The 56,683-nt window shown below is 62.4% G+C and carries 53 protein-coding genes (1 of these 53 cut by a window edge); 21 read left to right on the top strand and 32 right to left on the bottom strand.

The genetic code is table 11. The features are described from left to right. The 3 genes from FJ417_RS17075 to FJ417_RS17065 all read left to right on the top strand — a co-directional run. Nucleotides 1-1,653, top strand: the 3' portion of a protein-coding gene (locus tag FJ417_RS17075; protein WP_140784283.1) for a sarcosine oxidase subunit alpha family protein. Its footprint begins 1,296 nt before the window's first position; the window shows 1,653 of its 2,949 coding nt (coding positions 1,297-2,949); the start codon falls outside the window, past its left edge; the stop codon is at nt 1,651-1,653. Beyond that, complete coding sequence (locus tag FJ417_RS17070; RefSeq protein ID WP_246677149.1) at nt 1,646-2,188, top strand: sarcosine oxidase subunit gamma; 543 nt, start codon at nt 1,646-1,648, stop codon at nt 2,186-2,188. The genes FJ417_RS17075 and FJ417_RS17070 overlap by 8 nt, the downstream gene beginning before the upstream one ends. A 665-nt stretch (nt 2,189-2,853) precedes the next feature. Continuing rightward, nucleotides 2,854-3,294: a CBS domain-containing protein gene (locus tag FJ417_RS17065; protein ID WP_140652691.1), complete on the top strand. Its 441-nt coding sequence runs from the start codon at nt 2,854-2,856 to the stop codon at nt 3,292-3,294. A 46-nt stretch (nt 3,295-3,340) separates the two neighbouring features. Here the strand turns inward: FJ417_RS17065 and FJ417_RS17060 are convergent, their stop codons facing one another. After that, a complete protein-coding gene (locus FJ417_RS17060; protein ID WP_140640531.1) occupies nt 3,341-3,778 on the bottom strand; it encodes a DUF2267 domain-containing protein in 438 nt (145 codons plus the stop codon). 276 nt (nt 3,779-4,054) lie between these two features. Here FJ417_RS17060 and FJ417_RS17055 point away from each other — a divergent pair, with 276 nt between their 5' ends. The 7 genes from FJ417_RS17055 (at nt 4,055) to FJ417_RS33125 (ending at nt 10,799) form a co-directional block, all read left to right on the top strand. After that, a complete protein-coding gene (locus FJ417_RS17055) occupies nt 4,055-4,603 on the top strand; it encodes a DUF6496 domain-containing protein (RefSeq protein WP_140652689.1) in 549 nt (182 codons plus the stop codon). 61 nt (nt 4,604-4,664) lie between these two features. Then, nucleotides 4,665-5,630 carry a complex I NDUFA9 subunit family protein gene (locus FJ417_RS17050; protein WP_140784282.1) on the top strand — a complete coding sequence of 322 codons (966 nt, stop codon included), beginning with the start codon at nt 4,665-4,667 and terminating at the stop codon, nt 5,628-5,630. Between the two features lie 510 nt (nt 5,631-6,140). Beyond that, entirely contained in the window at nt 6,141-7,901 is a 1,761-nt protein-coding gene (locus tag FJ417_RS17045; RefSeq protein ID WP_140784281.1) for a thiamine pyrophosphate-dependent enzyme, read from the top strand. Nucleotides 7,902-7,913: 12 nt separating this feature from the next. Continuing rightward, nucleotides 7,914-9,905, top strand: coding sequence for a protein-L-isoaspartate(D-aspartate) O-methyltransferase (locus FJ417_RS17040; protein WP_140784280.1), 1,992 nt, complete (start codon nt 7,914-7,916; stop codon nt 9,903-9,905). Between the two features lie 153 nt (nt 9,906-10,058). After that, the gene (locus FJ417_RS17035; RefSeq protein WP_140640539.1) at nt 10,059-10,262 is read left to right on the top strand and encodes a hypothetical protein; all 204 of its coding nucleotides are present in this window, start codon (nt 10,059-10,061) and stop codon (nt 10,260-10,262) included. 178 nt (nt 10,263-10,440) lie between these two features. After that, complete coding sequence (locus FJ417_RS17030) at nt 10,441-10,644, top strand: DUF2934 domain-containing protein (protein ID WP_140652681.1); 204 nt, start codon at nt 10,441-10,443, stop codon at nt 10,642-10,644. Nucleotides 10,645-10,661: 17 nt separating this feature from the next. Then, complete coding sequence (locus FJ417_RS33125; RefSeq protein ID WP_181167156.1) at nt 10,662-10,799, top strand: hypothetical protein; 138 nt, start codon at nt 10,662-10,664, stop codon at nt 10,797-10,799. Between the two features lie 697 nt (nt 10,800-11,496). On the opposite strand, the gene FJ417_RS17025 is transcribed toward FJ417_RS33125, so the two are convergent. Further along, nucleotides 11,497-11,991, bottom strand: a complete 495-nt coding sequence (locus FJ417_RS17025) for a hypothetical protein (protein WP_140784279.1) — start codon at nt 11,989-11,991, stop codon at nt 11,497-11,499. A gap of 206 nt (nt 11,992-12,197) precedes the next feature. Here FJ417_RS17025 and FJ417_RS17020 point away from each other — a divergent pair, with 206 nt between their 5' ends. Continuing rightward, the gene (locus FJ417_RS17020; RefSeq protein WP_140784278.1) at nt 12,198-12,515 is read left to right on the top strand and encodes a hypothetical protein; all 318 of its coding nucleotides are present in this window, start codon (nt 12,198-12,200) and stop codon (nt 12,513-12,515) included. A 607-nt stretch (nt 12,516-13,122) separates the two neighbouring features. After that, nucleotides 13,123-13,746, top strand: a complete 624-nt coding sequence (locus tag FJ417_RS17015; RefSeq protein ID WP_140784336.1) for an NAD(P)H-dependent oxidoreductase — start codon at nt 13,123-13,125, stop codon at nt 13,744-13,746. A 10-nt stretch (nt 13,747-13,756) separates the two neighbouring features. Here the strand turns inward: FJ417_RS17015 and FJ417_RS17010 are convergent, their stop codons facing one another. Genes FJ417_RS17010 through FJ417_RS16955 form a run of 12 tightly spaced genes read right to left on the bottom strand, consistent with a single transcriptional unit; the run spans nt 13,757 to nt 25,625 of the window. After that, nucleotides 13,757-14,005, bottom strand: a complete 249-nt coding sequence (locus tag FJ417_RS17010; RefSeq protein ID WP_140640549.1) for a cytochrome C oxidase subunit IV family protein — start codon at nt 14,003-14,005, stop codon at nt 13,757-13,759. Next, the gene (locus tag FJ417_RS17005) at nt 14,002-14,637 is read right to left on the bottom strand and encodes a cytochrome c oxidase subunit 3 (RefSeq protein ID WP_140784277.1); all 636 of its coding nucleotides are present in this window, start codon (nt 14,635-14,637) and stop codon (nt 14,002-14,004) included. The genes FJ417_RS17010 and FJ417_RS17005 overlap by 4 nt, the downstream gene beginning before the upstream one ends. Next, complete coding sequence (gene ctaD, locus FJ417_RS17000) at nt 14,634-16,274, bottom strand: cytochrome c oxidase subunit I (protein ID WP_140710399.1); 1,641 nt, start codon at nt 16,272-16,274, stop codon at nt 14,634-14,636. The genes FJ417_RS17005 and ctaD overlap by 4 nt, the downstream gene beginning before the upstream one ends. Then, nucleotides 16,271-17,224, bottom strand: coding sequence for a cytochrome c oxidase subunit II (coxB, locus tag FJ417_RS16995; RefSeq protein ID WP_140784276.1), 954 nt, complete (start codon nt 17,222-17,224; stop codon nt 16,271-16,273). Before coxB ends, ctaD begins: the two co-directional genes overlap by 4 nt. Next, entirely contained in the window at nt 17,221-17,973 is a 753-nt protein-coding gene (locus FJ417_RS16990) for an SCO family protein (protein WP_140784275.1), read from the bottom strand. The genes coxB and FJ417_RS16990 overlap by 4 nt, the downstream gene beginning before the upstream one ends. After that, nucleotides 17,970-18,416 (bottom strand): hypothetical protein, encoded by a 447-nt coding sequence (locus FJ417_RS16985; RefSeq protein WP_140784274.1) that lies wholly within the window; start codon nt 18,414-18,416, stop codon nt 17,970-17,972. The genes FJ417_RS16990 and FJ417_RS16985 overlap by 4 nt, the downstream gene beginning before the upstream one ends. Next, entirely contained in the window at nt 18,409-19,521 is a 1,113-nt protein-coding gene (locus FJ417_RS16980) for a hypothetical protein (RefSeq protein ID WP_140784273.1), read from the bottom strand. The genes FJ417_RS16985 and FJ417_RS16980 overlap by 8 nt, the downstream gene beginning before the upstream one ends. Further along, nucleotides 19,518-20,060, bottom strand: coding sequence for a cytochrome c (locus FJ417_RS16975; protein ID WP_140784272.1), 543 nt, complete (start codon nt 20,058-20,060; stop codon nt 19,518-19,520). Before FJ417_RS16975 ends, FJ417_RS16980 begins: the two co-directional genes overlap by 4 nt. After that, nucleotides 20,057-20,584 carry a DUF3341 domain-containing protein gene (locus FJ417_RS16970; RefSeq protein ID WP_140784271.1) on the bottom strand — a complete coding sequence of 176 codons (528 nt, stop codon included), beginning with the start codon at nt 20,582-20,584 and terminating at the stop codon, nt 20,057-20,059. Before FJ417_RS16970 ends, FJ417_RS16975 begins: the two co-directional genes overlap by 4 nt. After that, complete coding sequence (gene nrfD / locus FJ417_RS16965; protein ID WP_140784270.1) at nt 20,581-21,939, bottom strand: NrfD/PsrC family molybdoenzyme membrane anchor subunit; 1,359 nt, start codon at nt 21,937-21,939, stop codon at nt 20,581-20,583. Before nrfD ends, FJ417_RS16970 begins: the two co-directional genes overlap by 4 nt. Continuing rightward, nucleotides 21,932-24,922, bottom strand: coding sequence for a TAT-variant-translocated molybdopterin oxidoreductase (locus FJ417_RS16960; RefSeq protein WP_140784269.1), 2,991 nt, complete (start codon nt 24,920-24,922; stop codon nt 21,932-21,934). The genes nrfD and FJ417_RS16960 overlap by 8 nt, the downstream gene beginning before the upstream one ends. Then, nucleotides 24,906-25,625, bottom strand: coding sequence for a cytochrome c3 family protein (locus tag FJ417_RS16955; RefSeq protein ID WP_140784268.1), 720 nt, complete (start codon nt 25,623-25,625; stop codon nt 24,906-24,908). The genes FJ417_RS16960 and FJ417_RS16955 overlap by 17 nt, the downstream gene beginning before the upstream one ends. A gap of 133 nt (nt 25,626-25,758) precedes the next feature. Here FJ417_RS16955 and FJ417_RS16950 point away from each other — a divergent pair, with 133 nt between their 5' ends. Then, nucleotides 25,759-28,212 carry a membrane-bound PQQ-dependent dehydrogenase, glucose/quinate/shikimate family gene (locus FJ417_RS16950; RefSeq protein WP_140784267.1) on the top strand — a complete coding sequence of 818 codons (2,454 nt, stop codon included), beginning with the start codon at nt 25,759-25,761 and terminating at the stop codon, nt 28,210-28,212. A gap of 244 nt (nt 28,213-28,456) precedes the next feature. On the opposite strand, the gene FJ417_RS16945 is transcribed toward FJ417_RS16950, so the two are convergent. From FJ417_RS16945 to FJ417_RS16935, 3 genes are read right to left on the bottom strand one after another with little or no spacing between them, the layout of a single operon-like run. Next, nucleotides 28,457-30,736: a xanthine dehydrogenase family protein molybdopterin-binding subunit gene (locus FJ417_RS16945; protein ID WP_140784266.1), complete on the bottom strand. Its 2,280-nt coding sequence runs from the start codon at nt 30,734-30,736 to the stop codon at nt 28,457-28,459. Nucleotides 30,737-30,738: 2 nt separating this feature from the next. Continuing rightward, nucleotides 30,739-31,761 carry a xanthine dehydrogenase family protein subunit M gene (locus FJ417_RS16940; protein ID WP_140784265.1) on the bottom strand — a complete coding sequence of 341 codons (1,023 nt, stop codon included), beginning with the start codon at nt 31,759-31,761 and terminating at the stop codon, nt 30,739-30,741. A 1-nt stretch (nt 31,762) separates the two neighbouring features. Then, entirely contained in the window at nt 31,763-32,332 is a 570-nt protein-coding gene (locus FJ417_RS16935) for a (2Fe-2S)-binding protein (RefSeq protein WP_181175250.1), read from the bottom strand. 258 nt (nt 32,333-32,590) lie between these two features. Here FJ417_RS16935 and FJ417_RS16930 point away from each other — a divergent pair, with 258 nt between their 5' ends. The 3 genes from FJ417_RS16930 to FJ417_RS16920 are packed head-to-tail and all read left to right on the top strand — an operon-like array spanning nt 32,591 to nt 34,520. After that, nucleotides 32,591-33,034: a PPC domain-containing DNA-binding protein gene (locus tag FJ417_RS16930; protein WP_140784264.1), complete on the top strand. Its 444-nt coding sequence runs from the start codon at nt 32,591-32,593 to the stop codon at nt 33,032-33,034. 47 nt (nt 33,035-33,081) lie between these two features. Further along, complete coding sequence (locus tag FJ417_RS16925) at nt 33,082-33,513, top strand: GFA family protein (protein ID WP_140784263.1); 432 nt, start codon at nt 33,082-33,084, stop codon at nt 33,511-33,513. Then, a complete protein-coding gene (locus FJ417_RS16920) occupies nt 33,507-34,520 on the top strand; it encodes an ATP-dependent DNA ligase (RefSeq protein WP_140784262.1) in 1,014 nt (337 codons plus the stop codon). The genes FJ417_RS16925 and FJ417_RS16920 overlap by 7 nt, the downstream gene beginning before the upstream one ends. Before the next feature lie 33 nt (nt 34,521-34,553). On the opposite strand, the gene FJ417_RS16915 is transcribed toward FJ417_RS16920, so the two are convergent. Then, on the bottom strand, nt 34,554-35,765 hold the full coding sequence (locus tag FJ417_RS16915; protein ID WP_140784261.1) for an FAD-binding oxidoreductase: 1,212 nt from the start codon (nt 35,763-35,765) through the stop codon (nt 34,554-34,556). 136 nt (nt 35,766-35,901) lie between these two features. Here FJ417_RS16915 and FJ417_RS16910 point away from each other — a divergent pair, with 136 nt between their 5' ends. Beyond that, on the top strand, nt 35,902-36,183 hold the full coding sequence (locus FJ417_RS16910) for a hypothetical protein (protein WP_140640590.1): 282 nt from the start codon (nt 35,902-35,904) through the stop codon (nt 36,181-36,183). An 18-nt stretch (nt 36,184-36,201) separates the two neighbouring features. Here FJ417_RS16910 and FJ417_RS16905 read toward each other — a convergent pair whose 3' ends face one another. Both FJ417_RS16905 and FJ417_RS16900 read right to left on the bottom strand, forming a co-directional pair. After that, nucleotides 36,202-36,945, bottom strand: a complete 744-nt coding sequence (locus FJ417_RS16905; RefSeq protein ID WP_140784260.1) for a metallophosphoesterase — start codon at nt 36,943-36,945, stop codon at nt 36,202-36,204. Next, a complete protein-coding gene (locus FJ417_RS16900) occupies nt 36,938-37,744 on the bottom strand; it encodes a nucleotidyltransferase family protein (RefSeq protein WP_140640594.1) in 807 nt (268 codons plus the stop codon). Before FJ417_RS16900 ends, FJ417_RS16905 begins: the two co-directional genes overlap by 8 nt. Before the next feature lie 160 nt (nt 37,745-37,904). Here FJ417_RS16900 and FJ417_RS16895 point away from each other — a divergent pair, with 160 nt between their 5' ends. After that, the gene (locus tag FJ417_RS16895) at nt 37,905-40,211 is read left to right on the top strand and encodes an FdhF/YdeP family oxidoreductase (protein ID WP_140784259.1); all 2,307 of its coding nucleotides are present in this window, start codon (nt 37,905-37,907) and stop codon (nt 40,209-40,211) included. Nucleotides 40,212-40,365: 154 nt separating this feature from the next. Here the strand turns inward: FJ417_RS16895 and FJ417_RS16890 are convergent, their stop codons facing one another. From FJ417_RS16890 to FJ417_RS16880, 4 genes are all read right to left on the bottom strand, one after another. Next, complete coding sequence (locus FJ417_RS16890; RefSeq protein ID WP_140784335.1) at nt 40,366-41,025, bottom strand: DUF6766 family protein; 660 nt, start codon at nt 41,023-41,025, stop codon at nt 40,366-40,368. Nucleotides 41,026-41,219: 194 nt separating this feature from the next. Continuing rightward, nucleotides 41,220-41,816, bottom strand: a complete 597-nt coding sequence (locus tag FJ417_RS16885; RefSeq protein WP_226892177.1) for an isochorismatase family cysteine hydrolase — start codon at nt 41,814-41,816, stop codon at nt 41,220-41,222. A gap of 10 nt (nt 41,817-41,826) precedes the next feature. Beyond that, nucleotides 41,827-42,042, bottom strand: a complete 216-nt coding sequence (locus FJ417_RS33550; RefSeq protein WP_246687480.1) for a hypothetical protein — start codon at nt 42,040-42,042, stop codon at nt 41,827-41,829. Between the two features lie 180 nt (nt 42,043-42,222). Continuing rightward, nucleotides 42,223-42,789, bottom strand: a complete 567-nt coding sequence (locus FJ417_RS16880) for a sigma-70 family RNA polymerase sigma factor (protein ID WP_226892236.1) — start codon at nt 42,787-42,789, stop codon at nt 42,223-42,225. 370 nt (nt 42,790-43,159) lie between these two features. Between FJ417_RS16880 and FJ417_RS33800 the strand changes: the two genes are divergently transcribed. Continuing rightward, entirely contained in the window at nt 43,160-43,291 is a 132-nt protein-coding gene (locus FJ417_RS33800; protein ID WP_281405426.1) for a hypothetical protein, read from the top strand. A gap of 160 nt (nt 43,292-43,451) precedes the next feature. Here FJ417_RS33800 and FJ417_RS16875 read toward each other — a convergent pair whose 3' ends face one another. The 4 genes from FJ417_RS16875 to FJ417_RS16860 form a co-directional block, all read right to left on the bottom strand. Then, complete coding sequence (locus FJ417_RS16875) at nt 43,452-43,958, bottom strand: ferritin-like domain-containing protein (RefSeq protein ID WP_140703688.1); 507 nt, start codon at nt 43,956-43,958, stop codon at nt 43,452-43,454. Nucleotides 43,959-44,440: 482 nt separating this feature from the next. Further along, nucleotides 44,441-45,847: an aldehyde dehydrogenase family protein gene (locus FJ417_RS16870; protein ID WP_140784257.1), complete on the bottom strand. Its 1,407-nt coding sequence runs from the start codon at nt 45,845-45,847 to the stop codon at nt 44,441-44,443. Between the two features lie 30 nt (nt 45,848-45,877). Beyond that, a complete protein-coding gene (locus FJ417_RS16865) occupies nt 45,878-47,374 on the bottom strand; it encodes a nuclear transport factor 2 family protein (protein ID WP_140784256.1) in 1,497 nt (498 codons plus the stop codon). A 46-nt stretch (nt 47,375-47,420) separates the two neighbouring features. Continuing rightward, nucleotides 47,421-47,933, bottom strand: coding sequence for a nuclear transport factor 2 family protein (locus tag FJ417_RS16860; RefSeq protein ID WP_181183241.1), 513 nt, complete (start codon nt 47,931-47,933; stop codon nt 47,421-47,423). 84 nt (nt 47,934-48,017) lie between these two features. Here FJ417_RS16860 and FJ417_RS16855 point away from each other — a divergent pair, with 84 nt between their 5' ends. Further along, on the top strand, nt 48,018-48,863 hold the full coding sequence (locus tag FJ417_RS16855) for a helix-turn-helix transcriptional regulator (protein WP_181183240.1): 846 nt from the start codon (nt 48,018-48,020) through the stop codon (nt 48,861-48,863). Between the two features lie 58 nt (nt 48,864-48,921). Here the strand turns inward: FJ417_RS16855 and FJ417_RS16850 are convergent, their stop codons facing one another. The 3 genes from FJ417_RS16850 to FJ417_RS16840 all read right to left on the bottom strand — a co-directional run bounded on the left by FJ417_RS16850 (nt 48,922) and on the right by FJ417_RS16840 (nt 52,570). Continuing rightward, nucleotides 48,922-49,746: an ABC transporter permease gene (locus FJ417_RS16850; protein WP_181183239.1), complete on the bottom strand. Its 825-nt coding sequence runs from the start codon at nt 49,744-49,746 to the stop codon at nt 48,922-48,924. Between the two features lie 191 nt (nt 49,747-49,937). After that, nucleotides 49,938-51,458 carry a sugar ABC transporter ATP-binding protein gene (locus tag FJ417_RS16845; protein WP_140784252.1) on the bottom strand — a complete coding sequence of 507 codons (1,521 nt, stop codon included), beginning with the start codon at nt 51,456-51,458 and terminating at the stop codon, nt 49,938-49,940. Next, the gene (locus tag FJ417_RS16840; RefSeq protein ID WP_181183238.1) at nt 51,455-52,570 is read right to left on the bottom strand and encodes a substrate-binding domain-containing protein; all 1,116 of its coding nucleotides are present in this window, start codon (nt 52,568-52,570) and stop codon (nt 51,455-51,457) included. Before FJ417_RS16840 ends, FJ417_RS16845 begins: the two co-directional genes overlap by 4 nt. Before the next feature lie 334 nt (nt 52,571-52,904). On the opposite strand from FJ417_RS16840, the gene FJ417_RS16835 reads away from it, so the two are divergent. Further along, nucleotides 52,905-53,522: a TetR/AcrR family transcriptional regulator gene (locus FJ417_RS16835; protein WP_140784250.1), complete on the top strand. Its 618-nt coding sequence runs from the start codon at nt 52,905-52,907 to the stop codon at nt 53,520-53,522. A 559-nt stretch (nt 53,523-54,081) separates the two neighbouring features. On the opposite strand, the gene FJ417_RS16825 is transcribed toward FJ417_RS16835, so the two are convergent. Continuing rightward, on the bottom strand, nt 54,082-56,683 hold a 2,602-nt coding region (locus FJ417_RS16825; protein ID WP_140784249.1), incomplete at its 5' end, for an autotransporter outer membrane beta-barrel domain-containing protein.

Below are 56,683 nucleotides of genomic sequence, written 5' to 3'. Positions count from 1 at the left end.
CCCGGCGGCCTTCCGGCGGGCCATTTTGGTGCCGGCTCGATGATGGGCCGCTTCTCGACCGCCGACGCCATCGACGGCGGACACCATGCCGGTATCCAAGCCGCAGCTTTCTGCGGAAAATCGGCAGCCGCACCGGCTCCCGCGAGGCTCGATCTCGGCGAAGCCGCTCCCGACGCGTTCCGCGCAATCCCCTTTGTCGGCCGCGGAAAGGTTTTTGTCGATTTCCAGATGGATGTGACCACCAACGACATCGAATTGGCGCATCGCGAGGGCTATGAATCGGTCGAGCACCTGAAGCGCTACACCACGCTCGGCATGGGCACCGATCAAGGCAAAACCAGCAATTTTGCAGCACTTTCGGCCATGGCGGCGCTGCGCCACGAGACGATCCCGCAAACCGGGACCACGACCTTTCGACCACCCTACGCGCCCGTCGCCATCGGCGCGCTCGCCGGCCGCGCCGTCGGCCACCATTTCAAGCCGTTTCGCCTTACGCCGATGCATGACTGGCATGTGGCGAATGGCGCCGACATGCTCGCGGTGGGGCTGTGGGTGCGTCCGTATTTCTACCGCGCCGCCGGCCGCGACGTGAACGAAGCCTATGTCGCCGAGATGCGCATGTTGCGCGGGGCCGCGGGGCTGATGGACATTTCAACCCTCGGCAAGATCGACGTGCAAGGGCCGGATGCGGCCATTTTCCTCGACCGTGTCTATGCCAACGGCTTTGCCAAGCTGCCGGTCGGCCGCGCCCGCTACGGAGTCATGTTGCGCGATGATGGCATCGTCTTCGATGATGGCACTACCACACGGCTGTCGGAAAGCCGGTTCTTCATGACCACCTCGACCGCCAAGGCGGCGGATGTCCTGTCGCGGCTGGAATTCCTGCTCGACACCGCCTGGCCGGATCTGCGCGTCGCCGTCACCTCGGTCAGCGACGAATGGGCGGCGATGTCGGTCGCCGGACCGAGGAGCCGCGATATCCTTGCCGCCGCCTTTCCGCAACTCGACGTCTCAAACGATGCGCTGCCGCATATGGGACTTGCCGAAGGTGAGTTCGGCGGCCGGGCGTTGCGGATCATGCGCCTCAGCTATTCGGGTGAACGCGCCTACGAGATCTATGTCGGCGCAACTGCCGGCGAGACGGTCTGGCGCCATTTGCTTGAGGCGGGCGCGCCCTTCGACCTGAGACCCTACGGGGTCGAGGCGCTGGGCGCGCTGCGGGTCGAAAAGGGCCATGTCGCCGGACCCGAAATCGATGGCCGCACCACACTCGACGATCTCGGTCTTGGCCGCATGGTCGGAAAACGCGCAGGTTTTGTCGGTGATGTCTTGCGACGGCGTCCGGCATTTCAAGCTTCCGACCGTCAGCGCCTGGTTGGCTTGGAATGCACCGAAGAGGGCAAGCGCCTTCGTGGCGGTGCGATATTGTTCATGCCCGGCGATACCGTCGCGGGGCATGGACGCGGCCGCATAACATCGGTCACTTTCAGCCCGGAGCTCGACCGCTATGTCGGCCTCGCCCTGCTGGCAGGCGATGTCGCGGTGGAGGGAAGCGAAGTCCTCGCCACCTATCCGATGAAGGCTGAAACCGTTCGCGCCCGCATCGTCTCGCCCGTCTTCCTGGATCCGAAAGGAGAGCGGCTGCATGGCTGAGGCTCTGGTATCGAAAGATTTCACTCTGTCAAGGTCCGACTGCCCGATCGTTCAGGTCGAGGGCTGGGACGGGATGCTGGCCCGGTTTGAGCTGAACGTTTCCCAAATGCTGGGCACTGCCCTGCCGGTCTCGGTTGGCGAGACGGTCCGCCATGCCGACACGCTCATCGTTCGGGTCTCCCCCCGCCGTCTCTGGCTGATGATGGAGACGGATGCAAAACCGCCGCAGCCCGCGATCGATCCCGAACTGGGCTGTTCGGTTCCCCTCGGCGAGGGACGCGTGCGCTTCAGCTTGAGCGGCGCGCGCATCCTGGAAATCCTCTCCGGCTGCATCGCAGTCGACTGGCGCGCGCCAGGCGCAGCGCCGGGCCGCGCAATTCAAACGGCCTTGCATCACGTACCGGTGCTTGTCCTGCGCACGAGCGAGACCAGCTGCGTCATGATCGTGCCGCGAAGCTTTGCGCGCAGCCTTGCGGACTGGATCGCCGACAGCGCCAGCAAGCGTTCTTCGCCCGGAATTAAAGCGCGCAATTAACTGCCCGCTGGCCGACAAGATGGAACCGTTTCTCAACCCGTCCACTCAAGCAGCACGAGGCCCGGGTGTTGGTGCCCGCCGGCTGTTGGTGGCCGAAGACGAATAGCTGGTGGCGGAAAGAGATGCCGCCGCACCGGTCGCCGACGCTTTGGAGCACCAAGCCATCTCATTCATCTTCGTAAGCGCGTATTCGGCCGACGATTTCCAGGTTCCGGCAAAGCCGTTGGCTATGCCTTGTCCCGACAGCTCAATACACCCTTGGCACTTGCTGCCTTGCGCTCCGCTTTGACAAGCAAGCCCCGGCTGAAGCACAACGCGTCGATGCCTGCACCGGTTCATTCCGGTCGTTGCGAAACCGGCCGCCACCACTACCCGGCAAACCGCGAACAGGCTTTGATCTATCGCAAACGCATGGCCTAATCGCGCCGCACCCGTAAGTTCACACGAAGCAATCAGGCTGCTTTCTGGTTCCGGCGGGTCGATCTGGACGCGCGCGACCAACGTCTGCGGCTGGATGGGTGCGATGCGCGCGGGTCGACTTCCCGATGCGGAACGCCGCGAAAAGCGGATCCGCGGGTGAATTGGTGGAACGTTATCGTTGAACAGTTCGTTCCGTCGTCACAGCGATCCGGCGGGGGTCTTTTGCAAACCGATAGGAGATTGCCATGAAAGTCGGCGACTGCATGACGAGGGACGTCAAAATCGCAAATCCTGAACACTCGATTCGAGATGTAGCCCAGATGATGGGCAGCCTCGATACCGGCGTGATGCCCGTCGGCGACAACGATCGGCTGGTTGGCATGATCACCGACCGTGATATCGTGGTCCGCGGCGTAGCGTTGGGCAATGGGCCGGATGCCAAGGTGCGCGACGTCATGAGCGTTGGGGACATCAAATACTGCTTCGATGACGAGGATATCGAGCATGTCCTTGCGAACATGGGCGACTTGCAGGTGCGCCGGCTTCCCGTTCTCAACCGCGACAAACGGCTTGTCGGCATCATCTCCCTTGGCGACCTCGCGAAAAATGGAGAAGCGGCGGAAGCTGGGGAGGCTTTGGGTGGCATATCAATGCCAGGCGGAGAACATTCACAAACCGCCCATTAGAGTTCGCGGAGTGTGGGCCGGCGCTGCTGCAATCCTGTCACGCCGCCTACGCCCCGATGCTTTCGGGCCATAACGCCTTGACATCCTTGGGCAGGCCATCGCGCACTTTCGCCGACTGGCCTAGATCGATGTGATGGGCAAGTGCCTTGAATACTGTTCTGGCCGCGTCGCCGGCGTTTACCGGTCGTCCGGACTTCAGGCCTTCGTTTATGGTGTCGAAGAACTCTTCGACAGAGCGATGTCGGTTCGGCACATTGGACGGCTGGTATTGGTCGTAATATGCACCACGGATCATAAGCGGCAGCTCCGCGCCAAGCTTGGCACCCAGTTCCGCGGGCAGCCTGTCGCGTAAGGCGCGCAGAACCACACCAAGCGCATGCCATGCGAGTTGTCGATCCGGGCCGAGATCGTCCATGATCTCGTTCAACCAGATATTGGTGATCTGAACGGTTTTGTCGAAAACGTCGAGGCCATTTGCGCTCATCGTAATCTCCCGGATAAAAGCGCGCCCCGCGCACCCTGCTTCAGTTGGAACGTCCGACTGAAACTATTGTTTCGTTCTCCGGGCCGGGTGTGCGAGCGCGGTTGCCCGTAGCGCGATCGGGGTGGCCCCAAGTGGCGAAGGACCAAACGCTGCCCCAGGCGCCGTCGGAACTTTTGGATCAAGATCATTGGATCAAGGATCAATTGCGTCTCTGACGCGTTCCCGCCTTTTGGGGCGCGAATCAGTTGGGTCCCCTATCCGAGAAGGGAGAAAGCGATGCCCGACAAGAAAACCATCGAAAGGGCGCGACGGGATAAGCGCCAAGGCAAGTCGCCAAGCACGCAAGCGGGCGAGTTCGTGCGTGAGGAGATTGATGAGATTCGCAGTGGCAAGCACGGCGCGCGTTCCACAAAACAAGCGATCGCCATCGGCCTTTCCGAAGCGCGCCGCGCCGGGGTCGACCTACCCCCGCCAAAGAAGGGTAAGGTCAAGGAGAGCACGCGAAAAAGCGCTGAATATGCCCACGAAGTCGGCCAAGGTGAACGCAAACCCAAGCCCCGGCCGAAGGTTTCTAAGGCCGTGTCTGAGGTCCTCCAGCACGAACCGAAAAGCAGTGCGTCTCGCAAGGCGCTGTCGCGACAAACCAGGGAAGCGGCTTCGCAACGGACCGCTGAAGAGCGATCGGCCTCTGCCAAGAAAGCGGCCGCGACGAAAGGCGCAGCCGGGCGCTCGGCGGCCGCGCGGAAAGCTGTGGAGACCAAAGGCGCTCAAGGCAGGAAGCAAGCGGCGAAGAAGGCAGCCAGAACGCGTGCCACCCGCAGTTAGCCACAGATTGCCTTGACGGACGCCTGCTGGACGAAGAACCTTTGCAAGACCGTTGACGGGTATGGCCATCGCACAAACTTCGTCATCAAACACTCGACCGCGGTCGGGGTGCGTCACCGTGTTCGGAGGATCCGGCTTTCTTGGGCGAAGGATCGTCAGGCATCTCTTGGATCACGGGCTTATCGTTCGTTCAGCCTCCCGCCATCCCGCGCATGCGCGACCGGGGTGGGCTCATGGCAAGTCCTTTAGCGCAGTCAAAGCCGATATCCTCGATCGAAGCCAAGTTGCAGCGGCCGTTTCGGATGCAGCAACGGTAGTCAACGCAGTCAGCCTCTATTCCGAACATGGAGACGTTACTTTCGAACGCATCCACGTCGAGGCCGCTGCCCAATTAGCGGACGCGGCGCGGGAAGGTGGCGCCGAACGATACATACAGATATCCGGCATCGGCTCCGACTCACGTTCGCAGTCCAGTTACATCAGGGCGCGAGGGCAAGGTGAGGAGGCCGTCAACGTCGGATTTCCGGGCGCGACTATCGTCCGCCCTGCGGTGATGACCGCAACAGACGACAGGTTTTTGACAACGATCACGAGATTGTTGCCCATCCTTCCCGCATATCCGCTGTTCGGCAATGGCGATACCCGCCTCCAGCCAGCATCCGTTGAAGACGTTGCCGAAGCCATCGCGCGGATCGCCTCCGGAGGCGCCGACGCCCGTCTGTTCGAGTTCGGTGGACCGCGTGTCTACACTTATCGAACCCTGGTGCTGGAAGTCGCTCAATTGCTTGGCATCAAGACACGATTGGTGCCGGTTCCATTTGTCTTATGGCGCATTCTTGCCACTTTCGGCGAGTTCATCCCCGGCGCACCGCTGACACGCAATCAGGTCGACCTCATGCAGATCGACACCGTTGCGGACACCCAGCTGCCGGGATTACGCGACCTCGGAATAGAACCTCATGACATCGACCAGGTGCTGCGATCTGCAATCGTGCCGGCAGCCAGAACGCGCGCCAGCCGCCGCTAGCCCCGCTCGCTACCAATTGTCCCTGGATATTCCCTGCCAAAGGCAAGCAGGAACCTGCTCCGGCGCTCCCGGGTCGGAAAATGACCGACACCCGGCAAGAGTTCACGTTCACAACTGGCCGCAAAATGACGCGGTCGTCATCGCCGTGCAACGTCAGCATCGGCACCGAGATGACCTCCGCCTCAACTGCTTGCGCGCGAGCTCGCCATAGTGTGAATCGGGCTCGGCCTCGCCCCAGCCGCACGCGATAAGAATGCAGCGTCACGTCCGCCCAGTCGGGATCTTCGAAGGACTTCGCTACCCGTTCGAACAGCGCATCGTCGAACCATGGAAGCCTACTCAGGGGCAACACATTAGGGACACCACACTGCAGCGGCAGGGACACCACACTGCAGCGGCCGCCCAACCCTGCGCAATCGGGTTTGTTCCTTTTGGCCATGAGCCGCCTCGATCCGGCGAGGGAACCAACCGCAGCCTTGCTGGTTCGGAAGCCAACAGCGGAGCCTCGCCATGCCCAATGCAGCGGAAATTCTCGTCGACACCTTGATTGCCTGGAACGTCGAAGTCGTGTTCGGGCTCCCCGGCGACGGCATCAACGGCGTCATGGAGGCGCTGCGCAAAAGCCAGGACAGGATATCCTTCGTCCAGGTGCGACACGAGGAATCGGCCGCGTTCATGGCTTGCGCCTACGCCAAATGGACAGGCAGGCTCGGCGTGTGCCTGGCAACATCCGGACCCGGCGGCACCCATCTTCTCACCGGCCTCTACGACGCCAAGCTCGACCAGGCGCCGGTGCTGGCAATCACCGGCATGCAGTTCCATGACCTGATCGAGACTTTCACGCAGCAGGATGTCGATCTTACTCGAGTTTTCAACGACGTCAGCGTCTACAACGTCCAGGTCTCGGACGCCGCGCATATGGAGAACGTAGCAAGCCTCGCCTGCCGCACAGCGCTTGCCCGCAAGGGCGTCGCCCATCTTTCGATCGCCAGCGATATCCAGGAACAGCCCGCCGACGCGGCCAAGCGATCCAAGCGCAACCGCCCGGCGCACACGCCGCAGGACATGTTCGCACCTCACTGTCTCGCGCAAGATGCGGAGTTGGACAAAGCCGCGGCCGTCCTCAATGATGCAGGGCGCGTGGCGATCCTAGCGGGGCGCGGAGCCATCGGCGCGGCGGTGGAGCTCGAGGAAACGGCGCGGCTGATGCAGGCGCCGATCGTCAAGGCGCTGCTCGGCAAGGCGGTGCTGCCGGACGACCATCCCTACACCACCGGCGGCATCGGCATTCTGGGCACCTTGCCATCACAGGAGGCGATGGAGGCGTGCGACGCCGTCCTCATCGTCGGCTCGACCTTCCCTTACATCGAATATTATCCGCAGCCGGGCACAGCGCGTGGCATCCAGATCGATTGCGACGCGCAGCGTATCGGCCTGCGCTTCCCCGTCGAGGCCGGCCTGGTCGGCGACGCGGCCGAGACATTGCGCGCCCTCAACAAGCGGCTGAAGCAGAGGGCGAGTAAGGAATTCCTGGCGACGGCGCAAAGCTCGATGCAAAGATGGCGCGAGATGATGCGTCAATCCAAAGATGGCTCGGCGCATCCGCTCAAGCCTCAGCACGTCGCACGGGCATTCGGCGAACGCCTCGCCGAGAATACGGTACTGGCGACTGATTCCGGCCAGAACACCGAGCTTGCCGCCCGCCATGTCGATCTCCGCGCTGGCCAGGCCTTCGGCGTCTCGGGCGCGCTCGCCTCCATGTCCTGCGGTCTCAGCTATGCGATCGCCGCCGGCATCGCCTTTCCCGGCCGCCCGATCGCGGCGATCGTCGGCGACGGCGGGCTTGCCATGCAGCTCGGCGAGTTTTCCACGGCGGTGCGCTACGGCATCCCGCTGAAAATCCTGGTCATCAAGAACAACATGCTGAACCAGATCGCCTGGGAGCAGATGATGTTTCTCGGCAACCTGCAATTCGGCTGCGAATTGCAGCCGATCGATTTCGCCAAGGCCGCCGAGGCGATGGGCGGAAAAGGTTTCAGCATCGAGCGGGCGGAGGAGGTCGAGCGCGTGCTGGACCAAGCTTTCGCCACCAGCGGCCCGGTGATCATCGAGGCGCTGGTCGACGCCTATGAGCCGATGATGCCGCCAAAAATGCCACCCGACTACGCCAAGAACTTCCGCAAGGCGCTGCCCCAGACTCCGGGTCGCGGTGAGATCGAGGAAAACGTCGCCCGGGAGCCAGCCAAGACGATGATGGAGGCAGGAGAATAGGAGGGAATTCCGATGCTTGATCTTTCCCGCGAGCGCCGTCGGATGGTCGATGTTCATCTCGGCCGCCGCGGCATCCATGATCGGGAAATCCTGGCGGCGATGCGCGAGGTCCCCCGCGAAGTCTTCGTGGATCCCGGCTACGAGGAATTCGCCTATGAGGATGGACCGCTGCCGATCGCGGAAGGCCAGACGATATCGCAGCCTTACATCGTTGCCTTCATGCTGGAGATGGCGGAAATCGGCCCGGGCGACCAGGTGCTCGAGGTGGGCACAGGATCGGGCTACGCAGCCGCCGTCATGAGCCGGATCGTCGACCATGTCTACACGATCGAACGCCACACAGCGCTGGCCGAAACCGCACGGCACCGCTTTCAAAGACTAGGCTACGGCAACATCGAAGTTCGGACCGGCGACGGCACCAGAGGCTGGCCGGAAGCGGCGCCCTTCGATGCCATCGTGGTCGCGGCGAGCGGGCCGGGCGCGCCGCTGGCCTTGCAGCAACAGCTCGACGTCGGCGGCAGGCTGGTCATCCCGGTGGGCGACGATCCCGACGAGCAGCGCCTGCTCAAGGTAACCCGCACGGGCGCCTCGACCTACAACGAGGAGGATTTCGGCGGGGTGCGGTTCGTCCCGCTCATCGGCGAACAGGGCTGGCGGGAGGAAAGCCGCCCGGCGACTGTCCGCGCGATTCCACTGGCGCGCCAGCGCAGCCTCCCGGAAATGATCGCCGCGGCCGCCGAGCCGCTGCCCGACTTCAACGATCCCGGCTTTGCCGAACCGTTCGACCGCTTCGCGGACCGGCGGATCGTCTTGCTCGGCGAAGCCAGCCACGGCACATCCGAATTCTACCGGGCGCGCGCGGCAATCACCAAAAGGCTGATCGAGAGACACGGCTTCACCATCGTGGCGGTGGAGGCCGATTGGCCCGATGCGGCTGCGATCGACCGCTATGTTCGCGGTAAGAGCACTTCCGCTGGCGCCGAGCGACCCTTCCTGCGCTTTCCGACCTGGATGTGGCGCAACACCGACGTCGCGGCATTCGTGGAGTGGTTGCGCGAGCACAATGACATGGTCAAGGCACTCCAGCCGCAAGCAGGCTTCTATGGCCTCGACATCTACAACATGCGCGCCTCGATCGCCGCCGTCCTGGAGTATCTCGACCGCGTAGACCCGGAAGCGGCAAAGGTTGCGCGCGAGCGCTATGGCTGCCTGACGCCTTGGCAGACCGAGCCGTCGACCTATGGCCGCGCCGCGCTGACCAGGGGTTACCGCGAATGCGAGGAAGCGGTTCTCGAACAATGCCGCGAGATGCTGGCGAGGCAGCTTGACGATACCGGACAAGACGGCGACGACCTCTTCGACGCCGCGCAGAATGCCCGTCTCGTCGCCTCCGCCGAGCATTATTACCGCACCATGTATTATGGCGGCGCGCAATCCTGGAATTTGCGCGATACCCATATGTTCGAAACGCTGGAGCATATCCTCGATGCGCGGGCCCCCAACGCGAAGGCTGTCGTTTGGGCGCACAATTCCCACATCGGCGACGCGCGCTACACCGAAATGGGCATCTCGCGCGACGAAGTGAATATCGGCCAGCTCTGCCGGCAGAAGTTTGGCGATGCCGTGGCACTCATCGGCCTGGGCACGCATGCAGGCACCGTCGCGGCAGCGACCGACTGGGACGGAGACATGGAAATCAAATCGGTGCGGCCCTCTCGCGAAGACAGCTACGAGCGGCTCTGCCACGACGCCGGCATTCACCGGTTCCTGCTTGACCTCGGGCACGACCCGGACCTGCGCGACCGCCTGACCGAGCGCCGGCTGGAACGATTCATCGGGGTGATCTACCGGCCGGAAACCGAACTGCACAGCCACTATGCCGACGCCTCGCTGGCGCGGCAGTTCGATGCCTTTGTGTGGTTCGATGAAACCAACGCGGTCACGCCGCTCGGACCCGAGCACGCTGCCGAAGGCGTGCCGGAAACCTATCCATTCGGCGTCTGACGCCGGAACATTCGGCATCCCTTCCAGTTTGGGAGGCCAGAGCAATTCCAGGAAAAGCGTGAGCGGTTTTCCGTCCGGAATTGCGTAAATCAAAGAGGTAGTGCGTTTCACCGTTTCCGTGAAACGGTGAAACGCGCTAATCGAGGAACGGCCATGAGCGGAAACCAGCACCCGAAATCGAAAAGACCGAGCGACGCCGATATGGAGAACGATCCCGGCATTGGAACCTCCAAGGGCACCATCAAGGAAGGTGATGAGTTGGAGCATGGCGAGAACACGGTCGAGGGAGATGTCGAGAACGACACCACCTCAACGGGCGGAATCAACCCGCGTCAGAAAATTCGCACGAACAAGTAGACTGTTTTCGCCCTCACGCCCGACCGTGCCAGCGGCCACCGGCATGGGCGGGATTCCAAAGGCGACGTTCTCCGAGGCTTTGCAACGCACTCAATCCATTCGAATCCAATGGAACAAACCTCTCAGCGCTCGATTGGGCGCAGACAAGCGCCAATGTCAGGCGCGACAGGAGGAAAGCATGGACCGGGAAGAACGCATCAGGCAACGCGCCCACGAGATCTGGGAACGCGAAGGCCGCCCCGATGGGCGTGAGCAGGAGCATTGGGATCAGGCCGTCCAGGAGATCGAATCGGAAGGCTCGGAAGCCGAGCGCGGCCCGGTGACACCGGATCCCGCGGTTGGCGTCGGCTCGGATCCGGCCACCAACAAGCCCGGCGGCTGAAGGCACGGCGACCAGCAATGCGTCGTATCGGTACACTTGTCGCGGCTCTGCTGATCGTGCTGATCGCCCTTTGGCTTTGGGCTGACCAGAACAGCGGACGCCCCAGCGGCGGCGCCCAGCAGCCGTCGCCGCACGCTATCGACCAAGGTGGCTGAGGTACGGCCAGCCTCACCGGCCGCCGTGTCGCGTTTCAGTTTTACAGCCTCGCGATCGAGCATGTCCGGATCGTTGCCGTATTTCCGGATCGGCGCCACCCCGCTTGGAATAGCGCTCGCGCGGAGCCTGCACTGATCACAGCCGTGTCGTCCGGCGACCCCGTGCTCGCCGGACGACACGGCTTTTCCATGCACCAAACGGCTCCTGAGCCAGGCGAGAACCCGATTGCCTTTACGATCCTGCGAACTTGCGCGGCGGCCCAACTCGCCTGCATCGTGGCGCCGGCATCACAGCTGCAGACGACATCATGCAGTTGCCAATCGGACAATTCAAAGAAGCGCCTCGTCCGGAGCGATCAGATATTCATCTTGGATGATCAGTGCCAAGGGTGTCCGCATCTCGGCCTCCGTTAGCCTACCGTGCCCTCCTTGGCTCGGGCTCGCGATTGTTCTCAGCGTGCCCGCCAGGAAAGCGCGGGATGTGTTGCTGCGCCGCGGTTGCGGCACTGCCGATGGGATTTGGACCAGCCTGCTCCTTGCCGAGACGGAGTTCTATCACGTCAGGGCTCGACAAGGCGGCGCGCGCCTCGAAGAGACGAAGAAACTCCGGTCTGAGCCCATCGCCCCGTGAATTTGCAAGCCTATGCAGTGACATGAAGGGATGCATCATCATACCTTTCACAGACGCCGCCTTCCCTCACATCGCGGTGGTTGCCCTTTCCTGCCTTGCTTTTTCGAAATCGACGGACAAGAGGACATCACCGCCGCCGCCACAAACCCGAACCGCCCAGCCGTCCTGACGCGGTTCAGCCGCATCGTCGAGCAGATCGATCGCCGAGCGCACCGCTTCATGGCGAGCAGCTTCGAGGTCGGGCAATTCAACGCCTTCGACCCGCCTCACACTGCCGCCGTCGCGATATTCGAATGTGTACGGACCTTGGCCCATATCGCTTTGCCGCTCGACGCCAGGCCGGCCTGCGTCAACCTTGCCGTCCGGTTCGTCTCGTTCTGCCGGGTAGCTGAATGCCGCGCACTGAAGCATCATCTCTCTGGCGCGATCGATAAGCGCGGCGTCGCCAAGCAACGGGTCGGACACAATCATGGTGACAGCGATCGTTTCCCCGCCCTCGCCAAGAAACTCGACTGTCGCGCCTTTGGGATCGGCATGTATCGCTGTGTCGAGAACTTGCATTCCGGCCTCGTTGTCCTGCTATCGAGCATACAAGGCTCCCTTGACCCGAAAGTTCCGCCCGAGTTCAAGAACCGATCTCGGCAACCGTGCGCCTGACGTCGCGCAGGCAATGAAGTCGAAGGCGCTTGCTTGATCCCCCCTCCTGCCTTGACGCCCGGTTGGAACAGCGGGGCCGGAAGCAGGTTTGGGAACAAAGGAGGCGCAAAATGTCACCCAACCAACGTACATCCGCCGAAGCACGCGGCGAAATCCAGGCCGGCAGGACCCAGGACAAGACGCCCGGATTCGACCCGGCGGCGGCGCCGCAGGAGACAGATGCCGAGGCCGGCGATGTCGCGACTTCCGCTCAGCCGGCCGAGGCGCGCAAATCGAACTTCACCAACCAGGCGAGTTTTGCCAACGCGATGCGACAGCCGGAGAACGCGCCCGACCTGCAGCCGCGCAGAAGCGGCCCGGTTCTGGTCGTAGTGGCGCTGGTTGTCGTGGCCGCCGTCGCATTTCTCGTCGCCGCGGTCTTCCGCTAGCCGCGAAAGGAACATCGCTCCCGGTTCCAGGTTGATAGCGCAGGAGGCTGTTGCGATGCCAAGCTTGAGGATTTTGTTTCGCCATCTGTGGCGCTGGAAAGCCCAACCCGCAACCGACCCGTCCCCCGTGGATGCCATTGTCCGCCTGCTGCGGGACGCAAACAAGCAGAGCGGCGCGGGTGGCACCAGGTATCAGGATTGAGGCTGACATTGCGGGCGGCCTGACTTGAGCGGACCGGCAACAAAGCCGGCGGCGTGGCTCGTCTTCGAACCGAAGACCTTGGACTGGCACGGTATCGCCACCCTTGCGACTTGGGCAATGACCCTATTGATACAGCGCGCCGAGCACCGCGACACGCAGGCTCTTCAAGCCAAACTGGGACGAGTTGATCACATCAAGTCGAACGGCGAGCGAGGCTGTCGCGGGTATCGACGAAAAAGGAACCGGAAGAGATCGAAAAGGTGCGGGACAACCGCAGGAACATATCGGAGCACACGCGGTTGGACACTTGATGACCCGACCGACCTTCCCTCCTACGAAAGCGCCACCATCCAAGGCTCGGATCGTCAGGGCGAGACGGTCGCCCGAAGCCGGCAGGAGGATATGATGTCGCTCACAGCGTTCGCGCTCAATTGCACGCTTAAAATGCCGACGGACGGGGAAGAATCCTCCACCGACAGAATGCTGGCGGAGTTGGCGAAGGCGCTGGCCGCGCATGACATCGCATGCGAAACCGGCCGCGCTCTTGCCCACAACATCAAGCCCGGCGTGCTTTCCGATATGGGCGAAGGCGACGACTGGCCGAAGCTGCGGGAAAAGATCCTGGCCGCCGACATCTTCATCCTTGGGTTGCCGATCTGGATGGGGCAGCCGTCGAGCGTGGCCAAGCGCGTGATGGAGCGGATGGACGCTTTCCTGTCCGAGACCGACGACAGCGGACGCATGCCGGCTGCCGGAAAGGTGGCGCTGGTGGCGATCGTCGGCAATGAGGATGGCGCGCATCACTGCCATGCTGAGTGCTATCAGGCGCTCAACGACGTCGGTTTCACCGTTCCCGCCAATGGCGGCGTGTACTGGGTTGGAGAAGCGATGGGTGACGTCAACTTCGTCGATCTTCCCGGCGCGCCTGAAAAAGTCGTCGGCATGATCAAGATGGCGGCATCCAATGCCGCTCATCTGGCCGGGCTCTTCAAGACGAAAAACTATGTCGGCGTGCCAGAGGGCGATTGATATCGCTCTCTTATCGTCCGATCAGCGTCAGCCCGAAGAGGATGACGAGCCAAAGCCCGGCGGCCGCAACGGCGAGCCGCGGCAACATGCCTGTCAAATGCATGAACAACATGGCGATCAGGACCGCCTTCGCGGCGGCGATCGCCAGGTTGAGGGCGACATTGAAACCGCCAAGGTCGAAAAGGGACGAGCCGACCGTCAGTGCCAGCAGCGCGAGCAGCCCTAGATAGCCGAAGGTGAGTTTGCGCAGTTCGCTCATCGGTTGATCAGGTAAAGAACGGGGAACATGAACACCCAGATGATGTCGACGAAGTGCCAGTAGAGGCCGACGGCCACGACCCGGCGCAGCCGGTTGGCAGGGCTGGCGGTCCGCCAGAGCGCGACCATGCCGGCGATGACGACGATGCCGCCGATCAGGTGCAGCGCGTGCAGCGAGGTCATCGCGAAATAGAGGCCGAAGAAGAATTCGGCGTGGGTCGGATCCGGCCCGGCATAGCGAAACGGCAGGCCAAGGAGCGGCGCCAGGCCTTCCCCGATTTCCTTGCCATATTCGATGCCTTTCACGGCCAGGAAGCAAATACCCAGCGCAGATGTCGCGGCCAGCGCCCAAACCGTAGCGCGCCAGCGTCTGTGAAGCGCAAGCATATGGGCCAGCGCCATGGTGAAGCTGCTGGTGATCAGCACGGCGGTGTTGAGAGTGCCGAGCGGCAGCGAAAGGTGTTTCGACGCCGCGGCGAAAGCCGGACCGAAATCGATATGCGCGACAAGAAACACCAGGAAGATGGCGCCGAACAGCATCGCCTCGGAGCCGATGAACACCCACATGGCAAAATTGTCGGCGCGCCGTTCGCGCTGGGGGGTGTCGAAGGCGACGCTCTCGGTCCCGCTCATCCGCCTGCCTCCAGATGCGGACTGAAGCGTTCGTGCTCAAGCCCCTTCATGTCGTAGGCATAGGCCGGTCGGGTCACAACCGGCATCGTCTCGAAATTATGCGGCGGCGGCGGCGAGCCTGTCTGCCATTCGAGCCCGGTGGCGTTCCACGGATTGTCGGTCGCGCGAGCGCCGCGAAACAGCGACCAGCCGAGATAGAACAACGGCATCAAATAGCCGATCGCCAGCACCACCGCGCCAGCCGAGGACAGCACGTTCCAGAACTGGAACTCCGGCGGATAGGTATGATAGCGCCGGGGCATGCCGTCGAAGCCCAGCACATATTGCGGGAAGAAGGTCAGGTTGAAGCCGACGAAGGTGACGGTCGCCGCGATCCGCCCCGCCGTTTCCGAATACATCCGGCCGGTCAACTTCGGCCACCAGAAATGCAGGCCGGCCATATAGGCGGTCACCATTCCGCCGACCATGATGTAGTGGAAATGCGCGATGACGAAGTAGGTGTCGTGGACATGCACGTCGACCGCGAGCGACGCTAGGAATAGCCCCGCCAGCCCGCCGAAGGTGAACAGCGCAAGGAAGAACAGCGCGTAAAGCATCGGCGTCTCGAAGCTGATCTCGCCCTTGCGCAGCGTCAGGCTCCAGTTGAAGACCTTGATCGCCGACGGGATCGCGACGCAGAAGGACAGGAACGAGAATACCACGCCGGCATAGGAAGATTGCCCGCTGACGAACATGTGGTGGCCCCAGACCAGGAAGCCGAAGACGGCGATCGCCATCGACGACATCGCCACGGCCTTGTAGCCGAACAGCGGCCGGCGGCTGAAACAGGGCAGCACCTCCGACACCACGCCCATGCCTGGCAGGATCATGATGTAGACCGCCGGGTGCGAGTAGAACCAAAAGAGATGCTGGAAGAGCAGCGGATCGCCGCCGAGATCGGGATTGAAGATGCCGATGCCGAACACACGCTCCAGCACGATCAGGATCAGCGAGGCGGCGAGCACCGGGGTCGCCAGCACCATCACCAGGCTGGTGGCGTAGAGCGTCCAGACGAAGATCGGCAGGCGGAACCAGGTGAGCCCGGGCGCGCGCAGCGTGTGCACGCTGACGATGAAGTTGATGCCGGTCATGATCGTCGAGAAGCCGACGATGAAGACGCCGAACGCCGCGGTCGAAACCCAGCCATTGGCATAGAGCGTCGACAGCGGCGTGTAGAACGTCCAGCCGGTGTCGACGCCGCCCGCCACCACCGCAAACAGCGCGAACAAGCTGCCGAAGATGAAGACATACCAGCTGGCGAGGTTCAGCCGCGGGAACGCGAGGTCGCGCGCGCCGATCATCAACGGCAAAAGGAAATTGCCCAATGTCGCCGGGATCGACGGCACCAGGAAGAACCAGACCATGATGATGCCGTGCAGCGAGAACAGCCGGTTGTAGACATCGTCGGAGACGAGGTCGCCGGCCGGTGTCGCAAGCTCGATGCGCATCAGCACCGCCATGGCGCCGCCGAGGAAGAAGAAGGTAGTCAGCGAGATCAGGTAGAGCCATGCAACGCGCTTGTGGTCGGTGGTCAGCAGCCACGCGCGAGGCCCGCTCCCCTCCCCCAAATACGTGCCCTGCATCGCCACGTTGGTCATGGCATGGCTCCAGCCGTTGGTTGCGGCGAAAGCGACTTCAGATAAGCGAGCAGCATCTGCAGTTCGCCTTCGTCGATCAGGCCGTCGAAGCTCGGCATGACCGGTTCATAGCCCGCCGCGATTTCCTTCTTCGGATTGAGGATGGAGTCGCGCAGATAACGCTCGTCTGCGATCACCGTCTGCTGGTTGTCGAGCGCCACCGGCCGGCCGAAGATGCCGTCAAGCGACGGCGCCCGCACCTTGCTGCTCGCGCCATGGCAGCCCGAGCAGCCCAGCGCGCGAAACAGTTTCTCGCCGCTCGCGGCAAGCGTCTCGCCTTCGCCCTGGCTGTTCAGCCACGCGGCATATTGCTCGGGCGCCATCACGGTCACCCAGCCGCCCATTTCGGAATGCTGCGTGCCGCAATATTGGGCGCAAAACAGGTGGTAGCGGCCTGGCTCGGTGGCGATGAACCAGATATGCGTCGTGCGGCCCGGCACCGCATCCTGCTTGACACGGAACGCCGGCACGTAGAAGGAGTGGATGACGTCCTGTGAGGCGAGCGACACCACGACAGGTTTGCCGACGGGAACATGCAATTCGTTGATCTCGCGCTGGCCGCCTGGCTGCCTGAACTCCCACATCCATTGCTTGCCGAGTCCGGTGATCTCGAGCGCGTCCGCCGGCGGATGGTCGCGGCGAACGAAAAGCGTGGCGCCCCAGCCGAAGAAGATGAAAGCGACGATCAGGCTGGCGATCGTCCAGCTCATTTCCAGCGGCAGGCTGCGGGAACGCTTGCCTGTTCGATCCGCCTTTGAGCCGACGCGGTATTTCACCGCGTAGCCGACGACCAGTCCGGTCAGCGCCAGTCCGAGAACGACGGAAAAAGCAAGCAAAGTGTAAAACAGCGCATCGACCTGGCCGGCTTCCGAGGAAGCCTCCTGGGGGAAGAAGGGAATGCCGAAGCTCACCTTTCCCTCCCCCAGCTCTGCCAGAGCACGGTTGCGCCGAGGCCAAGCAGCGTTGCCAGGCTCGCGACTTTCAGCGCCGCCCAGATCGCTGGCGTGTATTGGCCTTTCGAACTGTCGAAGCCGGCGCAGAGCAGGAAGATGTGATCGGCAATCGACCCGAGCCTGTTCTCCGACGCTTCGACCAGCGCGAGCTTGAGATCGCGCGGCGTGAAGGTCAGCGCCGGCAGCACCTGTGAAATCCGGCCAGACGGCGTAAGTGCTATGACCGCGATCGGATGGACGAACTGATCGATGCCTTTGCGCCGGTCGAAGGTGATGCCTGCCTCGCTGGCAAGCGCTGCGCCTGCGCCATCGCTGCTGGTCAGGAAACGCCAGGCGGGCAGGCCTGCCGGACCGGCGGCGGAAGCGATGTCATCTTGCGCCGTGGCCGCGTCGGCCGGGGTCTCCTCGGGATCGATCGAGATGAACAGCGCGCGGTAGTCTGCCGGCCGAAGCGATGTCTTGTTCAGGTCGGAGGCAACGGCCTGCTGGGTGACGCCGCACAGGTTCGGGCATTTGTCGTAGCCGAAGATGACAAGCGCCGGACGGCCGCCCAGCGTTTCGCCCAGCGTCAGCTTCCGGCCGCTGGCGTCGATCAGTTCGCGGTCCAGCGTCAGCTGTGCGCCGAGCTTTGGATCGAATGTCGGTCGCTCGGCGGCAAGGGCCGCGCCGGCAACGAACAGACAAAGGGCGGCTAACAAGCTTCTCATCGCCCTGCCCCGCTTTGCCGTCGGCAATTCTGGGCCTGCGGAGCGCGGGGAACGGCCGCTGTGACCAGGGCGCAGTTATCGGCTCCAGTGGTCGCGGATCGCTGCTGCGACCAATCCGGCAAACCGCTGCTGACAATTGCCCACATGGCGTCGTCGATCGGAATACGGGCGATGCCGGCATTGCGGTCGACCCAGCCAAGCATTTTGAGCTGGCGATCCTCCTCGGCGCGAAGACTTGCCAGGTCCTGCCTTGGCGCGGTCTGCAGATCGGGGCTTTCCGGACTGGTTTCCGTCGGAACCGGCAGCCATGTCGGCGTGGTGTTGAAGGCGAGCGTCATGCCGATCGCGGCCAAAGCGATGAACAGCAGCAGCCCGCCACCGAAAGCGAGCAGTACCCGCGGCTGGACATCGCGCGTCTCGGAATGGCGGTGCGCCTTAGCCATGGGCGACCTCCCGCCTCCACCAGACGATCCTGTCTGGCCGGCGGAGCAGGAAGAGGAACAGCGCAAGCCACAGCCCACCCAGTCCCGTCCAGGCGACCGCATCATGCCAGAGCGCTAGCAGACCGCCGGAAAAGAGCGGTGGCCGTATACGCCAGAACACATCGGCGAAATGGCCTGCAAGAGCTGCCCCCGTCAGCCAGACCAGGCCGTCATGGCTGCGCTTGAGCCGTCGGCTGAGCGAGCCTGAGAACGCAGCCGCCTGCAAGGCAATCAGCAGCCACAGCAGATACTGCCAGCCCCTCGTCGCGCGAATGATGTACCACCCTATCTCGTCGGGCAGGTCGCCGCCCCAGACGACAACCCACTGCATGAAGACGAGGTAGATCCAGGTCAGCAGGAAACCCAGCTGCATGTTGGCAAGGTCCTCGCTAAGCGCGACATCTTCCTCGCCACCGGGTATGACCTCCACTGCCCGTCTTGCGGCCAGCACAAGGATCGCCAGGGCGAAAGCTCCGACGACTTCGGCGGAGGCCTCACAAAGCGCGTAGATGGTCGAGGTGAATTCCGGCTCGATCGAAAGCATCCCGTCGATGGCAAAGACGCTGACGGCAAGCGCGTGGAGGATCAGGCCAAGAGCATATTTCCTCCCATTGCCAGCTTTCTCGGAATCCTCTGAAGTCGAGCCGAGCACCACCCATGTGAGAACGAGCCAGATCGCCGCGCAGACAGCGAAGCGCAGCAGGAAGAACGGCACGTTGAGATAAGTGAGCTTCTCTCGAACCTTCTCAGAAAGCGTCGCGGAATCCGCGCCGGCCCATGGGAAGATAAGGTCGAGTCTCATCAGCACCGGCAGGAGCAAGATGAGCGCAAATGGCAGCATCGCGATCATGACCCGCAAAGGCTGGCGGACCGCCTCGCCCCAGCGTCCGCCGGTCAGCCCGTGCACCATCAATATGGTCAGCGCGCCGAGCGGCAGGCTGATCGCGAAGATAGCTGCCGCGACCCAGGCGCCCAGCATCGCTTTGGCATCGAGCGATGCGCCAAGAACGCACAGGACAAGTCCCGCGACGCCGACCGCCACAAAACCCTGCTCGAGGCGGCTCATGGCGATGCCTCCGCTTCAAGCCGCGCGCGCAGGCTTTGCGGAAGTTCGGCGACTGGAGCGGCGCGCGAATATTGCAGCGCGCGGACATAGGCGACGATCGCCCAGCGGTCCTGCGGCGGCACGCGCGCCGCATAAGAGTACATAGCGCCGTAGCCGTTGGTGATGACGTCGTAGAAGTGGCGGTCCGAGGCCTTGCGCAGCGCATCCTGATGGTAGCTTGGCGGCGCCGGAAAGCCGCGCTGGACGATCATGCCGTGGCCGTCGCCGGTGCGGCTGTGACAGGGCGAACAGAATATGTCGAAACGCTGCTGGCCGCGCTGTAGCAGCTCGGTCGTGATCGGATAGGGGATTTTGTCCGGGACAGGCGAAAGATCGGCGTCGCGTGTGACAGTGCCCGTGACCGGCGTGCGTGCCGACATGCCGTCGGCGAACTGGTTGCTCGCCTCCAGCGGATCGTAGCGCGGCTGGTCCTCCATGTCCTGCCGGCAGCCGGCGACCGCTAGCGCACCGAGCAGAAGCGTTAGGCCGAGACGGCTCACGCTTCGACCTCCTCGACCGTCTCGGCACCGAGCCGCGTCAGCTGGCCCCGGGTCACGCCCTTGCGGTATTTCGGATCGGCCGCTTCGATCAGCAGATAGAACTTGCCGCCGCGGGCATAGCTGAAGCTCTCGGCGTTGAAGACCGGATGATAGTAGCGGGGCAGGCCGTTGGCCGCGAGCACACCCAGAAAGCCGGCGAAGGCTGCGCTGAGAATGCCGGCCTCGAAGGCGATGACGACGAAAGGCGGCCAGGAATGCAGCGGCCGGCCGCCGACATTGATGGGATAGTCGATCTCGACGGAGTACCAGATCAGCGCATAGACAAGAGCGGCACCGGCGATCCCGCCGGCGAGCACGGCCCAAGGCAGGCGCGTGGCGCGGATTTCCAGTATCTCATCCAATTCCTTCAGCGGAAACGGCGAGAACGCATCCATGCGCCGGTAGCCGCGCTCGCGCATGCCGCGGGCTGCCTCGACAAGCGCTTCGGGTGCGGCAAACGCAGCCACGAGACCGTAGAGGCTCATCTGAGCTTGCCCTCCTCCTCAGCCAGTTCCTCGACCTCGAAGATGGTGATCGCCGGCAGGATGCGGATGAACAGGAAGACCAGCGCGAAAAAGGTGCCGATCGAGCCGAAGAGGATGCCGAAGTCGAGCCAGGTCAGCGACTGCTCGCCCCAGGCAGACGGCAGGTAGTCGCGGCTCGGCCCCGTCACGACGATGATGTAGCGTTCGATCCACATGCCGATGTTGATGGCAATGGCGATCGCGAACAGCAGCGGCATGTTGCGGCGGATGCGTCTGACCCACAGCAACTGCAGCACGCCACAGTTCAGGCCGAGCATCGTCCAGAACAGCGGCGCATAGGGACCTAGCGCGCGCTGCGCCATCATGGCGCGTTCGTAGGGCTCGCCCGAATACCAGGCGAAGAATGCTTCGGAGACATAGCCATAGGCGACGACCATGCCGGCGGCGATCATCAGCTTGGCGGCATTGTCCATATGCCTGACCGTGATCAGGTCCTCGACCGAAAAAGCCCAACGCAGCGGAATGGCGATGGTGAGCACCATGGCGAAGCCTGAGAGCAGCGCGCCGGCGACGAAATAGGGCGGGAAGATCGTCGAGTGGTAGCCGGGCGTGATGGCGAAGGTGAAGTCGAGCGAGACGATCGAGTGGACCGAAACGACCAGCGGCGTGGCCAGGGCGGCTAGCAGGAAATAGACAACCTGATAGCGCGACCAATGATAGGCCGAGCCGCGCCAGCCAAGCGCCAATATGCCGTAGAAGAGCTGCGCCGGCCTTGCTCTCGCGCGGTCGCGCAGCACCGCCAGATCCGGCAGCAGACCCATATACCAGAAGAGCAGCGAGACGGTCGCATAGGTCGCGATCGCCGCGAAATCCCAGACGAGCGGGCTGCGCCATTGCGGCCAGTGCATATGCACATTGGGCAGCGGCAGCAGCCAGTAGAAGAACCACGGCCGGCCGAGATGCAGGATCGGAAACAATCCCGCCATGGCGACGGCGAACAGCGTCATGGCTTCGGCGAAGCGGTTGATCGAGGCGCGCCATGGCTGGCGCAACAGCAGGAGCACCGCCGAGATCAACGTACCGGCATGGCCGATGCCGATCCACCAGACGAAGTTGGAGATCATCGTGCCCCAGGCCACCGGAATGTCGATACCATAGGCGCCGACACCGACGGCGATCAGGTAAGTGATCGAGTAGAGCAGCAGCAGGACGAGCAGGAAGCAAAGGAAGAACGCCGTCCAGAAATGACGCGGCAGGCGGCCGTTGAGCACGATCGAGCCGATGCGCCCACTGATCTCGGGAAAGTCGTGGCGGCCGCGCAGGACAGCCGAGCTGTTCGCGCCGGCTTCAGCCATCGGTCGCCTCGCTTGGCCTGGCAAGCCTGCCGTTCGGATTGGAGATTTTGCCGAGATAGGAGGTGCGCGGCCGTGTGTTCAGCTCCTCCAGCAACGCGTAGTTCTGCGGCGCGCTTTTCTCCCGAACGACCTTTGCGTCTTTCCTGTTGCGATCACCGAAGGTGATGGCCTGGGTTGGGCAGGCCTGTTGGCAGGCCGTGACCACTTCGCCATCGGCGATGTCGCGATTTTCGATCTGCGCCTGGATGCGCTTGGCGCTGATGCGCTGGACGCAGTAGGTGCATTTCTCCATCACGCCGCGCGAGCGCACGCCGACGTTCGGATTGTGCACGCCCTGCTCCGGCCCAGCTTCGTCCTTGTCGAACGACTGGTGGTCGAGGAAGTTGAAGCGCCGCACCTTGTAGGGGCAGTTCTGCGAGCAATAGCGCGTGCCGATGCAGCGGTTGTAGACCTGCGCATTCAGCCCATCATGCGTATGCACGGTGGCGTTGACCGGGCACACCACCTCGCAGGGCGCCTTTTCGCAATGCATGCACGGCACCGGCTGGAAGAAGACGTCCGGCGTGTCGACCGGGCCGGCATAGTAGCGATCGACTCGCAGCCAGTGCATCTCGTGGCCGCGCTCGCATTCCTCCGGCCCGACCGGCGCGATGTTGTTCTCGGCCTGGCAGGCCGAAACGCAGGCCATGCAGCCGGTGCAGGCCGAAAGATCGATCGCCATCGCCCAGGCTTCCTGGTCGTAGCGCCATTCGGGATAAAGCGATTCCGTCGGCGCCGGCGGCGCATCCTTGCGCACGAAATCCGGGTTCTGCCGGAATGCGTCGAGCGCGGCGTGGCGCACGATGGCGCGACCTTCCATCGCCTGGTGAAGCTGTGTGGTGATGACGCGCATGCTGTTCTTGCGGGGCGCGATGGCCGCGCCGGTCGCGAACCATTCCGAACCACGGCGCAAATGGAAGGCGTCGTAGCCTTCCGACAGCGCGGCAACGGAACCGACCTTTCGCCCGAAGCCAAAGGAAAGCGTTATCGTTTCGTCCGGATGGCCGGGCGCGATCCAGGCCGGAGCATCGACGTCCGCGCCATTTGAGGCGACATTGACGACATCGCCGTTTTCGATTTTCAGTCGCTCGGCAGTGGCGGGCGATATGAGCGCAGCATTGCCCCACACGATCTTGGTCAGCGGTCGCGGCAGCTCCTGCAGCCACGACGCATTGGCAAAGCGGCCGTCACGCAGCCACGGATCAGCGACGAAGCGGACCTCGATGCCATTGCCCGCGTTTGCCGCCGGCTTCAGTCCCGCCAGATCCGGCGGCACTGTAACGGATGCCGGCCTGGCGGCACTGCTCGCTATAACGCCGTCGCGCAGAGCCTTTCTCCACGTGTCATCATCGAGCTCTGCCCAATGCTGCCGGACAAGCGACAGCGGATCAGTCTGGAATTGGCCGCCAAGCACGGCGAGCAGCTCATGCCCGGTCTTGCCATCGTAAAGCGGCCTGATCAGCGGCTGCACCAGCGAGGCCGTGCCGTCATAGGCTCGGATGTCGCTCCAGCTCTCGAGTTCATGCGCCGCAGGCACATGCCAATGCGCCAGGAATGCCGTCTCGTCGCGATAGAGCCCCTGATGGACAAGCAGCTTCAGGCCGGAAAAGGCTTTGCGCACATCGAGGCCTGCCGGCGCGGTGTGCAGCGGATTTGCGACGAGCACGATGACCGCGTCGATCGCCCCGTGGCCAATCGCTTCGCACATCGCCTCCAGATCGCCATCGACCTGCAGCGCATCCGGTGCCGCGATAAACTCCATCGTATTGCCGAGCGCGCCAAGCCTCGCATTGGCGGCAAACGCGGCAGCGTGAACGAACACGCTCTGATGCGCACCCGGCACGACCAGCGCGCCGCCGCCGGCGGCCTTCAGATCATCGACCAGCGCATTCATCCATGGCTCGTCGATCGGAGTCTGGTCGATTGGCGCTACGAAAGCCCCGGCTTGGCCTTCCAGCGTGGCATGAAGCCCGGCAGCCACGGCTTCGACCTCACTCGGCCGTATCGCTATCCTATGATCGGCCGCCGCGCCGGTGATCGTCGGCGTCGATTCCACCGCATAGAGCCGGCTCATCGCGTCGTTCGGGCTGCGCACACGTCGCCGCGCCGCGAAGTCGCGCGCGTAAGCCAGCCGCCCTGGCCCCTCGCCCAGGAAATCGCCGTCGAGACTGACGATCGTTTCGGCACGATCGAAGCGGTAGACCGGCGTCAGCGCCGATCCGAACAGTGCATGTGACGCCTTCGCCGCCGCCGATATCGCCAACGGGTCGTGACGATGGATTTTCAGTTTCGGATAGCGTGCCCGCAGCGAATCCAACTGCGTCGCAAGAGTCGGCGAGGTAGTCGCTTCAACCAGCAGGGCTCCGCCCTGTCCTTGTGAGGCCGTCCAGCGCGAGACGAGTGCCGCCATGTCCTTGAGGAAATCGCCATAGGATGCCGGCTGTCCATCCTTGAGCGGGGTGCGCGAGCGATCAGGGTCGAACAGCGTCAGCACTGCCGCTTGCATCACAGCGTCGGTTGCGCCGCGCGACGCCGGATGATCCGGATTGCCCTCCACCTTGGTCGGCCGCCCTTCATGGCTTTCGACGATCGCGCCGATGCCGAAGCCGTCGCTCGACAATGTTGTCGCGTAGTAGGCGGGCTTGCCGGGGATCAGCATTTCCGGCTGGCGCACATAAGGCACGATGCTTTCCGCCCTGCTGCAGGCGGCCAGCCCGGCAAGCGACAGCGAAGCGCCCATCAGCTTCAGCAGCGTGCGCCGGTTCGGCCTGGCCGGCAGGCGCTCCGCGATTGCCGGAAATTCGGCTTCGACGAAGCGCCGGAATTCCACCGTGCCGGCAATCTCGTCGAGGCTGCGCCACATGTCGCGGCCGCTCGTCAGCCGTCGGCGCAACGCTGCGATGTCGATAGCGGGCCGCGCCTTTCCTTCAGCGATGGCAGACATAGCAATCCGTCATCGTCTCGGGATGGATGTCGAGCATGCCGATAAGCTGTCGCCTGATCTCGGCGATGTCCTCAGGTGGCTGCCAGTGCATCAGGAACACGTCCCGCGGCGGACGCAGATTGGGTCCGGGATTGCGATGACAGCCGAGGCACCATTCCATGCTCAGCGTATGCGCTCGCCTGGTCAGCGGCATCTGGTCGACCTCGCCATGGCAGGTCTCGCAGGCGACGCCCTTGTTGACGTGTATGGCGTGATTGAAGAACACAAAGTCGGGTACGCTGTTGATGCGCTGCCATTCGATCGGTTTGCCGCTGGCCAGGCTTGCGCGCACGGGCGCCAACATCTCGGCGTTGGTGAAAAGCTGCGAATGACACGTCATGCAGACTTCGGTCGCCGGCAGACCCGCCGAAGACGAGGTCTCGACACCGTTGTGGCAATAGCGGCAGTCGATGCCGAGCTGGCCGACATGGTGCTTGTGACTGAACGGCACCGGCTGCGCCAATGGCTCACCTACTCCCGTTATCAGGTCCGAACGGGGAAGGATTGTCCCGATCGCCGCGGCGATCAGCAGAACTGCACAACTTCCCCAGATGACAAAGCGCGCAACGCCATTGGCGTTTTTCGAGAAGATCTGCGGCATCCCCTCGCCGATTCTGCTGAAGGCAAACTCAGAGTTGACGACACCTAACGGTGCTTTCGCCACGAAGGTTCCGAAGCCGCAAAAGGATCACAGAATGGTGACCGGCAGCGACGGCGGATCCCGAATTTAATCCGCAACCACAGCCGGCTGCATGCGTTCGCCAGATATCACGATCTGTTTCACGCTGGAAAATGCCATGACCGACGCCGCTGCAAACAACCCCCGTCGTCCTCTGGGCCATCGCGGCGTCGCCTACTGGTGGAGAGCGCTGGTCGGCATCCTATTGGTCGTTCTCGGCCTGCTGATCGGCTGCGGTGGCGCCTGGCTCGTCGCGCTCGGCGGCTCCTGGTATTATCTGCCCGCCGGCATTGCATTGCTGCTCGCGGGCATTCTGCTGCTCGCAGGAAATATGGCCGGTGTCTGGCTTTACGTCCTGACATGGCTCGCAACGCTTGCCTGGGCCTATTGGGAGGTCGGTCTCGACGGCTGGGCGCTGATGCCTCGCGTCTTGGCTCCCACGATCATCCTCATCTTCGTCCTGCTTGCCGTTCCGGCCTTCCGCGACATCGGCAGCCGAGGCAGCAGGAACGCCGCCTATGTGACAAGCCTGCTGCTGCCGGTCATTGCGCTGGGCGCGTTCACCTTCCTGCACATCGATGCCTTGGCGCAGTCACCGGCGCAACAGCCGGCGCCTGCCGCGCAGCCCGCGCCGAACGGAACGTCGGCCTCGCCGGACACCGCGACCCATCAGGCCGGCAATGACTGGCCGGTCTATGGCGGATCGGAACTGGGGAAGCGCTATTCGCCGCTGAACCAGATCACCGCGGCCAATGTTTCCAAGCTCACCCGCGCCTGGTCCTTCCACACCGGCGACATGCCGAACGAAGCGACCAAGGACCTCTACTCGCCCGAAAACACGCCGCTCGAGATCGGCGGCTATCTCTATGCCTGCTCGGCCAAGGACATCATCATTTCCGCCGATGCCCGCAGCGGCAAGGAAGAATGGCGTTACGACCCGAAGGTCCCCGACGACGCCATACCCTATGGCGCGAGCTGTCGCGGTGTTGCCTATTTCGCCGTGCCGGGCGCCAAGGCGGATCAAGCCTGCGCGACAAGGATTCTCATCGGAACACTGGACGCGCGCCTGATCGCCATCGATGCCAAGACCGGCAAACCCTGCACGGACTTCGGCCAGCAGGGCGTCGTCGACCTCACGCAAGGCATCGGCGAGACGGTCCCCGGTTGGTATTCTGTCACCGCGCCGCCAACCATCGTGCGCGGTATCGCGGTCGTCGGTGCGCAGGTCAAGGATGGCCAGGCCGAGAACGCGCCTTCGGGCGTCGTCCGCGGCTATGACGCCACCACCGGCAAGCTCGCCTGGGCATGGGACATGGGACATCCCGATCGGGCGGGCGCGCCGCCTGCCGGCGATACCTACACGCGTGGCACCCCGAACATGTGGACCGTCGCGGCCGCCGATCCGCAACTCGGCTATGTCTACCTGCCGCTCGGCAATGCCGCCGTCGACTACTATGGTGTCGATCGCAAGGATTTCGAGAACCAGTTCAATTCATCGATCGTCGCCATCGACGTCACGACCGGCAAGCCGGCCTGGCATTTCCAGACGGTGCACCACGATCTTTGGGACTACGACCTCGGCTCACAGCCGACGCTCGTCGATTTCCCGACCGTGACCGGCAAGATCGCCGCCATCATCGTGCCCAGCAAGCAGGGCCAGATCTACGTGCTCGACCGCAAGACCGGCAAGCCGCTCTTCCCGGTCGAGGAGCATAATGTGCCCTCGGGCGGCGTCGAACCGGACAAGCTCTCCAAGACGCAGCCCTATTCAGGCTACGCGCATCTCGACCAACCGGTGCTGACCGAAAAGGACATGTGGGGCATGAGCCCGCTGGATCAGCTCTACTGCCGCATCCAGTTCCATCGCGCCTCCTATCAGGGCGAGTACACGCCGCCGACGGTCGACCGGCCCTTCATCGAATATCCCGGCTACAATGGCGGCTCGGACTGGGGCAGCATCGCCGTCGACACCGACAGCGGGGTGCTGATCGCCAATTACAACGACATGCCGAACTACAATCAGTTGATCCCGCGCGAGAAGGCCGACCAGATGGGCTTCAAGCCGATAGACAAGGGCGGCAGCCCGAAAAAGGTGAAGGACATCGGCGATCCGCAAGCCGGATCGCCATACGCCATTGCCGTCAATGCCGGCTGGCGCTTGCCAACGGGCCTGCTGTGCTCGAAGCCGCCCTATGGTCATATCCGCGCGATCGATCTCAAGACCGGCAGGACGCTGTGGGACGAGCCGCTCGGCAGCGCCGACAACAACGGGCCCTTCGGCCTTCCTTCCATGCTGCCGCTAACCATTGGAACGCCGAACAATGGCGGTCCTTTGGTCACGGCGGGCGGCCTGATCTTCATCGCCGCGACCACCGACAACAAGCTGCGCGCCATCGACATCAAGACGGGCAAGGAAGTATGGCATGCCGACCTTCCTGCCGGCGGCCAGACGACGCCGATGACCTATGAGGTCGATGGCAGGCAATACATCGTCATCGCGCCCGGCGGGCATCATTTCATGGAGACGAAAGTCGGCGACGAAGTCATCGCCTATGCCCTGCCTGCGAGCTAAATAGATTTGGGGCCAGGCTCTCAGCTTTCCCTATCGTTGCTCCGCACCGTCGCCTGCGGCGGCTCGCTGCTGTTCCTCGCCAACCGTCGGCTTCGGCGCCTGGCGAGAAAGTACATCCACATCAGAATGAGGATGAGAGGAATGCCCGCGACAGGCAGCATCCATATGCCAATGTGAAACATTGGTCTCTCCCGGGGAGATCTTCATCCCGACATGGTCAGGCGAGCAGTTGCATCCGACGTGGTCAGGCGAGCAGTTGCTCTATCCTGATCGGCAGGTCGCGGATGCGCTTGCCGGTCGCATGGTAGACCGCGCTCGCGACGGCCGCGGCCGTGCCGACATTGCCGAGCTCGCCGAGGCCTTTCACCCCGGCCGGATTAACGGCGTGATCGACCTCCGGCACCAGGATCACCTGCAGGTCCTTGATGTCGGCATTGACCGGGACGAGGTAGTCCTGCAGGTCGCGGTTCACATAGCGGGCATAGCGACTGTCGACTTCGGTCGCCTCGTGCAGCGCCTGGCCGATGCCCCAGATCATGCCGCCCATCAACTGGCTGCGCGCGGTGCGCGTGTTCATGATGCGGCCGGCGGCAAAGGCGCCAACGATGCGCGGCACGCGGATTTCCCTGGTATAGTGGTTGATGCGGACCTCGACGAATTCGGCGCCAAAGGCGTATTTGACGGAGTCCTCGTCCTGGTCCGCGCCATGGAACTCCGGCGTGCCGGCATAGAGCTTCTTCAGCGCCTCGGGCGTCGCGCCCTTCGGCGCAAACTCGACATATTCCTCGATGGCGCCGACCTGCATGGTCTTCAGGACGTCCTCGACCTTGGCCGACGCACCGCCCTTTGCCATGATCTTTCCGTCGGCGAGGTCGAAGTCCTCATTATGGGAGCCGGCCAGCGGACCACCCTCGGCGGTCGCGGCGGCATAGAGCTTGGTGCGGATCGCGTCGCATGCCTTGAGCACCGCCGAGCAGACACTGGCCGTGGAGATCGACCCGCCTGAGACCGGAGCCGGAGGCAAGCTGCTGTCGCCCATTTCGACGCTGATCTTGTCGATGCCGACGCCGAGGCGCTCCGACGCCATCTGAGCGGCCACGGTGCGCACGCCGGTGCCGATCTCGTGCGAACCGCATTGCACCCGAACTTCGCCGTCGGCTGTGAGGCGCACTCGTGCCGCGCATGGCGCTACCGCTGTCGGATAGATGGCCGTGGCGCAGCCCATGCCGATCAGCCAGTCGCCGTCGCGCATCGCGCCGACCTTGGGATCTCGCTTGGCCCATCCGAACGCTTCCGCCGCCTGATCGTAGCATTGGGTCAGCGAGCGGCTGGAGAACGGTTTCTTGCCGATCGGCTCCGTCTTCGGCTCATTGATGCGACGGAACTCGACCGGATCCATGCCGAGCGCCACCGCCATTTCGTCCATGGCGTTCTCCAGCGCGTAGACGTACGGGGTTTCGGGTGGCGAGCGCATATAGCCAGGCGTGTTGCGGTCGGCCTGCACCAGCGAGACATGCGTCAGCACCGAACCGTAGTCATACATCCGGCCAGTCGCCGAGGTACCGCCGACGACATAAAGGTCCGGCCGCGACGTAACCTCCCAGCCCTCATGCGCGAAAGCGGTGATGCGGCCGTCCTTGCCGGCGCCGATGCGGATGCGGTGCCGCGTTTCGGCCCGATAGGTCTGAATGCCGAAAGCCTGCATGCGGCTGGTCACGCAACGCACCGGACGTCCGAGCCGCTTGGCGGCAACAGCCACGATCGCGGTGCGCGGCGTCATCGGTCCCTTCGAGCCGAAGGCGCCGCCGATGAAAGGGCTGATTATGCGCACCTTGCCGGGATCGATCTTCAATTGCCGGGCGAGCTCGACTTTCCAGCCGGTGACGTTCTGCGAGGCCTCGTGCACGACAAGCTGGTCGCCTTCCCAGAACGCGGTCGTTGAAAACAACTCGATCGGATTGTGGTGCTGGGTAGGCGTCGAATAACGCTGGTCGATCTTGACCGCTGCGGCGGCGTAAGCCGCGTCGAAATCGCCTGCCTTGACGTCCTCCTTGAACAATGGGCTCTTGCCGGCCGCCGGGACGGTTTTCGTGCCGGGGCTGTCGAAGCTCGCGGTTGGCTTGTCGTCCTCATACTCGGCGCGGATCAGCTGCGCCGCCTCTTCAGCCGCTTCGAAAGTCTCGGCGACGGCAAGCGCGATGATCTGCCCGTCATGGAAGATCGTACGGTCGTGCAATGGGCCGATCGAGGTGGCGCCGGAATTGCCGAATTTCGGTTTGTCGACCTTGTCCATGTCGCCATAGGTGATGATGTCGAGCAGGCCGGGCACCGCGCGGGCTTTGTCCAGATCGAGCTTCGTCACCTTGCCTCTGGCGATGCTGCTGGCGGCCAGCGCGCCATAGGCGATGTTGGCGGTGGGCAAGTCGGCGGGATAGTGCGCCTGACCGGTGACTTTCAGGCGCGCATCGACCCGCGGCAGCGGTGCGCCCTGGTTCTCTTTGGGTCTTGGAGCAGCTGTGTCCATGGTCACATCTCCATGTCGCGGGCTTCGAGCAGCGCGCGCACCAGCGTTCGCTTGCCGAGTTCGATCTTGAATGCGTTGTGCTGGCGCGGTTGTGCTTCGGCGAAGGCGGCATCCGCCGCAACTCTTGCCGATGCCTCGTCCAGCTTCTTGCCTTGCAGGGCTTCTTCGGCCGCGCGGGCGCGCCAAGGCACCGTCGCCACGCCGCCCAACGCGATGCGCGCTTCACGAACATTGTCGCCGTCGAGATCGAGCGCAATGGCGGCTGAAGCCAGCGCAAAGGCATAGGATTCGCGGTCGCGGATCTTCAGATAGAGCGAGCGCCGCGCCCACGGGATAGCGGGTACTTCGATGGCGCTGACGATCTCGTCGGCCGCAAGGTCGGTCTCGATATAAGGCGTGTCGCCGGGCTGCCGATGCAACTTCGCGAATGGCAGCTTTCGCGTCCCGCGCGAGCCTTCGGCATGAACGACGGCATCGAGCGCGATCAGCGCCTGGGCGAAATCGCCGTGATAGGTGGCGATGCAGGCGTCGCTCGCGCCGAGCACCGCGTGCTGCCGATTGAAACCTTCCATTGCCGCGCAACCCGAACCGGGCACGCGCTTGTTGCAGTGCCAGGACGTCTCGCGAAAATATTCGCAGCGCGTGCGCTGCAGGATATTGCCGGCGAGGCTCGCCATGTTGCGGATCTGGCCGCTCGCGGCCAGCCGCAGGCTGTCGGCAATGACCGGATAGCGGCGCTTGACCTCCGCATGGTCGGCGGCCTCGCCCATCCGCACCAGGGCGCCGAAGCGGATACCATTATCGGTGGCCCGGATTTGCCTGAGACCAGGGTCGGCAAGCCGGTTGAGGTCGAGCAGCCGGTTCGGCTCGGCAACGCCGAGCTTCATATAGTCGGCAAGATTGGTGCCGCCGGCGATGAACTGCGCATTCGCGCGTGTCGGCTGGTCGTCGTTGGTGGTGAAGCGTGAGGCGATCGCGACCGCAGCGGAAATGTCGGTCGGCTGTTCGTAGACGAAGGGGTGCATGTCACGCTCCCTTCATCTGATCGCGTGCCTGCAGGACAGCGGCGACAATGTTGGGATAGGCGGCGCAGCGACAGATGTTGCCGCTCATATATTCGCGGATGTCATCCTCGGATTCCGCGTGACCCTCATTCACGCAGCCGATCGCCGACAGGATCTGTCCCGGCGTGCAATAGCCGCACTGGAAAGCATCATGGTCGATGAAGGCCTGCTGCATCGGATGCAACTTGCCATCGCTGGAGGCGAGCCCTTCGACCGTCGTGATGTCCTTGCCGTCGTTCATCACGGCGAAGCTCAGACAGGACAGCACGCGCTTGCCGTCGACCAGCACCGTGCACGCGCCGCATTGGCCATGGTCGCAGCCCTTCTTGGTGCCGGTCAGTCCGACATGGTCCCGCAAGGCATCGAGCAGGCTGGTTCTCGTATCGAGCGACAGCTCATAAGCCTGCCTGTTGATCCGCAACGACGTGACGGCCGGTTGCCTCAGTTTCGGCTGGGCTGCACTCGGCGCTTCGGCCCGTGCATGCGAAGCAAGCAAAGGCGCAGTCGCGGCCGCCGACACCGAACCTGCCATGAAACGCCTTCGACTGAGACCATTATTGGATAGGGCTGATGGCTGGGACATGGCTCGCTCCTGGGCTGGCTGGGTCCGTGCGCTAACCTTTCAACGAGGCCAATGTTCCCATTGGCCACCCCAAAACCCGCGGCACTTCACGGAAGCGTGACTCCGCCGTTGACGGCTGGATCGTCGCTTGGGTCTCTCGACAAACTGGAACATGCGTCCTGATTAGGAGTTCTTGCCCAAGAGCCACCGGCACATCCAAAGGGCATCATGAAATCGAAACTGGTCGCAGAGACCCCCGGGCAAAGGACATTCGTGGTCGTGCTCGATCCGGGCGAGGAAGCCTTCGCCTCTCTCACCGAATTTGCCGGTCAGAAGGGAATTGCCGGCGCCTCCCTGACGGCGATCGGCGCGTTTGAAAAAGCGACGGTTGGCTGGTTCGACTTCCAATCGAAATCCTACCGCAAGATCCCGGTCGCCGAACAATGCGAGGTGCTGAGCGCGATCGGCGACATCGCCGTCGACGACAGCGGCAAGGCGAGCTTGCATCTCCATGCCGTTCTTGGCTTGAGCGATGGATCGACCCGCGGCGGACATCTGCTCGAAGGCCTGGTGAAGCCGACACTCGAAGTCACGGTGACGGAATCGCCTGTGCATTTGCGGCGCACGAAACGACCAGCCCTCGGCATCGCCCTGATCGATCTTGACGCGTGAAATCCTGCGCTACCGAAACCGCATCTTCGATCAGGCGTTCAAACTTGATGGAACAACCGGACGTCTTTACGCGAAACGCAGCCGTCGAGCGATATGGCGGGTGCCTGTGCGGGAACATCCGTTACCGCCTGACCGGCGAGCCACGCGTGCATTATTGCCACTGCGATATGTGCCGTCGCGCGACCGGGAGCGCCTTCGCCGTGCTTGGCTGGATGCCTGTCGCCGGCCTCTCGTGGCTGACCGTGGAACCGACCTGTCGCCGCTCGTCGCCAATCGCCCGGAGAAGTTTCTGCCAATCCTGCGGTACGCCTCTTACCCTTGCCTATGACGCGAACCCGCAGGAAATCGCGATGCATATCGGGACCTTCGACGATCCGGCCGAGCTTGAGCCGCGACACAATTACGGTTCCTCGCAGCGGCTCGGCTGGGTCTGCTGCGGCATCGACCTGCCACACCATGACACGGAAGAGCGATGGTAACGGCACGAGACAGCGGCTTCCCGTTGCCCTTGGACACGCCACCGATGGAAGCGCGAACGGCGGAAGTGTTGCCGGAGGGAAATGGCCCTTGGCTTTATGAGCCGAAATGGGATGGATTTCGTTGTCTTGCCTTCAAGGACGGCAAGGCGGTCGATCTAAGGGCGAAGTCGGGCAAGCCGCTTGGCCGCTACTTTCCCGAATTGATCGCGACGATGCAAAGCCTCGATGCCGGGGATTTCGTCGTCGACGGCGAGATCGTCATCGAGATCGACAGTCGCGCTTCCTTTGACGCGTTGCAGATGCGGCTGCACCCGGCCGAGAGCCGCATCCGCAAGCTGAGCATCGAGACGCCGGCGCAGTTGATCCTCTTCGATATGCTCGTCGCCCCGGGCGGCAAGATCACGCTCGAACGCCCCTTGGGCGATCGGCGTAACGCTTTGGCGGCCTTCCTGGCAAAAGTACCCTCTGCCGGGCTCCGGCTGTCGCCATCCACCACCAGTGTCGCCACCGCCAGGCAATGGCTGCAAGGCGCCGGCCACGGCTCGACCGACGGTGTCGTCGCCAAGATGCTCGACGGGCCTTATCGGCCAGGCGAGCGCGCGATGGTCAAGGTCAAGCGGCTGCGCACGGCGGACTGTGTGGTCGGCGGCTTCCGCTATCTGAACGGCAAGCGGCAGGTAGGATCGTTGCTGCTCGGCCTCTACAACGACCAAGGGCAGCTCGATCATGTCGGCTTCACATCGACCATTGCCAATGAGAGCCGCGCCGCGCTCACGACGAAGCTCGAGGCGTTGCGCGGAGGGCCGGGTTTCACCGGCAAGGCCCCCGGCGGACCGAGCCGCTGGAGCACGGAGCGCAGCGGCGAATGGGAGGCGGTGAAGCCGGAACTGGTGGTCGAGGTTCGTTTCGACCATGTCACCGGCGACCGCTTCCGCCACGGCACCAGGCTCTTGCGCTGGCGACCCGACAAAGCGCCGCGCCAGTGCACGTTCGAGCAGATCGAGTAGCCTAACCTGCCGGCGGCTACAAAGTCTGGAGGATCATGTCTTGAACGCGAACAGACTTGCGTCCGCATCATCTTTGCCGGCGATGGACGCCGAGATGATCTCGGACGCGATCTGGGAAAAGATGATCCCGTTTCCGCCATAGCCCATCACCGCATGAACGCGCGGATGCCCCGGCACGCCGCCGATGATCGGCAGTCCGGTTCCGGTGGCGCCGAATGAGCCTGCCCAGGCGAAGTTCGCCGCTGTGTCCAGTTGCGGGAACATCTTCCCGAGTTTCTGCTCAAGGCGATCCGTCTTTTGCGCGGTCAGGGCGTCGCGCCGTTCCTCGTCGGTGAACTCCTCGTCTTCGCCGCCGCAGATCACGCGGCCGTCGGATGTGGCCCTGAGATAGAGGTAGGGATCGGAAGCCTCCCAGATCATGGCGGCGAGCGGCCAGAGTTTTTTCGGCTGCGGGCGCGTCGCGATCGCCCATGTAGAGATGATGCGATGGCCGGTATTCGGCACGATGTCGAGCAGTTCGTATCCGGTTGTGAGAATAAGATGGCGCGCCTTGATCACAGGGCCTGCTCGGGTCGCCACCGTCACGCCGAGCCGATTGTCCTTGATCGCAGTCGCTTCCGCCTGCGCATAGAACCGCGCCTTGCGTTGCAGGGCCGCGCTCAGCAGTCCGGACGTCAATTTGCGCGGATCGAGCGCCAGATTGTCATGGCTCAGAATTGCTGCGGCGCGACCTATCCCGAAATCCTCTCTCAGCTTTTTTCGTGTTAGCAAGCACGCTCCAATGCCCGCCTCGCGGCGTGCCTCCGCCTCGCGGCGCAGGTCCGACGCATCGAGCCTATTGCCGGTCAGGTAAAGCGATGGCGTATCCGCCGCCCGGCAGCGGATATCGAGTTCCGCGATGCGTCCGCGCAGGTTGAGCAGCGACAGTCGCGAGCGCCGCCAAGCCTGTCGAGCGGCATCGCCTCCGATCATCCGGGACAGCCTGATGAGCGGTTGATCGATCTCGAACTGGACAAGCGCCGTCGTGGCTGCCGTCGACCCTTTCAGCGGCCCGCGCCTGTCGATGCAAATCACGGAATGGCCATCGCGGGTCAGCGCTTCGGCCATCATCGCGCCGCTGATGCCCATGCCGACGATCAGGATGTCGGTTTTTACATCTCGGGTCAGGCGGTCTGCCGGCACCGCAGTTGAGCGATAGGCAGCCCAGACGGGTGTGCCGCTTCTGAGATCGAGCTTGCGAGGCATGAAAGTTCCCGGTTCCGCACGATAAGTCACAAGGCGCGCTGCCGTTCCCGGTCGACGGCGTTCCGTGGCGAACAAGAAGCGGAACAACTCATCTTGCGGCGGGTTCTCCAGTCGAAGCTTAGTATTGGAGAACGTCATGGACCCGCGCGACAAACAGCGGCCGGCAAAGACCGAAGAAACCGAAGCCCCGACCATCGAGCAGCAGGATTGGGACGCTCTTGAGGGCGGCAGAATCCTGCCGGACAGCGTTGCCGTAAACGGCGACCCGCAGGATGACGCCGAAGCGGAAGGAGATCTTCCCGAGGAAGATGACGACAACCCCTTCCAGGACAGCGACGAAGCCTTGCCCGACGACGAGGAGGAACGCGTCCTGTCGAAGGATCCTTCCAAGGAAGGCAGTCGTTTCGACGAGGTCTAGGTGCGGTCGCCAGCCAGTTCAGATTTCGAGCAGCGCGTAGGGCCGGCCCGTCGGCTTCGTGATGTGCATGGCGACATTGTAGACCTTGGCGCCGCCGGGGGTCTGGCCCTCATAGCTGCCGCGATGCGCATGGCCATGCACGACGGCGCTCACCTTGAACCGGTCGATCGTTTCGGCAAGGCGGGATGATCCGAGGAACGGGAAGATTTCCGGCGGCTCGCCGGCGACCGTCTCCGGGATCGGCGCATAGTGAAGAACCACCAGCGTGCGCTTGGCGCGGACCTGTCGCATGGCGTTCTCCAGCCGCATCGCTTCATTGACGCTCTCGGCCACCATGGCCTTGATTGCCGGCTCGCCGAAAGAGCCGAGCATCCTCGAGCCGAAGCCGCCGACAAAACCCTTGACGCCGACAAAGCCGACATCCATCAGTTCCGTCGCCTGCCCGTCGAGGAGATAGATGCCGGCCTGGCGGAGCGTCGCCGCGATCTGGTCGACGCAGCCGGATTCGTAATCGTGGTTGCCGAGTACGGCGACGACGGGGATCGAGCAGGCCCGCAGGTCCTCGGCGAGAAGCTCGGCCTCTTTGGGCTTGCCGAGATTGGTGAGATCGCCGGTAAGCACGAGGATGTCGGCCTCGCGCGAAACCTCGCCGAACAGATCGCGGTAGGACGTCTGCGCATCTTCCTGGACATGCAGATCGCCCACGGCAGCGACTTTGACTTTGCCGCTCGCTTTGCGGTCTGCCTTGCTTCGTTCAGCCATCGCGGAATTCTCCAACGCCGCCGACCCCCGCAAAACCCCATTCCTTGACGTCGATCTCATAGTCGACCTGCGACAGCAGGCGGCCACGGCAGATCTTCATCCTCGGCGGAGGCAATTGCCGCTGCCTGGCGAGCCGCTCGACCAGATTGTCCAGCAGCCAGTCGGGAATGTGGTCGCGTTCACTGGGATAGATCCACCGGAAATTCAGCACCTGCATCAAGAGCACCTCCCAGTGGGTGTCGAGATAGGACAGCAATCTTTGCCAGTCGATCTGCTCATGCGCCTTGAGGATGGTGTGGGCGATGTCGGCGCCGTCATGCCGGCCCCTGTCCTGGATGAAGCATTTCGACCAGATGAGCTCGGTCGGCCCGATGATGCGGACCCGGTTGCCCAAGAGCTCGACCTGGCGGGCATTCTCCAGCCACTGGTCCTCGACCTGCATGGTGCCGTTGGCGGAAGCAAAGATCACATCGAAGAAATGCGGGCCTTCAAAGACCTTCCCCAGCCAGCGGTCGTCCTCGATCTCGACCGCGTAGCCGATATCCTTGAAATGGGCGAGGATACGCGGGCAATCACCGGCCTTGCAGAAGATATCGAGGTCCTTGGTCTGGCGCACGACGCCGGTATAGGCGCTGACGGCGTAGGTTCCGGCGACCAGGAAAGGGATGTCGGTGGCAGCAAGTTCGCGGATCGCGTGCGTATAGAAGGCTTCCGCTTCGGCGCTCTTCAGCGTCGGCTCCGCCTTTGCGTCGATCACAGGCAGCGTCGCCAGCACTCCCGGCAACTCGTCATTGGCCATCAACCGTCGCTCCGGCTTTTTATCTTCTTCCACCTGTTTCGGTAAACAGCGGCGATCCGGTGTTGTTCCGCCGTCAGCGGCATCTTCATGGCGGTGGAGGCTGGAACATTGTGAAACCGTGCGGGTTGGAGATCAAAGCAAATACGAGCCGAGCTCCACCATGAATCCCTCCACCACCGATCATGTCGAAATCCGCAAGTACAACCATCCGACCGGCGGATGGGGATCCCTCAAATCATTGATCCGCAAGGCACGCGGCGAAGGCTTGCTGATGTCGGGCATCTGGAGCACGCTGCTCAAGCAGAACAAGGCCGACGGCTATATGTGCGTCTCCTGCTCCTGGGCGAAGCCGGCCGAGCCGCGCCCGTTCGAATTCTGCGAGAACGGCGCCAAGGCCACGATCTGGGACCAGACGAAACGGCGCTGCGGCCCGGAGTTCTTCGCCGCCCACTCCGTCAACGAGCTGCTCGATTGGCCCGATCACGACCTTGAGAAGCAGGGCCGGCTGCTCGAACCGATGCGCTACAATGAGGTCACCGACAAATATGAGCCGGTCGGGTGGGAGGCCGCGTTCCGCGACATCGGCGAGGAGCTCCGCAAGCTCGATCCGAGATCGGTCGTGTTCTACACCTCGGGCCGCGCCTCGCTCGAGGCGTCGTTCATGTATCAGCTTTTCGCGCGCATCTACGGCTCGGGCAATCTGCCGGACTCCTCCAACATGTGCCACGAGTCGACTTCGGTCGGCCTGCCCGAGTCCATCGGCTCGCCGGTCGGCACCGTGCAATTGGAGGACTTCGGCCATTGCGACCTGATGTTCTTCTTTGGCCACAACACCGGCGTGAGCGCGCCGCGATTGCTTCACCCGATCGAGGAAGCGCGCCAGCGCGGCATACCCGTCATCACCTTCAATCCGCTGCCGGAGCGCGGCCTGAAGCGCTTCAAGAATCCACAGAGCCCAGTTGAAATGCTTTCGCCGGGCGCCGGCACCAGGATGTCGAGCGACTTCTTCCAGATTCGCGGCGGCGGCGACATCGCCGCCATGACGGGCATTGCGAAGGCCGTTTTGGCGCTCGACGACGCGGCAAAGAATGCTGGCGCGCCGCGTGTCCTCGACACGGCTTTCATCGAGAAACATACACACGGCTTCGATGCGTTCGAAGCCTATCTGCGCCGCACATCGTGGGACAGGATCGAAGCGCGTTCGGGCATTGCGCGCGCCGATCTGGAGCATGTGGCTGAGATCTACAGCAAGGCATCGGCGGTCATCGGCAATTACGGCATGGGCCTGACGCAGCACCGGCACGGGACCGAGAACGTCCACATGCTTTGCAATCTGCTGCTGATGCGCGGCAATGTCGGCAAGCCCGGCGCCGGCGTGTCGCCGCTTCGCGGTCACTCCAACGTCCAGGGCCAACGCACCGTCGGCATTTCCGAAAAGCCGGAACTTGTCCCGCTCGACAAGTTCGCCGAATTCTACAATTTCGAGCCGCCGCGCGAGAAAGGGCGCGACACGGTCGAAACATGCGAAGGCGTGATCGACGGCTCGGTGAAGGGGTTCATCGGACTGGGCGGCAACTTCGTGCGGGCCGTTCCGGAAACCGGACTTGTCGAAGACGCCTGGCGGCACCTGAGATTGCATGTCCAGATCGCCACGAAACTGAACCGCAGTCATCTGATACCGGGAGCGGTCACCTATTTGCTGCCCTGTCTCTCACGCATCGAGAAGGATTTGCAGGCTACCGGCGAGCAGCATGTCTCGATGGAGGATTCCACAGCCTGCATCCACGGTTCCTTCGGCTATCGCCCGCCGGCCGGACCCAGTCTGCTCTCCGAGCCAAAGATCGTCGCCGAGCTCGCCAAGGCGACGGTCGCGGGAAGGAGTTCAATTCCCTGGGATGAATGGGTGGCCGACTATTCGCGCGTGCGCGACGAAATCGAACGTTGTTATCCAGACCACTTCAAGGACTTTAACAAACGCTTCCTGGTGCCGGGCGGTTTTCATCGCGACATCAAGGCCTCCAAGCGGGTGTGGCAGACCCCCAACAAGAAAGCGAACTTCAAGCCGCCGACGATGCTCGAAACGGATCCCGACATCGACGTCTCGCGGTCGGATGCGCTGACACTGATCACGGTTCGCTCCAACGACCAGTTCAACACCACCATATACGGTTACCGGGATCGCCTTCGCGGCATCAGCGGGACGCGGATGGTGCTGCTGATGAACGCGCACGATATCGAACGGCTGGGCCTCCATGACGGCGAGGTGATCGACCTGGAGTCCGCGGCCGATGACGGTGTCGAACGACGGGTGCGCGGTCTTCGCGTTACGCCCTACTCAATTCCGCGCGGCGATTGCGCCGGCTATTATCCCGAGCTCAATCCGCTCATCCCGCTCTGGCATCGGGCCGAAAAGGCGCACGTGCCAGCGGCGAAATCGGTTCCGGTTCGGGTGGTCATACCGGGATGACGCTCGCCCATGAGCCCACGCGGATGAAGCTGGCGCAAAGCCCGGCCTGTGATCTCATTTGTGACACAGGAATGCAGGCCGGGTCTATCCCAAGTGAGGGCACAAAGGCCAGCCTATACAACCAGCCGATCGGGGCGAGTGATGGTCGCTGCTGTCAATGGCCAGTTTTCGCATGCGGCGCGTGCACAGGCTTGCTCTCCGGGGAGCCGCGCTCCCTCAGCCAGATTGCCAGCAGCACCAGGACGCCCGTTGACAGAAATTCGCTCTGCCAGTTCTGAAAGCTTTCGAACCAGAATTGCCCGGAAACGAGATGCGCCAGAATGGTCTCCGCCGGCTGGTGATGCAGCGCGGCTTCTTCTGCCGCGTGGCGCGTGCTTTGCCAAAGATGGAAGACGAAGGTCGCGACGAAGATCAGAAAGAGCGCTGTTCCAAGCGAATGCGAATAGAGCCAGAGAATGATCCCACCGCGCCTTACCGGCCAGGGGGCATCAGGCTCTTCGCGATGTCTGGCGGGATCTTCGTTTTCCGGTGAGTCCGCATCGGGATCCCTGGACTCTGCCGAACCGCGCTGCACCAGATAAGCGGTGAGGAAAACATAGGCCCATTTTTCCAGGAATTCGCTTTCCCAGTTCTCGAAAACGCTTTCCTGAAATTCACCGGATCCGAGAAACGAGGCAAAGGACTGGTTCGCCAAGCCATGCATCGCCCTGTCCTGTTGGCTGGCGAAATAGCCCGAGATTGCCTGGCCGACCAGACATGCAACGAAGATGGCGAAGACGGTGATCAGCAGGCCGTTATTTCGAAAAAAACGCATCATCCATAACTCCTTGATTTCTCGCCGCCTGCTCTCTTCAATTCTCGAGTCCTGTCTCCTTTTCCAACGGTCGAGCTTCACCTTAATCTCTTTCGGGTCGGCATGCTCAAGTCCGACCACTGAGGTCGCCGCGAAATGTTCCCGGGTGGAAATGGAGCTTGCCGTTCAGACGGCGCGGCCTATCAATGGGTCGCCTACTGCCAGCATTCGAGGATGGCTTCCACCGGCGCCACCTCGACATGATGCGAGTAGCGCTTGGTGAAAAGCTTGAGGATGTTCTCATACGCCTCGTCCGACGTGCTGCAGATGGCATCCTCGGCAAGGATGGTGCGGTAACCCAGATCGATCGAGCCCAGCAGCGTGGCCAGAACGCACATATCGGCCTCGCCACCGCTGACGATGATCTCTTCGACGCCTTCGGACTGGAGCACGCCCGACAGTTCGCCGCTTAGCCATGGCGAATAGATCGGCTTGTCGAACAGGCGCGCCGGCGGCAGATGGACGGCAAGCTCGGGCAACAGTTCGATCATTTCCTTGCCTGCCCTTGCGATCGTCATTTGCGCCCAACGCTCATAATACTGCTTCCACTGGCCGTGGCCGTCGCCGGGATTTCTCGCGGGGATGAACCTGGTGAAGATGGTGGCTTCGGGCCGCTTGCCAACCAGCCTCTGCACCTGCGGCAGGATCGCGGGCAGCCATTCGACAGCCCAAGGACCCGGCGGCGCGAACATCCGCTGCATGTCGACGCAAATGTGTATGGCCTTCGCCGAAATCGGTGCGAGGTCGCTCAAGTCACGGCCGTCAAATGGCGGCACGTTCGATGCTGCCGGAAGCAGTTTGCGACTGGAAGCGCATCGGCAAGCCGGACTCCTTGATGCGACGCGCCAAGGCACGCATCGCGCGCGCCACCGGGTACATCTTGATGCGTTCGAATTCCATTGCCTGTGCCTCGGCCATGGCCGCGCACCGTTCCCGTTCGACGATTTCCGGTGAGGGAGTTTCGGCAGCGTATTCCATTGTGGGTTTCCAATCGTGTGTCTGCGACTAACTCGATGGCAGGCGGTCTGTTCCATAAAAGCGTAATGCATTCTTGCACTTGGAGCAGTTCAGCGTTTGATAGAATCGCCGAACTGCTCCAACTTATTGTTTTACGCAATTCCGGACAGAAAACCGCTGCGCACTTTTCTTGGAATTGCCCTAGCGCCGGCTGGAGGACGACCAGGAAGGCACCGCAACATTGGACGAAGTGTCCACGGCGGCGGCTGGAGACGTTTCCCCCAGGTCTTCAATCAATGACATGCGTGCTCGGTTCAACCGACTTTTGATCGTGCCGATGGCGCAACCGCAAATGCTCGCTGTTTCCTCATAGCTCACGCCCAGGATGGCGATCAGCACCAGGACCTCGCGCTGCTGGGGCGGCAATTTGCCGATGGCGGCGTGAACCTCCTGGCTGCGGATATGCCATTCCTGGTCGCCATAGCTGATTGAACGGGCCGATGCGCAGTCGGTCGCTCCTGGCGCCTCGCGCATATAGACCTTGTGCTTTGTGTAGAAGGTGTTGCGCATGATCGTGAACAGCCACGACTTCATTCGCGTGCCGGGCTCGAACTGATCGATATGCGCGATGCCCTTGAGGAGAGTTTCCTGCACGAGATCGTCTGCGTCGGTCTTGTCTCTACAGAAGGTGCGCGCAAAAGCTCTCAAAGCTGGGATCAGATCGAGGATCGTCGCCTCATTTTGGAGGGCTGACGAGCCGGAATTCATCGTCCGCAAAAACGCCTCCTGGAGGATAGCTTGGATTGGATGATCAAGGCTAATGCGCCGCGAACAGGTAGGTTCCTGTTGCGACCTCAATCGATGTTCAGCCGCTGCAAAAATTTCGAGCGCTGTCTTTACTTTGGCGATCGATCTTCGCCCTCGAAGCCAGGATCGCGCTTGACGCCGTGTGCAATCTCTCGCGGCATGCGCGACATAGCACCAGCCGGCCGCCGCAGTTTGCGCATCCATTTCGGCGTGCGCTCGGCAAGCAGATTTTAAAGCGGGCATCTATGCTCTCAAGCTTTGACGCCAGAAGCCTCCAACACCGCCAGACGGGATTTAACCCGGCTGGCGGTGCCACCTTGAAGTTTTGTCAGTGCAGCTTGCCGTCGGCTTTCGCCATCCGAGCAGCCGCTTCCAATTCCCGCGCCAACTCAACCAGCCGCTCAGGCGCTGGCTCGTCTGCGACGATCTCAAACGCGGCAAGCAGTTCCCCATCGAGCGTTGAACGCTTTGGAGCCGCGGTTTGGGTCTCTATCGGAATCACGGTGTGTCGACGCACGGGCCTGCTCATAACAAATGTTAACACACCCGGCGTAACCGGCAATCAAAGCAAAGTTCCCTTCCTGCCTTCCTCGGAGAGTTGAGCGGCGGAGCCGGGTGGCCTGTCATTCCGCCGCCATGGCATTGACCTTGCGCTCGGCAATTTCCGACAGCTTGTCGTCAGCCGCTTTCTCTTCCTTGAGGGTCTCGGCCAGGACAGCGGCGCAGTCGTCTCGGCCGAGTTGCTTGGCCCACGCTATCAGCGTTCCATAGCGCGTCATTTCGTAGTGCTCGACGGCTTGAGCCGACGCGATCAAAGCAGCGTCGAGAACCTCCTTGTCGTCGACATCGGCGCTGACATCGTCGGCCTCCTCGAGAATGCCATCGATCGCAGGGCAATCGACCGCCTTAATCTTCTGGCCGTGCATCTCGAAGACCTCTTCGACCCGCGCGACATGGCCCTCCGTTTCGCGAAGATGCTTCTCGAACCCAGCCTTCAAATTGCCGTCTGAAGCCTTCTCGATCATCTTTGGCAGCGCTTTTAGGATCTGCTGCTCCGCATAGTAGATGTCCTGAAGCGTATGAACGAACAGGTCGTCCAACGTTTTGATGTCCTTCGAGAAAAAACCCATGATGGCCGCCTTTCGTTTGTGACCGCAATTGCTGGACTTCCAGACCGTGATGGGCCCGGAAGCCGCCTAATCACGAGGTCTGCTGAATGTTCCCCAGGCTCGATTGAGCGACTGGCTCGGCCGTGAGGAGTCACAAGCCGGATTCGCAGGCGGACGAGATGGCTCGGCGCAGGCCTTTGCCAAGCCCTTCGTAACGATTGATAAAATAACGACAATGGAGCAATTATGGGGAAGGTCGCCGCCAAGCGACGCTCGGCATGATTGATCCGCGAGTGAATCGCGGGCGTAATGTGAAGGCGCCGCGCCTCCGCCCAGCAAGCGAAACAAGCTCTCAGCCTGACTTTACCCGCTCGACCAGAGGTCTGGAATGCCATAAATCCCAGAAATTCCGCCATTATACTTGACAACTCGATTACGCTTCAGCTGGTTTGAATGATAGGAAGATTACTCTTCGTATTTTATTGATTTATATTTAGCTGCAGTCATGAAAAGATGACTTGGACCGAACTGTTCTCCTCAAGTCCAAGTTGCCCAAATTCGACGCCGATGCCGGAAGATTTGACGCCCCCGAACGGTGCGTTCGGCTGGATGGCGCCGTGCTTGTTGATCCAGACCGAGCCGCATTCGAGGTGCGATGCGATCCGTTTGGCTTCCCTGACATCTCTGGACCATACCGAGCCACCAAGGCCATTCACGCTGTTGTTTGCCTCTCGGATCGCATCGTTGACGTCGGCATAGCGGATGATCGGCAGGACGGGGCCGAACTGCTCCTCATCGACCAATGGATCCCCATTGGCGAGGCCGGAGACAAGGGTGATCGGATAGAAGTGGCCTGGACCTTCCTTGGCGCTTCCCCCGAGCAGAACTTTCGCGCCACGCGCCTTGGCGTCTTCCACCAGCCGCGTCACCTTGTCGAACTGGGCCCTGTTCTGGATTGGTCCCAGCAAGTTGGCCTCGTCCATGCCGTCGCCCATCGTGACCTTTGCGGCAAAGGAAACCAGGTTCTCGCAGACTGCGTCATGAACGTCGGCGTGCACATAAAGCCGCTTCATGGCAGCGCAGGTCTGCCCGTTGTTGATGAAGGCGCCCCAAAAAAGCCCTTCGGCAATCGCGACCGGATCGACATCTGGAAGGACGATGCCCGCGTCGTTGCCTCCAAGCTCGAGCGTCAGGCGCTTGAGCGTATCAGAGGCCGACCGCATCACTTTCTTGCCGGTCGATGTCGAGCCCGTGAAGACCAGCTTGCTGATTCCGGGATGTCCGGAAATCAAATCGCCGACATTGTCCTGGCCGGTGACGACGTTGACCACGCCGGCTGGCAGGCACCCGTTTAGAATCTCGACCATACGGATGGTTGACAGCGGCGTGTAGGGCGATGGCTTGATGACGACGGTGTTGCCCGCACGGATCGCCGGCATGATATGCCAGCAAGCAATCATCAGCGGCCAGTTCCAGGGGGTGATAGAGCCGACCACGCCGAGCGGCTTTCGATGGAGCTCGACGCGGCCTTCATCGTTGTCCTGAAGGATTTGCACCGGAAGTTCGAGGTCCGCGGTGTAACGGGTCCAGGCCATGGCGCCTGCGAGTTCGAAGCGTGAGCCCATCCCGCCAAGCGGCTTACCCTGTTCCAGGGTCAGCAGTGTCGCGAGCTCTTCCAGATGCTTTTCGATGGCATTGGCGGCATCATGAACGGCCTTCCTGCGGACTTCATTCGACGTCCTGCTCCAGCCTTCGAACGCCGCCCGCGCCGACGAGACTGCGCTGTCGATATCCGTTTTCTCTGCCTCAGGAGCTCTGCCTACGATCGCCGCCGTCGACGGATTGTACACGTTGAAATGGCTGCGCGCCGCGACCTGCACGCCGTTTATGATGTGACAGAAATCGTTCATCACTCTCTCCCGGGTACGATGCCTGTGCGCTCAGGACGATTTGCCAACGAACGGAACCGTGGTGACCTCGGCCTTCACGACGCCGAGCGGGTGGCTGACTTCGATCACATCGCCGACTTCGACCGAGGCATCGACCAGCGCGATACCGAGGCTGCGGTCGAGCGCGAATGAGTGCGCCGCCCATCGCACGACGCCGGGATTGCCTCTAGCGTCCTTGGCGTCCCAGAACCATTCCATGCGCGGAACCGGTCCTTCGATGAACAGGCCAACCGACTTGCGCCTGACGCCATCGGCCCTGATCCGTCTCAGCGCATCCTTGCCTATGAAATCGGCCTCGACGTCGAGATGGACGAACTTGTTGCCAAGATCCTCAAGCGCGTTCATGCCCGAATTGGTGTAGTAGCTGATGTCGGTCACGCCCCGCTCGAGCGCGCGGAAGATGTTGGGGCCCATGACCATGATATCGTAAGGCTCGCCCGCTTTCTTGACCGCGTCCCAGATGTCGGTCGCGCCCACCGACGACAGGGGATAGATTTCGAAGCCTTCGCCGCTGCTCCAGCCCGTGCGCGAAACGACCACATCCTTGCCGAGCACCGTTGTCCGCATGCATGTGTAGCTCTTCAGCTCCCAGACCGGGTCCGCGCATATCGCCTTCATGACCTCGATGGAGAGCGGGCCCTGAATCTGCATGGGGGCGATGTCCGGTTCGGACACTTCCACCTTCCAGTCCGAGCCCATCACGATGCCGCGCGCCCAAAGCGTGATGTCGGTGTTTCCGTGCGAGATCCAGACCGTGTCTTCCGATGGACGCAGCACGACCGGATCGCACAGGCAGATACCGTTCTCGTCGGTCAGCAATGTGTAACGGCATTGGCCGACCTTCATGGTGGACATGTCCCGGCATGACAGATAGTCCATGAACCGCAGCGCGTCGGGACCCTTGAGCTGGGTCTGCCGCTCAAGGCCGACATCCCACAGCGTAACGCCATTGAGCAGGGTGTCGTATTCCTGGAAGGGCATTCGCCCGTAGATCATCGGGAAATGCATGTTGTTGTAGACCATCCATTCCATGCAGCCCTCTTCCACGGACTTACCGAAATAGGGCGAGAGTCGATTGACGGTGAAGACCCGCTGGCGCTCTTCGGGGAACATCGGTCGGCGGTCCAGGTACTCCGTAAGCCGCTTGACCTTGCCGTCGACGAGCGTGATCTCGCCGACCATGCGAAAATCGACGCGATGCGGCGTGCCATCAAGCTTGCCGCCGGTCCCGACAACCTCTGCGGAGTAGTTGGCCTCAACAAAACCTGTCGCACCGCCGTCGATCGCCGCAGTGACCTCCACCTGTATGTTCTTTTGGCTGAGGGCCGCCTGCCGCATCTCCTTTTCGATGCTGGCGCGGCCTTTGGCCGGCTTGTCGGCCATGGGTACGATGAACTCCCCATCATCGGTGAACATTGAAGCGATCGCCGCGGCATCGCCAGCGATGAAATGGTCGCAATATCTGCGGAACGCTTGTGTGGGGGTCATGGCTATTGGTGCTTTCGATGCGTTTTCGACGGGAAAAGTGCGGGAGCTAAAGGATCGCCTTGTCTGACCAGAGGCGCTGATTGCGGCCGTCCATATAGAGACTGAGACGCATCAGGCGCTCCGAATCGACTTCCGCCACAATGGCGACGGGATGCACGTGCTGGACGCCGCCCCGCTCCGTTTTCAGCCTGCCGCTTGCAATGGCAACGATATCGTTGACCGCTGGCTCAGACAGTTCGAAGCGTGACGAAGAGACGGCCTCGAAGATCGCCTCATGACCGCGGCGCAGTTCTGTCTGTCCGAACAGCCGGTTCGGCTTCAGCATGGGAATCTCGACGAGTCCGCCATTGGAAAACAGCTCCATGATCGCGCCAATATCCTTCCGCGCGAAGGCGCGCACGTAGGCTTGCAGCGCGTCTCCCGGGTTGGAAAAAGCTTCTGTCTTCACAGCCATCCAGCGTTCCTCGCTATCTTCTTGCGGCGCGCAATTGCGACGCTCTCGGGTCTTGACTAAGCTATGGAGAAGACAGGCAAAATGCATGATGACCCCAGTACCCATGCGCCGTTTGTCGGAGGAACCACGACCTATGCGGAAGGAGGCCTTTTCAGACGCGGGCGTGTACGCCGATCCAGGCTGGAGCGCTTGGCGAAAGCCAGGGAAATGGTGACGCGATCCTCGGAAGTCACATTGGGACTGTTATCGCGTGCGCTCGACCACCGGGGCGAGGCTGACTTCCAGTTCCAACTCCTGGAAGCGTTGAGTTCCCTGCTGCATTGGAACTATCGCTATATTTTCCGCTATGGCCCCAACGAGCCGCCAGTTTGCCTGTTTCGAGAAGGCGGCGATTTTCATTCGTTCGATGTTTACCTGAGCGGTTTCTACCGGTTCGATCCGTTCTACCGGCTGTGCCTGAATGGTCCCCAACTCGGCGTTGAGCTGTTTCGCGACCACACCGTTGCCGAAAGAGGATTTCAGACCTACCGCGACCTGCTGACATCGGAAGGCGTGTCCGACGATATCGTCGTCATGCTTCCGGATTCGAATGGCGCTACCCTGGTTCTCTGCTGGGATCGCGCCGAGGGGCAGTTCTCCACGCGGACGGTGCTTTTGCTGCGCACCTATCTGGCGCTGGCAAACTCGATTCATCAGACGCATCTCGGTACGCCCAACGCGAACCCGACGGCTCAAACAGACCAAGTCTCAGACGGCTTGTCCGCCACGCACGGCGCGCCGCCTTCGCTTCTGTTCGATGTCGCGGTCGAAACCTACAGTCCTGTTAATCTTGCCCCGCGTGAACTCCAGATCGTGCGTCTATCGCTTCGAGGCTATCACAATGCCGCCATCGCGAAGGCCATGGGCATCAGCCATCAGGTGGTCAAGAATCGCAAGCGAATGGTCTATGACAAACTGGACATCACCTCCGAGCGCGAACTGTTCCGGCTCTTTCTCGACCACATCATGAGTGACGTTCGGGAGGACGCCGTTTGAGGCAAGTTGAGCCGCGTCGCGCCACAGACGGCCAAGCTCCCTTGAGGGCGGCGGCACTTCAGGCGCGGTTGCGACCCAGGAACTTGGAAAGACCGACACCGAGGATGAGGGCAAAGCCGTTGACCAGATCGTTGACGTAGACCTCGGCGCCGGCAAGGTTGAGACCGCTGTTGATGGTCGCCAGGAAGAACACGGCGACGATAACTCCGGCGACGTTGTAGGTGCCCGGCAGAATTGCGGAGGCGCTAAGAAACGCCGCCGCGAGGGCCGGCAAGGTGAAGGATTCGCCGACACGCGGGTTTGCGCCGCCCGTCCTGGCGATCTGGATGAAACCGGCGAAGCCCGACAGGGCACCGGATATCACGAAACTGAGGATCACCATGCGGGTCGTATTGATGCCGACGAGTTTGGCTGCCGAGATGTTTGAGCCGATCGCATAGAGATAGCGGCCGAACGGTGTGAAGATGATCACATATCCGAGAAGCAGCGCGACGATGAGAAGAGCGAAGAAGGGCAGCGGTATCCCGAACAGGGTGCCCGATCCGAATTTGGACAGGATCGGCGGAATGTTGCTGACGACGCTGACGCCGCCAGTCTTCCAGGTCACGATTCCATGGATAATGATCGATATGCCGAGTGTCGAAATCAACGAGTTGATTCCGGCGCGCGTGACCAGGACGCCGTTTACGACACCGATGGATGTGCCGATCGCGACCGCAAGCAACAGCGCCAGGAACCAGGGCATGCCTGCCGACATCGCGACCGCTGCAAAAATAGAAGAAAGCCCGAGATTTGCGCCCACGCTGACGTCGAACTCGTTGACGATCAGTGGGACGAAGGCTGCCAGCGCTACGATCGCCAAGACCGCCTGATTGGCGATCACGATGCGCAGATTGGCCGACGTCGGGAAGGTCTCGCGTGTCGCCGGCAAGAGCGTGAAGAAAATCGCGATCAGAGCCAGGAGTGCCACAAGAGCGTAGGCCTCGCCATAAAGGCGGAAGAACCTACGGGCGCCATACTCCCGCGACGCGGACTTTGCATTGTTCGTGCCGGTTGCGGCGAGAGCTGGTTCGGTCATGCTGCCACTCGCAGTTGGGTGAGTTCATGGAGGTGTTGTGTCGTGAGTTCGTTTCCGGACACATGGGCGCAGACCCTGCCACCGTTCAGCACCAGGGCGCGATCACACAGGTCGACAAGTTCAGAAAAATCCGATGAGACGACAATGGCCGCCGCGCCTTCCATCGCGGCGGCGCGGATCAGTCGGTGGATCTCCGCCCTGGCGCCGATGTCGACACCCTGCGTCGGCTCATCGAGAAGCAGCAAGCGCGGTTTGCGCGACAGCCATCGTCCGATCGTTACCTTTTGCTGATTGCCACCGGATAGTTTGTCGACGGCGAGATCGACGCGACGCGGTTTGAGACCGACCAGATCGGCAAGGCGGAGCGCCTCCCGCTTTTCGGCGTCGAAGCGCAGGCGCAATCCCGACCAGTATCGATCAAGGCTTGCAACGCTGAAATTGTTCATGACCGACAGGCTGGCAAATATTCCGTCTGCCATCCGGTCCTCGGGAACGAAGGCCATGCCGGCACGCACAGCGGCCCTGGGATCGACCGCGGTATACGGATGTCCGTCGAGCAGTATTGCACCCCCGGTCGGCCTGACTATGCCGAAGAGGGTACGCAGCAGCGCGCTTCGGCCACTGCCCAACAGTCCGGCGATACCGATGATTTCGCCGGCTCGTGCCGACAGGTCGACGCCGCGAAGCGGCCCGCCCTTAAGCCCTCTTGTCTCCAGCAGCATCGCGCCGGGGACCACACCCGCCGGCCTGCTGACAGCAGTGTGGTTGGGGCCCGCGATGAGCCGGACAAGCATCGCCTTGGTTATTGAATCGCCGGAGAGATTCCCCGCGACCTTGCCATCACGCAGCACCGTGACGTGGTCGGCAAGATCCATGACCTCCTGAAGATGATGGGTGACGATGATGATGGTCTGGCCGGCAGCCGAGAAGCGGCGGAGTGCTGCGGCGAGCCTGTCCGCTTCCGCCGCCGACAGCGCCGAAGTGGGCTCGTCCAGAACCAGCAATCCGCTCGATTCGCCCTCCTGATCCTGCAGGGCTCGGGCGATCGCCACCATCATCTGGGCCGCCGGGCGCAAATTCGAGAGAAGTTGATCCGGATATGCCTCGATGCCGAAGCGCTCGAGCACCTTGTTGGCCCTCCGCCTGACACTCGACCAGGAAATGCGTCCAAACCCGGCCGTCTCGAAGCCCCTGCCTATTGAAAGATTTTCTGCCACCGACAAATGCGGGAATGTCGAGGAATGTTGGTGCACGACGTGGATCGAGCATTTCTTCGCCGTTGCCGCCGAAAAAGTGGACGCGGCAAACTCGACGCCCCCGAGGTCGATCCGACCTGCGTCGGCTCCGACGACACCGGCCAGGATCTTGATCAGCGTCGATTTGCCCGATCCGTTGCCGCCGAGCAGCGCATGGATGCTTCCCGAGGATACATCGAACGATACATCCTCCAAAGCCCGGGTCGCTCCATAGGCCTTCGAGATTGCGTGCAACCTGACGGCGAATTTAGCCGCATTCATTCCGTGATGCCCCAGGCTTTCTTGTAGGCGGCGACGAAATCCGTCGAAGCATTGAACGCACCAGCGGTGCCAGCGTTGTGATCCTTGTCGAAAACTTGCAGGCCAGCCCCCGAATTGACGGCCGGTTGCCCGTTGAAGACCCTGTTTAACGCGTCAACCGCGGCATAGCCTTCCCAGGCGCTGGGAATTCCGACGCCCGCACTGACCTGCCGGCTGCCTGCCCGCACAAGATTCATCGTTGCCTCCTGGCCCTCCGCGGCCACGACAACCAAATCTCGTCCGGACGCTTCGATCGCCGGTCCGACTCCGCTCAGGATGACGGAATCCGCAGGAACAATGAGGCTGTTCGCATTGGGGAAGCGCAACAATGCCTGTTCAGCAAGCTGTTGCAGTTGCGGGCCTTGGGAACCGTAGCTGAACGACACTTCGTGGACAGTGCAGCCTGGGCAGCGTTTCAACTCTTCGATCGTGGCTTCGCTCGTCAGCTTTGAAACGAGCACCTCGTCGCTGACCAACACAATGGCCTCAGCCTTGCCCCCGGTCTTGGCGATGACGTAGTCGGCCTGCCAGGCACCATATTTCTTGACCCAGGGAATGAGATCGCCCTCGACATAGGTGACGGCAGCGTCGAACAGGGAAGGCTCGCCCGGATCGCTGACGCTGCAGTCCACCCCCTCGATACTGACGATCTTCAGGCCGGAGTCCTTGGCCTCCGCCAAAGGTCCCTTGACGCCGTTGCAGTCGGCGCCGGCGAGAACAACCGCATCGAACTTGCCGGCGATCGCCTGCCTGATGCCGTTGGCCATGACGGCCGGATCATATTTTCCATCGAAGATCGTGGTGTCCCATCCCAACAGCCGGCCCGCTTCCTGAGTACCTGCTGCCTCCGCCGCGCAGAGACTGACGTCCTGGCTGCAGGAAACGAACCAGATCTTCTTGCCGGTGACCGGTTTGGGGCTTTCAGACGGCGGCAGCCGGTAGCTTCCCGTGTAGAGATCCTGAAGAGATGGGAAATCCGAAGCGCCCGCCTGACCCGGCATGAGCCAGCCTGAGAAGGCTCCAATCAACGCCGCGCCAAATCCGGATAGCGGTGGCCGTGAACGATGCGACATGTTCTTCCCCTTGGTTGGTTTCGTGAATCGCATGGTGGTTGGTAAATGGTTGTCTGGCCTTGTCTCGCCTCTCCCGGCGAAAGAGCGGCCAACGTCAGGGCGATGAGCGGACGCCCAATCCCGGCTGTGGATTGAATTTGTATCGAGCCTGCCGTCCTCCTCCGACGTGAAAATCTCGCCACCGCTGCGGCCACGCGGTAGTTAATGTGTTAACAAACCTCACTCAATGTGTCAATTGACCTATAAACAATACGCCGAATACCGTCTATACCGTTCTCGTGAACGCGAGGACGCAAACGCCTCGAACTGCTAGTCGAGGGAAACGGAGGGCAAGATGGATCAGCGGGTCAAGGGCAAGAAGAGGATGGCGGCCGGCGAGCGCAGCGCCCAGATCGTAGACGTCGCGCGTGCGATCATGATCGGCGACGGCTATGGCGCCCTCACCCTGCGGGCCGTTGCCTCCGGCTGCGATGTGAGGATCGCCACCGTCCAACATTTCTTCGGCAACAAGGCAAAACTCTTCGAGGCCGTCATCGACTCCATTACGCATGACTACAACGAAGCCTTTGGCCGCCTCGAAAGCGAGACTCTAGGCAATGCAGAGACCAAGCTTCGGCGCATGCTGCATTTCCTCATCGAGGACAACAAGAACGCCCACACCGCCGGGTTCTTCTACGAACTCTGGAACCTGGCGCATCGCGACCCCATCGCCAGCAAAGCGCTGGATCGGCTGTGCGACGAGCAGCTTGTCCGCTTCCGCGATCTGATCCTGCGCATAAGGCCCGAACTCTCCTTCGACGCCGGGCTGCAACGCGCTGCTGTCATCATGGCCGCTACGGATGGACTGCTGCTGACGGTTGGCTACGGTCGGAGTCCGCCGGAAGCGCTTCGAGGGTCGGGCCAGGATCGCCTGGTGGATATTTTGATGCACGTGGCAACGGCACAGGCCTGAGGACATCTTGCCCGCTATTTGAGGGCTGTTTGTCGTGATCGCGCCTGCATGACGAAGGTGGAAAAGTGGACCACATCGGCGTCGCTTGGTTCCTGCCCCGTGAAGCTGCGCAGATAGGCCGCAAGGTGGCCAAGGCGAGTCTCCGCCGGGAGGCGCTTTACACTGGTAGCTGGTACCCGTTCCTTGAGTCGACTTTGGCGAACCGCTTCGCAAGCTATTGGTTTATAACGATTATGTTAGTCGCTGAGGGTCTGAGACTCCTTAAAAATCAATGGTTTAGCGGATGGTTAGCCAACCCATATCCTTCGTATCGTCCCGTATGGTCCGGGGAACCGAACAACAAGAACACAGGGTGAGGCTGCGCTCACCTCCCGCTACGAAAACAATGCATGCGGTACTGCGTACGTTGGTTGCGGGGGCACGCAAGCACCAACGCCGACATTCGCCGATCGTGCCGTTTGAGAACCGTCTGATCTTTGTTTCCGTCTTCAAAGGTCGCTCCGCCGGGAATGCGAGCAGCCACGTGCATTCCGACCGAGAGTGAGCAGATGGTCAGCTGCTACCAGCGCACGCTGAAGCCGAGCTTTGCACCGATTGCCCGGCTGTCACCGACGTTTTTCAGGCTCGATTTGGCGAAGGCCTCGCCGTAGACCATGTAGCGGTCGTCGGCCCAGGAGAGCGACCCGCCGACACCCAGCCCGCCCCAGAGCGGCTGGTCGTGCTCGTGCAGCGCCGTGCCGGAAACATCGACGTCATTGCCGTCGAGGAAGTCATAATAGAGGTTGGCGATTCCGTAGAGATGCGAGCGGCTGACCTTGCCTTGAGCGCCCGTCCAGGCATCCTCATAATCGAGCGACAGGCCGGCGCGGCCGATCAGGGCATCGCTGCCACCCAGCGACACCGCCGCATCGAACGGATCGGTGAAGCTGCTGAAGCGAACCGAGGAATAGGCGAGCTGAGCCTGCGGCGTCAGCGTCCACTTGCCCTGCAGCGCAAGTTTCTGTCCGGCCTCGATGCTCAGCGCATAGCCAAAGCCGTTGTTGCCCTTGGCAAGCTCGCTGCCCAGCGTGGCGGACCTCAAGTCGCTGTCATACCAGGTCATCTCGCCCTGAGCGTCGGTGTAGAAGCCGTTGTCGCCATAGCAGGTCAAGGTTCCGCCGAAGCCATAGCCGGTGGCCTGGACGGAACCGGCGCCGTAGATCGACGAGATGTCCGACGAAGCCGTTCCGTAGTGGAAGGTGAGGCCGCCCAGAAGAATTCCGGTGGCATCCTCATAAAGCAGCCCGTCGATGCCGGACTGCAGCTTCCAGGTGGTCACGTCATAGTCCGAGACGGTGGTCGCGCTCCCAGGGCTCTGCCTTGTATGCGCCGCCTCGATGCGCGCCCAGATCGCGCTCTGGGTTGGGACGCTGCCGATCTCGTCGGCGCCCTGGCTTGCTCCCGTCCACGAGCGGTTGCCGACGCGCTGCTGCAGGGTGCCGAGTTCGTTGAGACTCTGCAGCACGCCGGGATAGGCCTCGTAGATCGGCACCGCCGGCGAATAGAGCGGATTGTTGATCAGCGCCGAGCGCAGATACCAGTCGCCGTCGGCCGGCGTGCTGACGCCGTTCTGATAGAGCCGATAGGCGTAGGCGCCGCTGACCACGGCCTGGTCGCCCTGGAAGACATAGTCGCCGGCAAGCGTGAAGGTGCCCGCCGAACTTCCATCGACGTCCACGATCTTGATGCCTTCCACTGTCTGGACCCCTGCCCCGCCGACATTGGTGACCGAGAGCACCGAGGTGCCCGAGGTGCTGCCATGCACAACCAGCCTGTCGGTGGTCGAGCCATCGCCATCGAGCGTGGCATTGAGGAAGATGGTTCCGTCGGCGCCGACGTAGTCGCCATTGATGGTCAGCACCGTGCCGGGTGCCGCGGCGCCGAGGCGCACGGAGCCGCCATTGTTGAGCGAGGCGACGGCCTGGTTGAAGCCGCCGAGATCGAGCGTCGCGCCGGAAGCAACGGTGAATGCAGAGCCGGCGCCCAGCACGTCCGCCGCGCCCGCCTTCAGCGTGCCCTGCTGGACGGAAGTCAGTCCCGAGAACGTCGAGCCTCCCGCCGTCAGAACAAGCGTTCCCTGTCCAGCTTTGTTGAACGCGCCAGACCCGGTCACAGCCCCGTTCAGGGTCAAGGTGGTATCGGCGGCGGTCGAGATCGTGCCAGAGCTCATCACGTTGACCGCACGCGAGGTGGCGAAGCTGCCGGTCGTGCCGAGCGTGCCGCCGTCGAAGGAGAGCGCTCCGGCGGCATCACCCAGATTGGCGTCCTGCGAGACCCGCAGCGTGCCGCCATTGATTGCCGTGCCGCCCGTGTAGCTGTTGATACCCGTCAGGACCAGCGTGCCGCGATCCGACTTCACCAATTGTGCGTCCCCAGAGAGGACGGAGGCGATCGTTGCCGTCATCTCCGCGCCAGCCGCCGTGCCGTCACCAACGACTATGCTGCCGGACGGCCCGACGAGCTCGATCCCGTCGCCCCGGACGATGTAACCGTCGGTCATGAATTGCATGCCCGATGCGGCCACCTGGCCCAGGCTGTCGTCCACAGTTACGGTGCCGGCCTGTCCGGCGAAGATGGCGAAGGAGGCATCGGCGAAGCCGGCATTGGCCGTACCCGTCTCATTTGCCCAATTGTCATTGCCGGCGGCCGATTGCCAGACGCCGTCGCCGCCATTGACCGCGCCATTGTTTTTCGGCCCGGTATTGCCGTCCCAGTAGTTGAAGGTCAGGCCTTCGGTGTTGACGAGGTTCACCTGGTGGTCGATCGAGGTCTGGATCGAATAACCCGACGATGGGATCGCCCCGACGACGAGCCCGTTGTTGGTCAGCGTGCCATCATAGCTGAAGACGCGATAGACGCCTGGCCCGAAGGTGCCGCCGGCGCTCACGCCGACGTTGAGCGTGCCGTCGAGCACGAGATTGCGGCCGACCGTAGTCAGATCGTTGAGCGCTCCGCCGGCGACATCGGCCTCACCGAAAGAATAGTTGAGGACCGCGCCGCTGGAGAGATTGAGGTTCCCGGCGATCGCCAGCGTGCCTGGTATCCCGTCGGCAGAGCCGGGCGACAGGGTCGCGCCGTCGGCAACCGTGACATCGCCGCCGATCGAGCCCTTGCCGCCAAGC

The sequence above is a fragment of the Mesorhizobium sp. B3-1-7 genome (assembly GCF_006439385.1).
Taxonomy (GTDB): Bacteria; Pseudomonadota; Alphaproteobacteria; order Rhizobiales; family Rhizobiaceae; genus Mesorhizobium.
The sequence above is the reverse complement of the archived record's forward strand: the minus strand, read 5'-3'. Positions and strand labels throughout refer to the sequence as shown.

Bases quoted from the DNA above. Each gene is read 5' to 3' on its own strand.
- FJ417_RS16890 (WP_140784335.1), bottom strand. From the start codon at position 41,025: ATGCGTTTTTTTCGAAATAACGGCCTGCTGATCACCGTCTTCGCCATC.
- FJ417_RS16935 (WP_181175250.1), bottom strand. From the start codon at position 32,332: ATGGCAGGTTCGGTGTCGGCGGCCGCGACTGCGCCTTTGCTTGCTTCG.
- FJ417_RS16925 (WP_140784263.1), top strand. From the start codon at position 33,082: ATGGAACAACCGGACGTCTTTACGCGAAACGCAGCCGTCGAGCGATAT.
- FJ417_RS16980 (WP_140784273.1), bottom strand. From the start codon at position 19,521: ATGAGCCGCCTCGAGCAGGGTTTTGTGGCGGTCGGCGTCGCGGGACTT.
- FJ417_RS17055 (WP_140652689.1), top strand. From the start codon at position 4,055: ATGCCCGACAAGAAAACCATCGAAAGGGCGCGACGGGATAAGCGCCAA.
- FJ417_RS16895 (WP_140784259.1), top strand. From the start codon at position 37,905: ATGAATCCCTCCACCACCGATCATGTCGAAATCCGCAAGTACAACCAT.
- FJ417_RS16945 (WP_140784266.1), bottom strand. From the start codon at position 30,736: ATGGACACAGCTGCTCCAAGACCCAAAGAGAACCAGGGCGCACCGCTG.
- FJ417_RS16870 (WP_140784257.1), bottom strand. From the start codon at position 45,847: ATGAACGATTTCTGTCACATCATAAACGGCGTGCAGGTCGCGGCGCGC.
- FJ417_RS16930 (WP_140784264.1), top strand. From the start codon at position 32,591: ATGAAATCGAAACTGGTCGCAGAGACCCCCGGGCAAAGGACATTCGTG.
- FJ417_RS16910 (WP_140640590.1), top strand. From the start codon at position 35,902: ATGGACCCGCGCGACAAACAGCGGCCGGCAAAGACCGAAGAAACCGAA.
- FJ417_RS16845 (WP_140784252.1), bottom strand. From the start codon at position 51,458: ATGAATGCGGCTAAATTCGCCGTCAGGTTGCACGCAATCTCGAAGGCC.
- FJ417_RS17040 (WP_140784280.1), top strand. From the start codon at position 7,914: ATGCTTGATCTTTCCCGCGAGCGCCGTCGGATGGTCGATGTTCATCTC.
- FJ417_RS16860 (WP_181183241.1), bottom strand. From the start codon at position 47,933: ATGGGTACTGGGGTCATCATGCATTTTGCCTGTCTTCTCCATAGCTTA.
- FJ417_RS16880 (WP_226892236.1), bottom strand. From the start codon at position 42,789: ATGAATTCCGGCTCGTCAGCCCTCCAAAATGAGGCGACGATCCTCGAT.
- FJ417_RS17025 (WP_140784279.1), bottom strand. From the start codon at position 11,991: ATGCAAGTTCTCGACACAGCGATACATGCCGATCCCAAAGGCGCGACA.
- FJ417_RS17050 (WP_140784282.1), top strand. From the start codon at position 4,665: ATGGCCATCGCACAAACTTCGTCATCAAACACTCGACCGCGGTCGGGG.
- FJ417_RS17020 (WP_140784278.1), top strand. From the start codon at position 12,198: ATGTCACCCAACCAACGTACATCCGCCGAAGCACGCGGCGAAATCCAG.
- FJ417_RS16960 (WP_140784269.1), bottom strand. From the start codon at position 24,922: ATGTCTGCCATCGCTGAAGGAAAGGCGCGGCCCGCTATCGACATCGCA.
- FJ417_RS16915 (WP_140784261.1), bottom strand. From the start codon at position 35,765: ATGCCTCGCAAGCTCGATCTCAGAAGCGGCACACCCGTCTGGGCTGCC.
- FJ417_RS33125 (WP_181167156.1), top strand. From the start codon at position 10,662: ATGCGTCGTATCGGTACACTTGTCGCGGCTCTGCTGATCGTGCTGATC.
- ctaD (WP_140710399.1), bottom strand. From the start codon at position 16,274: ATGACCAACGTGGCGATGCAGGGCACGTATTTGGGGGAGGGGAGCGGG.
- nrfD (WP_140784270.1), bottom strand. From the start codon at position 21,939: ATGGCTGAAGCCGGCGCGAACAGCTCGGCTGTCCTGCGCGGCCGCCAC.
- FJ417_RS16920 (WP_140784262.1), top strand. From the start codon at position 33,507: ATGGTAACGGCACGAGACAGCGGCTTCCCGTTGCCCTTGGACACGCCA.
- FJ417_RS16940 (WP_140784265.1), bottom strand. From the start codon at position 31,761: ATGCACCCCTTCGTCTACGAACAGCCGACCGACATTTCCGCTGCGGTC.
- FJ417_RS17015 (WP_140784336.1), top strand. From the start codon at position 13,123: ATGTCGCTCACAGCGTTCGCGCTCAATTGCACGCTTAAAATGCCGACG.
- FJ417_RS16990 (WP_140784275.1), bottom strand. From the start codon at position 17,973: ATGAGAAGCTTGTTAGCCGCCCTTTGTCTGTTCGTTGCCGGCGCGGCC.
- FJ417_RS17010 (WP_140640549.1), bottom strand. From the start codon at position 14,005: ATGAGCGAACTGCGCAAACTCACCTTCGGCTATCTAGGGCTGCTCGCG.
- FJ417_RS16900 (WP_140640594.1), bottom strand. From the start codon at position 37,744: ATGGCCAATGACGAGTTGCCGGGAGTGCTGGCGACGCTGCCTGTGATC.
- FJ417_RS16865 (WP_140784256.1), bottom strand. From the start codon at position 47,374: ATGACCCCCACACAAGCGTTCCGCAGATATTGCGACCATTTCATCGCT.
- FJ417_RS17005 (WP_140784277.1), bottom strand. From the start codon at position 14,637: ATGAGCGGGACCGAGAGCGTCGCCTTCGACACCCCCCAGCGCGAACGG.
- FJ417_RS17045 (WP_140784281.1), top strand. From the start codon at position 6,141: ATGCCCAATGCAGCGGAAATTCTCGTCGACACCTTGATTGCCTGGAAC.
- FJ417_RS16905 (WP_140784260.1), bottom strand. From the start codon at position 36,945: ATGGCTGAACGAAGCAAGGCAGACCGCAAAGCGAGCGGCAAAGTCAAA.
- FJ417_RS16985 (WP_140784274.1), bottom strand. From the start codon at position 18,416: ATGGCTAAGGCGCACCGCCATTCCGAGACGCGCGATGTCCAGCCGCGG.
- FJ417_RS33550 (WP_246687480.1), bottom strand. From the start codon at position 42,042: ATGGAATACGCTGCCGAAACTCCCTCACCGGAAATCGTCGAACGGGAA.
- FJ417_RS17030 (WP_140652681.1), top strand. From the start codon at position 10,441: ATGGACCGGGAAGAACGCATCAGGCAACGCGCCCACGAGATCTGGGAA.
- FJ417_RS16835 (WP_140784250.1), top strand. From the start codon at position 52,905: ATGGATCAGCGGGTCAAGGGCAAGAAGAGGATGGCGGCCGGCGAGCGC.
- FJ417_RS17060 (WP_140640531.1), bottom strand. From the start codon at position 3,778: ATGAGCGCAAATGGCCTCGACGTTTTCGACAAAACCGTTCAGATCACC.
- FJ417_RS16950 (WP_140784267.1), top strand. From the start codon at position 25,759: ATGACCGACGCCGCTGCAAACAACCCCCGTCGTCCTCTGGGCCATCGC.
- FJ417_RS17035 (WP_140640539.1), top strand. From the start codon at position 10,059: ATGAGCGGAAACCAGCACCCGAAATCGAAAAGACCGAGCGACGCCGAT.
- FJ417_RS16970 (WP_140784271.1), bottom strand. From the start codon at position 20,584: ATGAGCCTCTACGGTCTCGTGGCTGCGTTTGCCGCACCCGAAGCGCTT.
- FJ417_RS17065 (WP_140652691.1), top strand. From the start codon at position 2,854: ATGAAAGTCGGCGACTGCATGACGAGGGACGTCAAAATCGCAAATCCT.
- FJ417_RS17070 (WP_246677149.1), top strand. From the start codon at position 1,646: ATGGCTGAGGCTCTGGTATCGAAAGATTTCACTCTGTCAAGGTCCGAC.
- FJ417_RS16875 (WP_140703688.1), bottom strand. From the start codon at position 43,958: ATGGGTTTTTTCTCGAAGGACATCAAAACGTTGGACGACCTGTTCGTT.
- FJ417_RS16840 (WP_181183238.1), bottom strand. From the start codon at position 52,570: ATGTCGCATCGTTCACGGCCACCGCTATCCGGATTTGGCGCGGCGTTG.